Raw genomic sequence first — 46,375 nt, forward strand, 5'->3', positions numbered from 1 at the left:
ACGTTGTTTTAGTCTGTCTCATGCTTCACTCCATAAGGATGGAGGTGAGCAAAGTCTCTCTTAGCCCAGGCTCAAATCTGTGCCATGAGCGCTGACGTCAGACAGGCTCAAATCTGTGCCATGAGCGCTGACGTCAGACAGATGCGACTTCATGTGACACGGTTAGTGTTCGACAGCTGAAAATGGTCTTAACTCAACGCGGTGAATGCGGCTTAACGCGACAAAAAAAAACACCTCCCAAACACCGGGCTTGGAAGGCGATAATATTGCGCGATTTGGGCGACTGTGGTTTAGAACCGACGCTTCAAACTCGCCGCGACTGTAGTCCCAACATTATAGTCATCAATGATGATCGACGTCCCATTTAAGGTTTGGCTAGCCTCATAGCGGTCATCCAAAATATTTTGGATTTTGAAGCCTAGCTCATAGTCTCCACCACGCACTTTGAACGGAACATTGGCCACAAGATCAAGACTGATCGGAAGCTGTTCTTTGATCGAAGGCAAACCGTTCGACAAATCTTCGACCGCGCGAATCCGCTCAGACGTGTAATTCACCAGTAGGAAAACATCCCACCCGGCTTCGTAATTCTCGATACCAAACTGCAGATTAACAAGGTGATCACTTTGCCCCTGTAATTTCCGACCATCCGTATACAGGCCGGCGGCTGAAATCGTGACAGGCGTGACACCGCGAGAGGGATCAACGGAGGGCGGCGTGATGCTCACCATGCCATCGGCAGAGACTGAGCTATCGACATAGGTGTAGTTCGACCGGATCACGAAATCCTGCCCGCCCAGCCACGTATTCAAGACCGGGAACTTGTCCGAAATTGCGAATTTCTTTTCAAACTCCAGCTCCAGACCATAAAGCTCTGCGCGCGGCGCGTTGATAAAGCTCGTCGCGTTACTTTCACCCAAGCCGTTAAAAATGAATTCTTCGATCGGGTTCGTCAGGTCTTTGTAGAAACCGCCAACTGTGATGAACTGCGTCGCCCCGAAATAATATTCCAACCGGGCGTCAATATTCGTGCTTTCCGAATTGGTCAGGAAAGGGTTCCCGACGAAACGGTCATCTGTGTCCGTATTGACGAAAATCGACGGGGTAAGTTCGCGAAATTGTGGACGGTTGATCGTCTTAGATGCCGCCAATCGCAGCTGCCAATTATCGGCAAACGTATAGGTCGCCGTCACTGCTGGGAGGAGATAGTTTTCATCGAGCGGATCGAACTGAAAGTAAGACCCCCCAACAAGCGACTGCTCAATGGCGGTTTCCTGTTGCGATGTTTCGTAGCGAAGACCGCCAGATATCCGCAGGTCCGGGAAAAATTCAGTTTCCAGCGCGACATATCCGCCAAAGGTTTCAAGCGTCGCAAAGGACAAATCCGGGAAGCCGGTCGTGCCGCCACGTCGAATTTCCAACACGCCCGCATCAACAACCGCGTCAGACAAGATTAAATCAATGCGCGATTCACGCAATTGTGCCGGAACAGTGCCGAAATAACGGAAATCAGATTGCGCAGAATCGCGGCTTTTATCAAGATAGGCTCCGCCAAATTTAATCTCATATTCGCGTGCGCCCACATCAAACGGAACCGCAAAATCGAGGCCCAAATCGAGGGTCGTATCATCCAGTTCAGAGAAGCGAATGTCGTTATTTGTGCCCGGGCGATTGAACTGAAAGCGAAACCCTAATCCGTCTTCGAAATTCTCATAATTGACACGGCGTTCGTAAGGCGCATCGCGCGCCGCCTTGGCGTAGGATGCCCGCCACGTCACTTCAGCATCATTGAGCGACGGAATGAAATGCTCACCCAGCAACTGCCCCATATAGACCTCACGCTCAAACCACTCGGTAAAGTCCTGACGGAAAAACCGATCTTCGCGATCCTCGCCCGTAATGATGCGTGCTTCTGCGGAGGATTGACGCGTGGCCAGCCCGACGATTTGCACCAAATTGTTCTCATCGAGCTCAACACCAATGCCGAGCATACCGTTCAGAGACACCGTGTTCTCAGTCGATTCACGGAAACCGGAATCCAGCAAAACAAGCTCACCATTCCCGCCAATATTGGCCGTATTGTCCTCACCGCGACGCGTTTCCCAACTATTGTCATATCCAATCGTGGCCAACACACCGATGCTTTGACCACCATCAAGGTCAAATCGATTGCCCGCAGACAGACGCCCGCCGCCATTGAACGGAAGCGCGTCATCAGTATCAATGACGAGCGTGTCGAAATTCTCGAAATTGCGCGTCGGGACACCGTTGGCATCCAGCGCGGGCAAATCGCGAAGTCCATCATCAAAACCGAGCCAATCAGAGTCAGACCCCGCGTAGACAAGCCCTTTGCGGTTTGTTGTCGTCGTATTGTACGACCCGTTTATCGAGAGTTCTAAGAATTTTTCATCCGGCAACGCGCGCGTGCGAAGATTGATCGCCCCGCCCCCAAATTCGCCTGAAAACTCTGGGCTATAGGTCTTCTGTACGACGACATCGGCAAGGACTGAGGTCGGGAACAGATCAAGGGGCGCGACACGGCGCAGCGGTTCCGGGGATGGCAAAGGCGCACCATTTAACGTCGCGTAGGAATAGCGCTCGTTCAAGCCGCGCACGATCACGAATTTGCCTTGGCTCAAGGACAAACCTGTCACGCGGGTCAAGGCAGAGGCGATATCGCCGGCTCCGATTTGCGCAAATGTATCCTCGTCCAAAACCGTCGTGATTTCCGAGGTGATTTTCTTCTCATTCGGAATGAAAACGCCCGTCGAGATGACTTCGTCCGAGACAGGTGACGGCGAAGCCGTATCCTGTGCGTTGGCCCCGCTCGGTATTTGGGTTAGCGCCGTCCCGATGAGGAGAGCGGCTAAATAGCTGTGTGTCGTTGGTTTCACGATGCGATCCATGTTCAAAATCGTTCAGTCAGGTTGGGTCGGCGACAGGGGACGCCGCCGACCGCTCGACCCGGACACAAAGGCCCGGGCCTTAAAGGTTACTGGTCGACCAGAAGGGTCCAGCCTTGATACCAAGTGTCGTTCGCGTCCTCGACGGCGCCGATATAGGTCACGGCGTCAAAGAAAGGGTCGACGGCATTGACGTTGGTCGCTGTGACAGCCTGCTCCGGCGCACCGGGGACATAGGTTTCGTCCGCGATTGTCGTGCTGCCGACGGTCACATTGTTGGAGCCTGCGGCCAAAACCGTGGCTTGAGCCGCGTCACCCGCATCGCCGTCAGTTTCAAGATTGGCCACGTTGCCCACGATCATCATGGAGTTGAGCTGGATGCGGCCTGCCGTGGCTTCCACGGCTGTTGCCGCGTCATCAATGTCAAAGCCTGCATCCTGAAACCCTGTGACAATGCCGTTATAGAGGGCAGCATTTGTCCCGGCGCGGAGCACGATGCCCGTATCGCCAGAATCACCGCCCACGAAAGTCACGTTGGAAATTATCGGGTTGGAGCGCGGGGTCAGCCCGTTATTGGACGAGCGGTTATCGCCTTCGATGGCCCGGTCGCCCGCGCCGTCCGCTTGGTCGACAATGACATATTGAACCTTCCCGGCCCAACCATCTGTCCAATCAAGGCTATCATCGCCAATCCCCGTCAATACGAGGTGTTTGACATTGACCGTGCCGCCGAAGAACTCGACGCCGTCATCGACATTATTGTGGACTTGGACGTAATCAACCTGCGTGGCGGATCCGACCCCTTGGAAAGCAATGCCGTTTAGCTCGTCCTCATCATTGATGAGATTGCCCGCGAAGGAAACGCGCGTGTAAAACAGATTGCCGCTATTATCATCTGATGCGCCGCCGCCAAACAGCCCGGAGGAGCCTTCGCCGGATTTCTCACATCCCACCGCGCCGCCTGTGGCTGTGCCGTCGATACAATCATTGATCGGCGCGCGACCATTGATGATCAAGCCGCCCCATTTCCCGCGATCATTTGCCGTGTCCGCCGTCCCGAACACTTCGTCACGCGATGTCATATTGATCGGCGCCGTGCGCGTTCCGTTAGAGCGGATTTGCGACCCACGGGAGATAACCAGATAGTCTGTTCCCGTTGCGGCAAACACCGTTGTGCCCGCATCAATTGTCAGGATCGCGCTTGAGCGGCCTGCAATCGGATTGGCTGTATCGCCGCCAAGGTCTTCGCCGATGAAGACGGCACCTTCGAGCTGATAGACGAAATTATTGTTCAACCGAACATTGGCTGTGATTGTGCCCGTCAGTGAGCAGATTTGCTTGCCGCCGACAACGTCGCCCGTGGAGAGCGTGCCAGCCGGACATTCTGTCGGACTTTCGAACAAGCCGAAGGTCCAGCCTTGCGCCCAGTTGCTATCCTTGGTTTCCGTCGCTGAGAAAGCCCCGATATATCCGGCATTCTCAAAGCCTGCGAGCATGGGGTCTGTTGCGGTCACGGCTTGCTCGGCTGCCCCGGGGAAGAATTCATCCGCCAGAGAGTTGTTGCCCTGAACTACGTTCGGGCTGCCTGCGATCGCGGTTTCCGTGTCGAAAGCGGGTGTGTCGTCACCGGATTCGATATTGTCGTTATTGTCGAGGAAGAGAGACGCAAAGGACAATTCGCCACTCGAGAGATTATTGAGCGTCGATTCTTCATCGACATCTACGCCCGCATCTTGGAACCCGACGATGACGCCGTTTATAATGCGCCCTTCAGTGCCCGCACGAACGACGATGCCAGAATCCCCTGAGTCACCCCCAAGGAAGGTGAAATTAGAAATCAGAGGGTCAGACGTGGGCGTCAGTGAATTATTCGAAGACCGATTATCCCCTTCAATACCCCGGTCGCCCGCGCCAGGACCTTGCTTGACGAGCACATATTGTGCGCCGCCGACCCAACCATCGGTCCAATCAAGGCTATCATCGCCAATGCCGGTTAGAACGACATAGTCACACACGACGGAACCACCGAAAAACTCAACCCCGTCATCCGCGTTATTATGGATCTGAATATGGTCACAGGTCGTGCCCGAGCCGACCCCTTGGAAGGCGATACCGTTTAGCTCATCTTCGTCATTGATTAGGTTGCCCGCATATTTGACCTGTAAATATTGCAATGTGCCCGAATTATCAGACGGGTTTGCGCCGCCAAATAAGCCCGAAGACCCTTCGCCAGACTTCTCACACGTGGCTGAACCGCCGATTGCCGTACCATCAATACAATCATTGATCGGCGCGGACCCGTTAATGATCAAACCGCCCCATTGTCCGCGGTCATTCACCGGGTCAACCGTCCCTGCAATATCTTGGATCGAGGTCATAATGACTGGCTCGGTCACGGAACCACGGGCATTCAAACGGGAACCGCGAGACACAACGAGATAGTCTTCGCCCGCTTTACCAAAAATTTGTGTTCCGGCAGGGATCGTGAGGGTCGCATTGCGGCCTCCGTCTTCCCCAATAAATACGGCGCCTTCCAGCGCGTATCCATTATCCGCTGACAGGGTCAGGTTTTCCGTGACTGTGCCCGTGATTGTGCAGGCAATGACGTCCGTGTTGCCTGTGGTAATCGTTTCCTGCGTCGTTCCCGTATCGCAACCCGCCGCCCCAACGAGATTAATCTCTGTATTCCCACTCCCGCTACCGCCGCCAGACGTGGGCGGGTTGATTATGACGCCCCCCGTTTGTCCGGGCGAGGACGTTGTGCTGCCGCCACAAGCCGACAGGGCCAGCCCAGCTGCTGTGGCCAGAAGGGCGCATTTTAAGGACGAGTTGAACATGTAATAGCCTCACGAGGGACAAAAATTCGCCTGTGAGGGACTCAAAAACATTCCCTCACCTTGAGGCAGCCCATCACCACTTTATTGTGACGCGCGAGCAACCAATCTGTGTCGCTTCGATGAAAGGCTCGTGAAAGTTCAATGACGCCAAACCGCCATTTGAACCCAAGCTATTGAATTAAAAAGAAAAAGGTCCGCCCCCGGAAGGGCGAACCTTTTTTCATTATCCTTATGACCGCTTTAGCGCGTTATTTTAGCGTGAGAGTCGCCATTTGCTCAGTCACTGCCGTCCAGCCCGGCCGCAAGCTCAAGGCGCGCGCATAAGCGTCGCGCGCGGCATCTGTCTCGCCTGACATCTGGTAAGTCAGACCCAAGCCATATTCGGCCAACGGCGCGTGGCGACTCTGATCATTACAGTCTTCGAACTTACGGCGTGCCGTCGTCAGGTCATTCGACATCATCGCGGCAAAACCATGACCAATCGATTCCAGCCCACGATCATTTGCCAAATCACCCGCGCGGGTAAAATCCTTTACGGCATTATCTTGTCGACCTAGCGCCATTTGGTGCAGAGCCCGACGCGCATAGAGTTGCGAGCGCACATCAGCCTTAGGGGCAGAGGCGCGTAACGCTTTTGTGCAGGCTCTGACGGCACGCGATGAGCTGTCCACGGACAGACAATCATTCAAAGCGGCATGGGCGGGTGACTGTACCGCGTTCAACCCTGTGGGGGTTAAAGTCTCGTTGGCTGCGGCGGTCCCCGTCATCGCCAAAACAAGTGTCGCTGAGAGTAAAAGTGTTTTCATATGAGCGCTCCGACTGCAGGCTGAATATTATTGGTGAAACGACACGTTCGATCGACGTCCAAACATGTCGCATTAGTCTTGTGAAGATTATGTGACATAAACGTCATATTAAAGTCAAGATATAAATGACACTTATGTGACAATTCACGTCACATAAGTGTCGTTAAAAAAATTCCTTGCGCATTCACCCTACACCGCAGCCTTTGCGATGCGCTCAAACGGGGAGCAAATGGCTTTTAAACGGGACGGTAGGTCCTGTTAAAAAGCCCCTGAATGATCGGAGTAATCGAGGGGAATATAAGGGTAGCGCAGCAATGGCGCGCGCCGCGTGTATTTCGCAAAGCGGCCGGCCGCTAGCTCCGGAAAATAAGCCGTATAGCGCGGGAGTTTAGAAGGCCGCGCCTCACAGGCGCGACACTTTAGGGGGATTTAAACTGGATAGAGGTTAGGCGTTTGCCTTGCCGCCCATCTGAATCAGCGTATCTTTAATTTGTAGCTTTTGTCGTTTGAGCTGTGAAATCTTCACATTATCTGGGGCGGGGCTTCGAAGCTCTCGGTCAATCTGGTGTTCGATATTCCCGTGACGGGATTGTAGTTGTTCCAAATGAGCCGATAGTGCCATGAAGACCTCCATTTACGGTTTGTGGAAATGCACAATAGCACAATCTCGCCAACACCGCTAGAACCCCTCCATGACAGATAGTTCAGACAGTTCAGATATCCCTAACGCCGACCCCGAACTCACGGCGGAAGAGGAGGCCGCGCAAGACCTCGATCTCTTGCAACGGTTGAAATTGGAACATCGCCGGATTGATCAAGAAATCAACGCGCTGGCAGAAACCGGTGTTGCTGACATGTTAAAAGTCAAACGGATGAAGAAGATCAAACTCTCGATCAAAGATCAGATTGCCTATCTGGAAAACCAAATTACGCCGGATATCATCGCATAACGTGCGAAAACCGAACCGGCGGTTAGGTGGAGCGCTTGTCCAAATACATCGCCCGGTCGGCGCGTTCCAAAACTTGAGCCGCTGTCTGGTTCGGCTCACATGGGGCCGTTCCCCAACTGGCCGTAATCCCAATGGGACCTTCTGGATGTTGTAGCGACAAATTGCCGATCCGACAGGAGAGTGCGCCCGCTTTCGCTTTCGCAATCATTTGGTCTGACTTGAACAAGAGCACGCCAAATTCATCACCGCCGAGCCGCGCGACCATATCGCATTGCCGGACGCCCGTGAGCAAACTGTCTGCGACTTGTTCTAATATCTTGTCGCCGATCCCGTGACCAAAACGGTCATTGACCAATTTAAACCCGTCCAGATCAAAAAATATGATCGACGATACCATGCCGTAACGCGACATAACGGACTGAGCGCGCGAGACTTCGCGCATAAAGGCCCGGCGATTATAAATTGGCAAAAGCGGGTCGAGATCCGCCGAGGCTTCAAGCTCTAGCACCCGCAAGCGCAGCCGAGTCACTTCTTCGCTTAACTCTTTATTACGCGCAGCCAGCTGTCTATCCGTCACACCAATCTGTGACGACATCGGATCAGCCGCAGTTTGCAGCAGTGTGGTTATGCGGGACGGGTCGACCAAGTCTTCAGCGAATCCTCTATGAATAGACGATGCTTCTTGACCCATACGACGTTAACGATGCTCTAAGAAATATAACAGTTTCAACGCTTATCGTTTCAGGTGATTGACCGGTCTGTCCCAATCGCTATGTTGCATTGCTTTCCAGCGCAGGAAGCGAGATTGCCACACATGCCCACCCCGTCAGCTGCCACCCCCTCCTCTGCGGCCAATATTCCTGTCGCCATTATAATGGGGTCAACGTCTGATTGGCCGACGATGGAACATGCCGCCACGGTGCTGGATGAACTCGGTATCGCCTATAAGGCTCTGGTGATTTCCGCGCACCGCACACCCCAACGGCTGTATGACTTTTCAACCGCAGCTGCCGATAATGGATTTAAAGTCGTCATCGCGGGGGCAGGAGGGGCGGCTCATCTGCCCGGCATGTGCGCGTCCATGACCCGCCTGCCCGTTCTCGGCGTCCCCGTTGAAAGCAAAGCCCTGTCCGGCATGGATAGCCTCTTATCAATTGCGCAGATGCCCGGTGGTGTCCCGGTTGGTACCTTGGCCATTGGCAAAGCCGGCGCAAAAAATGCGGGGCTGCTCGCCGCCGCCATTCTTGCGACGTCGGATGACGTCCTTGCCGAACGCTTAGACGCTTGGCGCGCGCGCCAAACGAAAAGCGTCGGCACGGACCCGCGCGGCTAGATCATGACCATTTCGAGCAGGCCCCTTCCTCCCGGCGCGACCATCGGTATTTTGGGCAGCGGCCAATTGGGCCGAATGCTGTCCCTCGCCGCCGCACGGCTGGGACTGAAAACCCACACATTCGGACCGTCTGTCGATGATCCGGCCGGGCAAGTGTCGCACAGGCATACTCAAGCGGCCTATGATGACGCGGCCGCGCTCGCCCAGTTCGGAGCGGCCTGCGACGCCGTCACCTATGAATGGGAGTCTATTCCGGTCCGCGCTGTCGAAGTGTCGGGTGCGGGTCGGTTCGTTGCCCCCAACCTGACCGCTTTGCGTACAGCGCAGGACCGCCTGCTCGAAAAACAATTCCTCTCCGGCCTGCCCGGTGTTGACGTCGCGCCGTTTGCAGCCGCAAGCGGTAGTCTGCAAGATTTGCAACGCGCCATCGACACGGTCGGCCTGCCTTGTGTCGTAAAGACGCGGCGCGGCGGCTATGACGGCAAAGGCCAAGCCGTTGTGCGTCAGACGGACGATATTACCGCTGTCTGGGACACGCTTGGCAGTTTTGATCTCATTGTCGAAGGGTTCATCACGTTTAGCCGCGAAACCAGCGTCGTTTGCGCGCGCGGATCGGACGGCGACGTGCGGGCTTATCCGCTGACGGAGAATGTCCACCGCGACCACATCCTGCACAGCTCAACGGCGCCCGCGTCTGGCGATGACGGCACGCCCGGTAAAATCGCGCGGACGATCGTCAATGCCCTCGATTATGTCGGCGTCATTGGCGTCGAATTTTTCGACACTGAATCAGGCTGGATCGTTAATGAAATCGCCCCGCGTGTTCACAATAGCGGCCACTGGACGCAAGACGCGGGCTGCACCGATCAGTTCGAACAACATATCCGCGCCGTCGCGGGCTGGCCGCTGGGCGACAGCACACCAGCGTGGCCCGTGCAAATGACGAACCTCATTGGCAATGATGTCGCGGCGTGGGAATCATTGGCCCGTGAGCCGAAAGCTCACCTGCATCTTTATGGCAAACATACAGTCAGACCGGGCCGTAAGATGGGTCATATCAATCGGCGGTTATAGAGCAGGTTAAACGTTCAGCACGCGTCCCGCGACCGCGTCCAGCTTCGCGACCAATTCCGGGTCACGCGCGTCAGGCGGGGTAATGATCGCCACGTCGAGATTGGTTTCAATCCCAGATGCACAGGCCGTACGCGGCTGACCGGACAGCGTTTCGCATAAGGTCCGGACAGCTTCGCCGGCTGTCGCCGCATTTTGTTGCAAAATCGCGATGACACTGGCGACGTCGACACTCCCATGATCCGGGTGCCAACAGTCAAAGTCCGTCACCATCGCGAGCGTCGCGTAAGGTAGCTCCGCTTCTCGCGCGAGCTTAGCCTCTGGCATATTGGTCATGCCGATCACGTCGCAGCCCCATTGACGGTAGAGCGCGCTCTCAGCTTTGGTCGAGAATTGCGGGCCTTCGATCGCGAGGTAAGTGCCGCCTGTGTGGACAGTCGCGCCTGCGCTTCGGGCCGCCTGCGCCGCGAGTGCCGACAAGCGCGGACAGATGGGATCGGCGACACTGACATGCGCGACGCAACCGGGTCCAAAAAAGCTCTTCTCGCGTGCAAACGTGCGGTCAATAAATTGATCCACCGCGACGAAGTGGCCGGGAACATAGTGTTCTTTGAGCGATCCAACCGCGCTAATCGAGAGCAGATCCGTGCAGCCCGCGCGTTTCAACGCATCAATATTGGCGCGGTAATTGACCGCGCTCGGCGTCAGGGAATGCCCCCGTCCGTGGCGTGGCAAGAACCGCAACCGGACATCGCCATAATCCGCAAATAAAATCTCATCAGACGGGTCACCCCACGGCGTATCGATCTTGACCCATTGTTCGTTTTTCAGCCCATCAATCGCGTAAAGTCCGGAGCCGCCAAGGACACCGATCGTCCATTGCGACACGCTAGTGGTGTCCGCCGGGGACCGCATTCGGATCCAGTTTGAACACGCGGTCACAATATTTGCAGATTACATGGGTATCTTCGCCCATATCGAGCCACGTCACAGGATGACCGAGTGCGCCACCACCGCCGTCACATTTGACGTACGTGCTGTTGACCATGACCACATCATTTTCCGTCTCTTCGAGCCGAGGGGTCGGCGATGAAACTTTAGTATTTTTCGGGGCAATCATGCGGTCACGTCCTTGTCGTTGGGCTAGCCTGCGTCTAAGCGTCTGCCCCATGCGAGACAAGCCTCTATGACCGAAACCTCTTCACCGTCCGCCAGCCCGGCCATCGAATTGATCGGACTGAGTAAGACCTATGCCGCATCTAAGAAGGCCCCGGCTAAAACGGCCCTGCATGGGATCGACTTGACCATTCCGCGCGGTTCGATCTTCGGCCTGCTCGGCCCGAACGGCGCGGGCAAATCCACCGCAATAAATATTTTGTCCGGTTTGGTCAATAAGACCGCGGGGACCGCACGGATTATGGGTTATGACATCGACACCGAGACCCGGTTGGCGCGCGCCTCAATCGGCATTGTGCCACAAGAAATCGCCATGGATGTATTTTTCACGCCCTATCAGGCGATGGAATTACAAGCCGGATATTACGGCGTGCCGAAAGCTGAGCGCCGGACCGAGGAAATTCTTGATGCGCTCGGCCTGCTGGATAAACGCGACGCTTATGTGCGGCAACTGTCCGGTGGGATGAAACGGCGTCTCCTGATCGCCAAAGCGCTCGTGCATAATCCGCCCGTCCTGATTTTGGATGAGCCGACGGCGGGAGTGGATATTGAGCTGCGGCGTCAGCTCTGGGAGTATGTGCAAGTGCTGCATCAGCGCGGCACGACCGTCATTCTAACGACCCACTATCTCGAAGAAGCCGAAGCGCTCTGCGACCAAATTGCCATCATTCACCAAGGCCGTATCGTCGCCAATGAGAGCAAGGATACGATGTTGTCGCGTATGGACAAGCGGATGCTGGTGATCACCCCGACAGAAACACTGGACACGGTTCCCGCCGCGCTCGCCGATCTGAGCGCTGTTATCGAGGACGGAAACCTCATCATCTCTTACTTGAAAGGCACGGATTCTGTCACAGGACTGCTCAACCGAGTCAAAGATGCAGGCCTCTCCATCGCCGATCTACGGACCGACCAACCGGATCTGGAAGATATTTTCCTGCAGCTGACCTATGGCAGTGATGTCCCGACCTAATTACCGCATCGGCCTACTTGGCGCGTCACGGATTGCACCCAAGGCGATCATTGCGCCTGCCTTAAAACGTGACGACTGCCAAATCGTCGCGATCGCTTGTCGTGATATTGGGCGCGGTCGCGCCTATGCAGCGGAGCACGGTATCACGGATGCTGCGATCATGGATGATTACGCCGTCCTCTGCGCGCGCGACGATATTGACATCATCTATAACGCCCTGCCCCCGTCGAAACATCTGGAGCTTGCCAGACTCGCGATGGGCAAAGTCCAGTTGATCGAAAAACCCATCGCCATGAACGCGGCTGAGGCGTTGCAAATCGCCGCCCTGCCCGGTGTGATCATGGAAGCCTTCCATCACCGCTATCATCCGGCGTTCGGGCATTTCCTCAAAGCGGTCGAACGGATTGGACCGCTGACCCATATGACAGGGCGTTTCCATGTTACCATCCCGAATAATCCGGGAGAGCTGCGCCATAACGCGGATTTAGGCGGCGGTGGTCTGATGGACCTCGGTACATATCCGTTGCACATCGCGCGAACTCTCGCGGGTCGTGAACCCCGCATTATTCGCGCAGTGGCGATAGAAGGCGAGCCCCGCATCGACCTATTCCTCGAAGCCGAGCTGGACTTTGGAGACGGTCTCACCGCGACGATATCGTGCGATATGCGCGAAGGTATTGAGCGCGTGAATTATTTTGAAGTTGTCGGCGCGGTTGGCACGGTCCGGTTCGATAATCCCGTGCACCCCTATCGTGGCTGCAAACTCACTACGCCGGACGGGATCACCACGGATGCGGACCATCCCCGTTGGCGTACGGTCACAACTTATGACGCCCAGCTCGCTCACTTGCTTGCGAGCCTCGGCATGGGGATGCCACCGCTGACAAATGCGGCAGAGGCCGTGCGGCAGATGCAAGCGATTGACGCGATTTACAGCGCAACGGGCCTCGGCCCCCGCTAGGCTCGGGTCTCTATCCTTTGATCCCACGGATCACAGGGCGACCTCACCCAAATCGTCCGGTAATATAATCCTGCGTGCGCGTGTCGGATGGGTTGGTGAATATCCGATCCGTCTGATCATATTCGATCAAAGCGCCTTTATGGAGAAACGCGGTTTTATCGCTGATCCGCGCGGCCTGTGCCATACTATGCGTGACAATGATGATACAGTAGCGCTTCTTGAGCTCCTCGATCAGCGCTTCGAGCCGCGCGGTCGCGATAGGATCAAGCGAGCTGGCGGGTTCGTCCATCAAAATGACATCAGGATCAATGGCGAGCGCGCGGGCGAGCACGAGCCGTTGTTGCTGCCCGATTGAGAGGCTCGGCGCGGGTAGGCTTAAGCGGTCTTTGACCTCCTCCCAAAGCCCCGCTCGACGCAGGCTTTTTTCAACCAAGCGTTTAAGTTCGCCGCGCGCCTGCGCCAACCCATGTAACCGAGGCCCATAGGCGACATTGTCATACACGGATCGGGGAAAAGGCGCGGGTTTTTGGAACACCATGCCCACGCGCGTGCGCAATAAAACCGGATCAATCGAAGGCGCGTAAATATCCGTTCCATCCATCAAAACAGTGCCGCGTGTCCGCGCGTCGGGGATCGTCTCGTTCATGCGATTAAACACGCGCAGTAGGGTGGACTTGCCACAACCACTGGGCCCGATCAGCGCGGTAACGCTGCGGTCGGCAATATCAATGTCGATGTCGTGAAGCGCACGAAATTCACCATAATGCACGGACACGCCGCGACAGGTGAATTTCGGCGCCAGTTTGGTCTCAATTGTCTTCATAACTTTCGCCGCCTTTGCAGCCGTTCGCGCAGGATAATGGCGATCCCATTGATAAACATGAGGACAACCAGAAGTGAAATAATCGCGGCTGACGCTCGCTCCGCCCACGCCGCTTCTGCAGATCCTGACCAGAGGAAAATCTGCACCGGCAAAGCCGTCGCCGGGTCCATTGGTGAGCTGGGAACAGTTGTCACAAAGGCGACCATACCAATCATCAGAAGAGGCGCGGTCTCGCCTAAGGCCTGTGCCATCCCGATAATTGATCCGGTCATCATGCCGGGGGCCGCCAACGGGACGCGGTGATTAAACACAGCCTGCATCCGCGACGCGCCGAGACTGAGCGCGCTATCCGTCAATGAGACCGGAACCGCGAGCAGAGACGCACGCGACGCTATCACAATGGTCGGAAACATGCGCAGCGCCAATACAAGGCCACCCACCAGCGGGATCGACCGTGGCAGGCCGAAAAAGTTGATAAACACGGCCAAACCTAACAAGCCAAAGACGATGGACGGCACAGCGGCGAGATTATTAATGTTCACTTCGAGCATCCGCGTCAGCCGTCCACCCCACCCTGTTTGCGGCGCGAAACTATCGAGATAGATCGCTGCCCCGATACCAACAGGCAGTGCCAACGCGCTCGCGATCAATACGATCATGATTGAGCCAAAAATGGCCGAGGCCAAACCCGCCCGCTCCGGATCGCGAGAGTCCGGGTTTGCGAAAAGCCCGCGATTAAAGCGACGATGGACCCGGCCTTCTGCGTCTAAGGCCGCGATCCATTCGATCTGTCGATTGGTGATTTTGCGTTGATCTTCGGGTAGGTTTGGATCGATATGCCCTTTAAGATATTGATCGGTGAGATCAGACGCAGGCACGATTAACTGCAGAGGTTCGCTCAAGTTTTGAGCGGCGCGAAGGTCGGCCGTCGCCACAGAGGCCGAAATAACTTGCAACAGCTCACGACGGGAGGCTTCATCGGAAACCTCACCGAAGACGTCCGCCAGCGCGTCCGCCAAACGGCGGCGGTCATTGGGTGATGCATTCGTTTGTGCCGTGACCGTCAAATCCAGCGTCACCCAATGCTGGGTAAAAGCCGACGCCCCCGTCGAGACAATCGAAATCAGCAGCCATGCCAGCGCAGCGATCGAGAAAGCGACCGCCGCCTGCCCATAGACGCGAAAGCGACGTTCCGCCGCCCGACGTTTTCGCATTCGCGCTTCCATCGCAGCGGTTGTGATTGCCGCCTTTATCGGTGTGTCCGAATATGTCTCTGTCGCGCTCATTCGAAGCGGATCCGGTAGCGATTGACGACCGCGAGCGCGCCAATATTGAGCAGCAAGGTAATGACGAACAGCACGAGACCCAGCGCAAAGGCGGCCAACGTACGCGGGCTGTCAAACACTTGATCGCCAGTCAGCAAGGCGACAATCTGGACTGTCACCGTGGTGACGGCATCAAACGGATTTGCCGACAGGTTCGCCGCCCGTCCGGCCGCCATAACGACGATCATAGTTTCCCCAATCGCACGCGAAATCGCGAGCAGGAACGCGCCGATGATCCCTGGCAGCGCGCTACGAAAGACCACGCGGGTCAAGGTTTCAGACTTCGTCGCGCCCAGAGCGGTTGAGCCATCGCGCAAGCTTTGCGGGACCGCGCTAATGACGTCATCAGAGAGGGAACTCACCAACGGAATAATCATGACCCCCATAACCAATCCAGCCGCCAAGGAGGATTGCGTGGCCACATCCGCCCCCAACCAAGCCGCCGCATCGCGGATCGCGGGCCCGACAGTGATAAGCGCGAAGAACCCGTACACCACCGTCGGAATTCCAGCCAAGACTTCGATCGCAGGCTTCGCAATCGCGCGCGTGCGCGGCGAGGCATATTCTGAGAGATATATCGCCACCATCAAGCCTACGGGACCAGCGACGGCCATCGCGATCAAGGTGATGAAGAACGTCCCGGCAAACACAGGCACCGCGCCGAATGCGCCGCTCTGCCCCGTCCCGCCTGCGCGGATCGGCGTCTGCGGGGACCATTGCGTCCCAAATAGAAATTCGATGATTGAGACATCGCGAAAGAATAATGTCGCCTCGAAGACGAGTGAGGCAACTATGCCGAAAGTCGTGAGAAGCGCCACAAGCGCCAACAGCATCAGGCCCGTCTCTGCCATTCGTTCAACATGGGTGCGGGCTGCGAAATCCGGCCTAACATTGGCAATCGACAGCGCAATCGGCAGCGCCGGAATCACGATCAACGCCATAAGCCAGAGCCCATCGCCTCCGGCGCTCGGAATTGGTCCGCGCAGCGACAAGCCGGTCAGATAAATGCCGACCCCGACGAGCCCCGTCAGGGCCGCCGCCAGACGGGCATGATGACGCGGTTGGGCGCGTGCGGCCGAAGGTCCGGGGAGATTGGGCACAACCAAACGCGCGGCGCGGCCATAAACAATCCGGTACGCACCGACCATCAATGCGCCGACAATCACTAACATATAAAAAGGGACGGGGTCGCTCACGGGCGCGGGCCTGCATTGGCTTTGGCCCGCTCGACCCGTTGGCGCATCTCAGCCCGTTCCGCGTCGGAGAGCGGAATGAGGCCTATTTCTTCTAGATACCCTCCCGGACCAGAGGCTTCCTCCGATGTAAATTCGAGCACATAATCCGCCGCGCCCCGATCCGCCCACAGAGCAGAGCCGCCGCGTAAATATAGAAACAGGTCGCGCACGACCGGATAGGATTTATTGCGGATCGTCTCTTGGCTCGGCAGCACACCACCCATCGCAATTCCTCTGACCTTGTCCGTATTTTGGTCGAGAAAGGAAAAGCCAAATACGCCAAGCGTCGTTGGCGCATTGGCGAGTGTTCGGATTAGCGCATTATCGTTTTCGCCGGCATCAATCCAACGCCCATCTTCGCGCAGATCATGGGCGCGAGACCGAAATATATTGGGCGTGTCCTTTTCCATCGCGGCGAGACACGGGAAGGCGCGGGCGCCCGCTTCCATCGCCGTTTCGACAAATGCGTCGCGCGTCCCAGACGTTGGCGGCGGGCCATAAACTGTAATCATGTCAGTTGGCAAAGTGGGATCAATTTCTGACCAGCGCTCATAGGGATTAGGGGTCGGCGTGCAGTCTAGACCCGAGGTCGGTAGTTCGCGCGCCAAGGCACTGTAGAGTGTCAGCGGGTCAATATCCATTGGCACAGCCCCGACGGCCCGCGCCAAAACAATACCGTCATTCCCCAACCGAATTTCAATCACGGGCGCGACACCGTTCCGGGCGCAAAGTGCGGCCTCGGAGGGTTTTTGTGGGCGTGACGAGGTGGTCGCATCAATTGACGCATGGCCAGAGCAGAACAACTTATGCCCGCCGCCGCTACCCGTCTGCTCGACAACAACAACAACGCCTGTACGCTCAGCATATGTTTCTGCTGTCTTGGCGGCGAACGGGAAAATTGTGGATGACCCTACGATACGTACCGGCTCTTGGCGGCCATCGGAACAGGCGCTCATCCCACCCGACAAGAGCACAGCGGCGGCCATTGCAGCGATGTGACTCCGTGGGCGCAACCCGACCTCCTTTTCGCATCCGACCAACTGACGCGCGTCGTGCATAGGCTGTCACTGATATGTCTGCCCCAGCAATGCAACAGCAGAACTTTACAGCACAGACAAAGTAGCGCAGGGGGCGCGCCAAATGTCAGATCAGCCCCTTATTAATCCATCCATGACGGTGATGCCCCGCACAAAGCGCGGCGAACTGCGCGCCTTACTCGCGCTTGGTCTGCCGATGTCATTGACGCAGGTGATCCAATATTCGGTTTTTGTCGCGGACACGATGATGATCGGACGGATCGGCAAAGAAGCCGTAGCCGCAGCCGCCCTCGGAAGCTTGCTGGTCTTCCTTGTATGGATGGTCGCCGCTGGCCCCGTTAACGCCGTGACGCCGATGGCAAGCCAAGCACTGGGCCGCGACCGCAATTCACACCAAGATGTCCGCCGCAGTGTTCGCATGGCGCTGTGGGCCGTGGCGTTGCTTTGTATCCCGCTGTTTATGCTAATCGGCTTTACCGAGCCGATCCTGCTCGCCCTTGGCCAAGATGCGGATGTTGCAAAGATGGCGGCGCATTATGCGTGGGTTGTGGCTCCGGGCTTGCCTTTGTCGCTAGCCGTCATGGTGTTGCGTAATTTCTTAGCCACGATTGATGAGACCCTGCAGCCTTTGATCGCCGTCACGCTCGCGGTCCTGCTTAATATCGGGTTGAATGCCGTGCTGATCTTCGGCCTGTTCGGGTTTCCGGCCTTGGGCCTCATTGGGGCTGGAATCGCCTCGTCCATTTCCTATGCCGTCTGTTTCCTCATTTTCGTGGTGATGATCCAGCGCCATGAACGCGCGCGTGAATTTGATGTGTTTCAAAATGTGTTGAAATTTGACCGCGAGCGGTTTGTCGAAGTTGTGCGCCTCTCGGTGCCGATCAGCCTGACGACTCTGTTCGAAGGACTGTTATTTAACGTCGCGATTATCTTGATGGGCTGGATCGGCGTGGCGGAACAAGCCGCCTATCATGTCGGGCTTAATGTTGCCGCGATGGCCTTTATGGTGCCGTGGGGCTTTGCCATGGGCGGGGCTGTGCGCGTCGGACTGGCAGAAGGCGCAGGCGATGCGCAGGCGCGCAAACGCTCCGCCTATATGACGCTGGGCGTCTCTATGGGCCTTACTGCGGTCATCGCCTTATTCGTCGCCACCCAAGGCGGCTTTATCGCCGACCTTTATTTTGGCTTTGATTCCAAAGAGAATGACGCCCCCGTGCGCGCCCTTGTCCTGACCTTCTTGCCCGTCGCAGCCGGTTTCATGGTTGTCGACGCCGCCCAAGTCACGTGCAATCAGCTGCTGCGCGGCCTGAAGGATGTGAACTGGCCGATGGTTATTACCGGTGTGAGCTATTGGTTGATCGGATTTCCGCTCTGTTACGGCCTCACATTCCAAACGTCGATGGGGGCCATTGGGGTCTGGTGGGGTCTCGCGGTCGGATTATTTGTCGCGTTTATCGGTCTCGGAATAAGGCTTCTGCTGCTGCTACGGCGTCCGCTTGTGCCGGCGACGGCTTAGGGTGTTCCGACACAGGTTCACTCAGGTCAGGCACTTTAAGATCAGGCGCTTTTAGAACCGGCTCTTCAATAAAATGACGGCCGTCGCGATCTTCGATTTCGACCACGGTGAGATCGGGATCAAAATCCAGACGCGCCGCAACTGTGCTGGCCAGTGTGACCGCATCTAACGCCTGCCCGCGCCACACCCGATCGCCCTCCATATCGCGTTCGGGCGTATAGAGATGCAAAGCGTCACGCGCGCTTACAACCACCATCACACTACCCGCATCCCGATCGCCCCGTGTCATCACGCAGGCAAATGCGCCGCCGACCTGTGCCCGTCGGATTAAGGCATCAACCCAGATCCCTGTTTTCAATTGTACGCGAGGTGACATTCTGTCGGCTTCTCCTGTTTCGGGAACGCGCTGTAGTGAGTTCGCCTCATACGAGGTCCGTGGCACGGTCCTTGCTTCGTTGATAGCGTATTAACGACAGGGTCCCCCATCATGAACCGCACACACGTCCGGTCTCTTATTATCAGCTCCGTCGCCGTCCTGCCACTATTGGCGGGAACCGCTTGGGCTGAACCGATCAATCCGACCTTGTCGGACAGTGTTGACGCTATTCCAGCCGAGATGGTGGTCGAGCCCGAAGCGCCGAAACCTGTCGCCCGAACCTACACTGCAAGCCTGAAAGACGCCACGCGAGATCGCGCCGAGCGGACCTTGGATTGGCGCAACCCACAAGCCGAATTGCGCTTTGATCTGTCTCATGCCGACACGATCGACGCCCTGTCTGTCACCTTGTCTGCCGACCCTCTCGCGGGCGTTGATCCGTCTATTCCGCTGATCCTGCAATTTAATGGTGGGAAATCCATTGAAATCCCGACCAATGGCCAAGGGTTCGACAGTATTATTGATCTGGACCGCACACGGGTTCGCGAAACGGGCAATGTGCTGCGCCTCTCTTATGCGACGAGCTGCGACGCGCCGACGGGCGGCTATCGCCTTAATTTGACCGAATCGCGACTGAAGGTCAGTGCCTTTCCACGCGCGCGGCAGTTGCAGCTCCGCGAAGTCGAGAAACGCTTTGCCAGTCTGACATTTGCCCCCGAAACCATCGGGCTTCTGGCTGGCGGCGCAGAGCAAACCAAGCTGCAAGCCCTCGCCGCGCAAGGTATTGGGCTGCGCATGGCACAGATTCCGGACTTCCGCCTCAGCGCAGGCGAGTCTGATTTTGATCTCATCATGGTCACGCGCAATCAATTGGTCGATTACACGGACGACGCCGCCATTCTGTCGGGCACGGGGCCGAGCATCACCTTGTCCAAAACCGAACCCAATCGATTGTTCCTCACCGGGGACACGCCGGAAGACGTCATGGCTTCTGTTAAGGCCTTTGCCAGCGCCTTCTTACCCAATTCACGACGGTCCGAAACCACCCCGACAGAAGTGTTGGCGCAAAGCCCGCTAGATGTCGATCGTCGCCTGATCGTTGAAAAAGCCACACTTGATCTCCTGACAGTTCAAACCGGCACGCACCGCGAATATACGTTCGATGTGGCGGACCCGGCCGCCAGCGAAGGCCATCTGTTGCTGCGCTTAAACCGGGACGGCCAAACCCAAAAAGGCACACGCCTGATGGCGACCTTAAACGGCGTCGATCTCGGCGAAGCCAAAGTGCGGGGGAAACATAAGACGGTCGACTACCCGATCGAAAAAGGTCTGCTGTTGGGCACGTCCAATCGGCTGGAACTCACCACACAGGACGCGAATAATCACCCGCGCTGTGGCGCCAGCGTACCGTTCATTGCTATCGCGGAAGGCTCTGAGCTGCGCTTGTCAACTGAGTTCCCAACCCCGCCGTCAGACCTGTCCCGTTTCGCCGCCAACGGCTCGCTCTTTAGCACCGCCGCCGGGGCCCAGACCGTGATGATTTTGCCAGAGCGCGATCAAGATTTCACTACATCGCTCACCGTTGTCGCTAAATTAGCGCAAGCAAGTGGGCGCGGCTGGGTCGAGGCCGCGTTTAATCGCGGGGAAACAGACGTTGAAAACCGTCATACGCTTATTATCGAACCCTATTCGCAGATCGAGCGCGCCTTTCGCCTCACGGCCCCGCGCGGCATACAAAGCGCGTGGCGCGGGCACGGTACAGGCGGCGGACAATTCGAAACAATTGAGCAATTTGCCAGCTTGAATGGCGAAGACGTTGTCCGCCAAGCCTCTGCAAATATTCGCACCACGGGCCTCGTCCAAGCCGGCGGCGTCGCGGCGATTTATCCGGATGACGCCGGATATTTGATCGGGATTATTTCCAATACGGCAGACAGTTCCTTTGCCACTGCCATGCGTCCTCTTTTAACAGATATGCATTGGAACGGCCTGAAAGGCGCGGTCACACGCTGGAACGATAGCGCCGTCATCATGGCACAAGCCGCGATCCCCATGCCTGTGCTCGGCTTGCCCATTGAAGCGCCGAAATCCATGTCCCTGACAGAACGCGCCAAAGGCATGGCCGCACAGATGAGCGAGATCGAATGGCCGCGCCCCAATGTGGATGGTCTAGGCGGCTGGATTGATACAAATTGGACGTCGTTTTCTGACACCGTGCGATCCAAAACCGAAACCTTTGAAATGACCCGTATTGAGGGAGCCGTCGAAGGCGTGGTTCAAACCGTTGTTGCGGGTTCGATTGAAAAGACCCAATCTGCCCTGAACAGCCAAAGGGCGACCGACGTCAAGCACGCAGCGCGCGGGCTACAAGGACAACTGGACGCGGTCGATGCGAAAACGGCTGATTTACGCACCGCTTTCTGGAAACATCTCGACATTCCGACGCAAGATATGAAGTCGGCGCGACTCGGCCAAGCCCAAGTCATTCCTGTGGCCCTTGGCGTCACAATCTTTTTTCTGATGATCTTAGTCGGTTTGGCCTTTGCCTCCCCGCCGAGCGGGCCGCGCAAAAATACCCCGACACGGACCCGACCGCGTGGATCAAAACCCAATCAGGGTCGATCCTATAAAGAGCCTGTACGGTGGAGTCCGGAGCCTGACACCGCGATCCGGCGGCGGCGTTAAATCGAAGCGCGAGGATCGGCCGCAGCGTCGCTAAGCGCTGACTAAGCTTGCGGATTGATCGACGGTAAATAGACCCGCGCAACCGTCCCGTCGCCCCGATCACTCCGAATGTCGAGACGCCCGTTATGAAGCTCGGCCAAAGTTTTGACGAGTGATAGTCCCAAACCCGAACCGCGGGCATCAATAGACTGCGCAGAATGTCCTTGCGCAAAGGGTTCCCCGATGCGGGAGATGTCGTCCGCACTCATGCCGGGGCCTTCATCAACTACTGACAGGCAGACGACGCCGTCCACGTCCTCAGCCGAGACGCGAACCATACCGCCCTTAGGCGAGAACTTAACCGCATTTGAGAGCAGATTGAGCAGGATTTGACGTGTGGCCTTACGGTCAGCCGTGATCAACAAAGCGTCGTCCTCCGGCACGATGATTTCAATCGTCACCTCGGCCGAGTCAGCGGATGGACGGATCATCTTGACCGAGCTGCGCACCACGTCGGCCACATCAAATGTGTCGGGCAGCAGCGTATATTTACCCGCTTCGACTTTGGACAGGTCGAGCACATCGCCGATCAGGTCGAGCATATATTGTCCACTATCGTGGATCAGGTCCGCATATTCTGCGTATTTTCCCGGTAACGGCCCGAAAAGTCGGGACCGCATCATGTCAGAAAACCCGATGATCGCATTCAGCGGTGTCCGGAGTTCGTGACTGACGCCGGCAAAGAATAGTGTTTTTTCACGCGCTTCACGTTCCGCGACAGTTTGCGATTGGCGCAGCGCCTCAAGTTGTTCGGCATCATCCGTGCGGTCGAGCGCATGGACGAGTAATTCACCCCGACCATTGGGCGTGATGTTGACGTCATAACTGGTTTTCGTTCCCGCGCTATTCGGCAAGGTAACACGCGTCACGCTCGACATATTATTGCGCCGCGCCATATCGGCTGCGTCCCGGATCCGAACACTCGCCTCGCCGCCACCCGCGATATCCCCGAGCAAAATATCCTCGCTCAATTGATCAAGACCGAATTGTTCGCGACCTTCGCTGTTCGCATCGACCAGACGATCGTCAGAGCCAAATCGAAATACACCGCCCACGACAGCGTCGCCCCAGAGACCTAAGCTCGCGGCTGAAGACCCGACCGCCCCGCTCCCGCCAGACTGCGCCACAGCAATCATCGTCGCAATGATGAGCGATAAGGTTCCTGCGGTTCCCAGCATAATGAGAAAGTCTGTGCCTGATTCGGACAAGGGCGACGCGCCCAAACCAATTAAGCTCATTGAGAGCAATGTCGCGATCAGCGCGAGCGCCGCCAACACTAAGGCTTCGATCACACGTTCGCGGGTGAATAACATCGCGATAGCGGGAATACAGAGGAAGGTGATCGCCAATTGCGACAGTCCGCCGAGCAATGTCGCCGTCACCGCAAATCCAGTCCATAAAGCGAGCAACAGAACCTGCGACCATGTCTGGTTCAGCACGGGTAAGAGCAAAAGTGAAATCAACGCCGGAATAGCGAGGCTAACCGCGACTTTCCCGAACGGTTCAACCGCGCCCGTCGCAAAAATTGCGACCGCGGCGCCCGCCATAATTACGACGAGCCAAATCAGCATCGGCCCCATCAGGCGTGGCTTCGGCGACATATTGGCAACTTGGCTCATAGTGTTCCACTAACAGGCATTAACTATAGTAGCGTGAATATCGCAGTGCGAACGACCCTATTCGCGTCTGAGGCGAATTTTTTGCGGGTTTTCACCTGACTTACATGTCGTTGACCGATTTTGGCTTCGCGACTCTCTGCACTCAATTCAGACCCGAGTTGCAGGTTACAGCCAGCCGTCCTATCTGCCCCATAATGACCGATACACATGCATGGCCTGACGATGTTGCCGAACTCATCGAGGATTTTGATTTCCTCGACGGCTGGGAAGAACGCTATATGCATGTCATTGATCTTGGCAAGGCGATGGACCCGTTGCCCGAAAAAGACCAAATTGACGCCAATAAGGTCCGGGGCTGCGCCTCGCAGGTCTGGCTGGTGAGCGACCGCGACGCGGACGGTCACCTTATCTTTCGCGGCGGATCTGACGCCCATATCGTCAGCGGTCTCGTCGCCATCGCCGTGCAGGTGTTTTCGCACAAGCCTGACGCGCTCATCCGTGATTTTGATACAGACGCGCTATTTGATGCGCTCGGCCTGTCGGAGCATCTCTCCAGCCAACGCGCCAACGGGCTGCGCAGTATGGTGGCGCGGATTAAACATGAGGCTGGGGCGGAAAGAAAAGTTTAACCGCTTAGATTTCGACGGGATGTTTGACTGTCACACGGTCTATTCATCGGTCATATTTTTGCGCCAAACAGCCTGTAAATCGACACATTCGGTATAGATGGCCGCTTTCATTGACGCATATAATCCGGCGCCGAGATAGATACCAAATAGCAATGACAAAAACCCGAATGCTGTTTGAATCCAACTCAGGGCAGCATCCGGGTCTGTCGTCAGTCCGGCCTCATGAAAGAGAGCTAGCACAGCTGCGGTCAATAAAAACGCAATGACCAAAGCCAACTGAGCAATCAAACCGATCACAAAATTTATCAGCCATACCATCCATTTGTAGCCACTCGTCAAACGCCAGGACTCACCGAACGAACCCAAAAGTGAAGCGCCCCCGAATATATAAGCCGGACCAGGCAGCGCCCAGCCTGCTGACAAGATAAGTGCGGGAATAATAAGCGCTATATATCCGATGATAAAGCCAATCCAGAATAGGATTCCAATCACCATGAGCGGGAGCGCATGCGGCAAGCTCCGGCGCAATGAGTCCCTCAAACCAACCGGATAGCCCAGCACGTTTCGATAGGATACATCCATACAAAACCCGTAAAACACGCATCCGAGAAATATGAGGTACGCACTGGTAACAAAGCCAACTATCGGCTCGATGTATGCGGACGAAGATTCGTTGAGCGCTAATTCTGTGACTGCATAGCTTGCCATGAGAACCACTGCGCCAATAGCGGAAATCAGCAAAGCACAGATAAGGACCGGAACAATGCTCCGGAACAAGCCAGAAAATGTAAGCGACAGAGTGCGTCCAAAATCGAACGCGGGTTTTCTCATCCCATCCATATAGGGAGGATTTTTTTCATACTCGTTAGACAAATTCGTCACAGTATTTTCTGCCCGTAAATCACTAATCTACTTCGGCTTTTTCGGCCAATCTTTGGACACACGGATAACCATGTCGATGCCAAGAACGGCGATCAGTCCGGCCATGAGCGCGAAGATGGGGTGGCGCAGGGCGACGAGGCTCATGATGCCAATGGCAACACCGAGGATGATTGCATAGGGATGGATTTTCATGCCTTCAGTTCGACGTCCCAGTAGAGATAGTCAAGCCAGCTATCATGCAAATGATTGGGCGGGAAACGGCGGCCCTGCGTTTGCAGCTGATGCATGGTCGGGCGGCGCGGTTTAATCTGCGGATGCATCCGCGCTTCTTTGGGGTGACGCCCTCCCTTTTTCAGATTGCAAGACGAGCAGGCCGCAACAATGTTAGTCCAGCTCGTCTTACCGCCCAACCGTCGCGGCAGGACATGATCAAAGGTCAGCTCTTCCGAACTGCTGCAATAGACACATTCAAACCCATCACGCAGGAATAGGTTGAACCGGGTAAAGGCGGGCGAGCGATTTTGCGGCACGTAATCTTTGAGCGCGACGACGGATGGCATTTGCATTTCGAAAGTCGGGCTGCGCACACATTGCTCATAATGATCGATGACATTGACCCGGTCGAGGAACACGGCCTTGATCGCATCTTGCCATGACCAGAGCGACAGCGGAAAATAAGAGAGCGGCTGATAATCGGCGTTGAGGATCAAACACGGATAGTTGCCGGAGGACACAGGGACCGCCCCAGCGAGGGGATTTCTTATCGGGATGGACAGATTTGGTGACGCGCTCATGGGCGGCCTCCCTTTGCGGTGGGCCGATAATTAAGACTGTCATGTGCGTCAGTATAACTGAAGGCGGTGCACTCCATGTCGATTCGCATGACTGACTTTGCGCAAAAGCGCGTCGCAAGCAAGGCACAGCTCTATGACAGTCGTGTCGCCGCTCTGTTTTATCCATCATCCGCTCAGCCCCTATTCACCTTGGGTGGGCGATAGGTCGCGGTTAGAGGATCTTTGACACTATGATTCGATCTATATTCATATCGCTCTGTCTACTCGCCGTCACGGCAAGTCCGGCCCTGTCACAAGACGCCCGACTTCGCACGGGCGGAGGCGGCGACCGCGTTGTGGCCTCGGATGATTTTGAGGCGACCGTTTTTGCTAGGCGCCTTGGCCATGTGTCCGCCGTTGCGCGGCATGCGGACGGCACGCTTTATTCGGCGGATCAAGAGAGCGGACGGATTTTTAGGATCCAAGACCGCGGGATGGACGGGGTCGCCGACATCACCCAACCCCTGCCGCACCGTTTTGATCGTCCGACCGGATTAGCGGTGCTGGGCGACATTCTGTTTGTCGCGGATCGGGGCGGCTTATGGCGCATGCAGCCCGGGGGCGGCACACCCGCCCTCATCGCTCCTTTCGTCAATTCCGGATCGACGGGGATCGCCCACCCTATCATCGTGACGTCTCCGAATTCTCTCCTGCTAGGATTGAGCCGAACAGACGGCTCAGCGCGGCTTTTAACCATCGACACACGCAACGGCAGCGCGGCGCAACACGCAGAGACGCGTGGACAGATCATCGGTTTTGCAACGGCCTCAGACACAAAAGATTTTCCCGCGCCGTGGATCTTGCTGCGCCGCGACGACGCCGTCTTGTTTGGGTCCAGCCTCGACTCTGCGCGAGATATCGGAGTTGAGGCCCGTGCGGTCTGGATCGACGCCGCGACCGGACAGGCGCGAATCGCCCTGCCCGACGGGGTTTACGCCACCATCGCGACCTTTACCGGGCTTAAGGATAAAGGCGTGCCCATTCTCACTGGCTTTGGCGGCGACGCGCGTCCCGGGGCGATGGTGTCGGATGAGCGCGGGCTGTTTGTCGCGGATCAAGCGGGCGGACGTTTATGGCGCGTATCGCCAAAACCCGCCCCCAAACCCACGATTGTCACGCCCGATCTGGATGCGACCGCTACCGATCTTGAGACCGTAACGGGCGGTGTTTTCGACCCGGTTCAGGATAGATCAAGCCGTCCAGAGCTGATGCGCGGGTCAGGGATTGGCAGTGCGTCAACAATCGGACCTGCGTCAACCATGTCCCCTGCCTCCAGCTTACCAGAAGCGGATCAGCCCCGGTCTGCGTCAGATCCAGAGACAGCTTCAGAGCCCAGAGAGTAGCGCAAACCCAATCGCTCGCTCAATTTTCGCAGTCGGAACTCAACCTGTTCGGTCATCAGCTCAGGCACATCGCTGCGCAGATGCACATGGGTTGCGTCATGCGACAAAGTCAGAGCATCCACCAGATCAGGCGTTCGCCCGGTTGCGACAATCGCCAGACGAATGGCGGACCCCAATGATTCCGCGACTGATATTTGATCAGCGGTCAACAGCTGGTCGACGGCCTCACGGTTCGGTGGTTTGCGATTGCGCGATACAGACCGAAACAAGGTCAGGGCCAGCCACACGCGCTGCGGGTGCGACAGGCCGGAAATTGGCGCATAGAGTACGTTTTCAAAAATGAGTTCGGCCCGATAATCCGGGTGTAAGTTCTTACCCAACCCCGCAAGCAAGCAGGCCGCCTGCCGCAATCGGTGATCTTTCTCAGGACCAAAAGCATTCGGCAACGCATCCGCGATCGCTTCGATAAAGGTCATCAGCGGAGGGCCAAATAGCTCAGACTGTAATGATCCCGAGGCAAAATCCCGACACCCATCCAGCAGCGCGTCCCGTCCCTGTATCGCTTTGGGTAGATGATCAAACACGAGCCCTTCTCGCAATCCAGTCAGGGAAATTTCGATCCGGCGCGGTTTGACTACACGGATCAACCGCTCCAGCAATAATCCCGAATATGGCAGCGTCTCAGCCCGGCGCGACCGCATCCCCGGCCAATCAAACAAAGCGGATCGCCCTTCATTATAGGCCCAGCGCGTCAATAAGGCGCCGTCGAGTGGGTCCAACGCATAATTCTGCATGGTCTTGAGCGGATAGAATGAGCGCGTCATGTGAATAGAGGCCAAGTTTCGCCACGCGCCACCGATCAGATAGAGCGTTTTCGTGTCTGACAAGGCTGCGGGCAGAGAGGCCAAGGTCGCGTCAATTTGCGGAATTAACGCGTGATAATCGGCATCGTGCAAATTCCCGCCAACCACATCAAACGGTCCGAGTGGCAGGGATATACGCTCGCCCGGCCTTTGGTCATCAATTCGGATCAGCTCTAACGACGCCCCACCCAAATCAGCCGCCAGTCCGCGTGCACCCGGATCACCCGCCAGCAAGCCCAGTGCGGAGAGGCGCGCCTCTTCTTTGCCGGATATAGGGGTGACTTGCAGTCCCGTGGCGTCGTAAATTTCTGTGATGAACTCTGCGGCGTCGTCCGCTTCGCGCATTGCCGCTGTCGCCCCGATCAGAAGCTGGGTTAGCCCGCGGGCATCCGCAATGGCCTTGAACCGCGCCAAACTGACTAAAGCGAGTTTCTTTCCGTCTTCGGATAAACGCCCCGTCGTTTTTAAATCACGCCCCAGACCCGCCAATACTTTTTCATTATAAACGGGCGTGAAGTGCGACCCGTAAATATCATAGACAACAAAGCGGATTGAGTTGGACCCAATGTCGAGCACACCCGCTTGCTGCGGGCCTGTGACGGGGACATTAAATGGATCAGACAGAACGCGCGCGCCTTAGGATACAAGCCGCGGTTTGATCCGCGGTTGTTCAGGAAGTTCCGCCGGACGGGAGGTCTTAAGCGCATGGCCACGACCCGAAAGGGAGGGGTTATCCATGAAATACTGGTGCGCGGAGAAGCCTTTTTCGTCGTCTTCGAGTTTGCGCCGGACATATTTTCCAGACGGTTGCAAATCCCAGCTATTTTGCGTGTCCATCAGATTAGCGACCATAATTTGATCCAAGACTTGATCATGGACGGTTGGACTTTCAATCGGGACCAGCGTTTCAATCCGACGGTCCAAGTTGCGCGGCATCCAGTCCGCCGAACTCATAAATAATTTGGCATTATGCGACGGTAATTCATGGCCATTGGCAAAGGCAACAACCCGCGAATGCTCGAGGTAACGCCCGACAATCGATTTGACCCGGATCGTTTCTGACAGTCCCGGAACCCCCGGACGCAAACAACAAATGCCCCGCACAACGAGGTCAATCGGCACGCCCGCTTGGCTGGCTTCATAAAGCTTGTCGATGACACCTTGATCCACCAACGCATTGAGCTTGACCCAAATGCCCGACGGTAGCCCGGATCTCGCATTAGCGATTTCCGTGTCGATATAGGCGTAAAGAGCGTTCCGAAGGCCATGCGGCGCCAGCGTCAGTTTTTGCAAATCGCGCGGCCGTGACGAGCTGGTGACATAATTGAACAGCTTGCCCACATCCGACCCAATCACCGGGTCCGCCGTAAAAAGGGCGAGATCCGTATAAATTTTGGCATTGAGCGCGTGGTAATTGCCTGTGCCGAGATGCGTATAAGTCTGCAAGCGTTCGCCTTCGCGGCGGATCACGAGCGAGACTTTAGCATGCGTTTTAAAGCCCAGAAGACCATAAACAACCTGCACGCCAGCCCGTTCCAAATCGCGCGCAAACCGCAAGTTCGACGCTTCATCAAAGCGCGCTTGTATTTCAACCAGCGCCGTCACGGCCTTGCCGCTTTCCGCCGCGTCAATCAGGGCGCGGACAATCGGGCTATCATCGGATGTGCGGTAAAGGGTCTGCTTAATGACCACCACGTCCGGGTCGCGCGCCGCTTGGCGCAGGAATTGGATGACAACATCAAATTCCTCATACGGGTGATGAACGAGAATATCCTTGGCCGCGATGGCAGCGAAATGATTGCCATCATAGTCGCGAATCCGTTCCGGAAAACGCGCCGTGAAAGGCGGAAATAACAGGTCATGCCGGCCGCTATCGATCAAGCCTTTAAGGTCGACCATGCCGAGGAAGTCCGTTTCCTGAATATCTTCGTCCCAACACTCAAAACTCTCAATCAAAAACCGGCGCAGATCGGAATCAATATTTTCGTTTAACTCAAGGCGTATGACCCGGCCCCGGCGGCGTTCCTTGAGCAGAAATTCAAAATGCTGAACAAGGTCTTCGGCCTCTTCATCAATCGCAATATCGCTATCGCGTGTGATCCGAAACAGGCCCGTCGTATTAATCTCAAAGTCAGGAAACAGGTCCGGCAAGAAATGTGTGATAACATCTTCCATCCGCACATAATCCCGCCGTTTTGATCCGGCTGAGAGTTGTAAAAAGCGTGGAAGGTGTGACGGCACAGGGACCAACGCAAAAGCACTATCCCCGGACGGATTAAGCCGGGTCAGCGAGGTCGCGACTCCAAGCGAAAGATTGGATAAAAACGGAAACGGGTGGGCCGGATCAACCGCCAACGGAGACAGTAACGGCAATATTTGCGTGTCGAATCGCTCGCGCAACTCAGCCTGCGCCGTCTTATCCAAGTCCTCAATGCAAGACACGGAGATTTTCTTATTCGCCAGCTCTGTCTGGATCGAACGCCAGCAGCGCTCTTGCCCGTCGATCAATCGCTCAACCTGTTTACCGATTTTATCGAGCTGCCGCTCTGGGGTCAGACCATCAAAGCTGGGCGTTTTCATCCCGGCCAGCATCTGTGTGCTGAGACCCGCGACGCGGACCATGTAGAACTCATCGAGATTGGAAGCAGAAATCGAGAGAAAGCGCAGCCGTTCCAGTAAGGGCACGCATTTATTGCGCGCCTCTTCCAACACTCGCGTATTAAACTGCAACCAAGAGAGCTCGCGGTTGAAATAGCGGTTTGAGGAGGCGGTTGTCATGTCCAGTCTATGCCTTGCCGACCCGCCTGCGTCCAGCGCTGGACGAACACGACACGCGATGAATTCCAGCTCCCAATCAATTCGGCCTCAACCGTGCGGCATTGGCTTATAGGATATTTGGAACCCCGACGGCTAAGCCGCGAGAAACTCCGATGCGTTCGCCCAAGTGCCGTGAAAACCGAGCGGAACGCGCTGCGGAATATGAACCTCGGCCAAGGGGGGCGCGGTCATGTTTTGTGCATCAATAATCAGCGCGCGACTATCGCCGCTCAAACCATTGGTGACAAAGGTGATGAGATAGCCATCATCTTCTGACTTGGCGTTATGGCGCGGTGCAAATGCAGGCTCTGAGCCATAGAAATTCTGCCCAAAGTCGTGCCGCGTGTGCGTCCCGTATTCGAGATCATATTTCAAAATTCCGTCAAAAACCTGCACATCCGTGTCGGGAATAGAGACGTGATAGGAATACCGGTTCTTACGCCCCGTATGACCCAGATTGATGACCGGGAATTCCCCGATCGTGTCGTCGATTTGTTCTTCTTTGGTCGCGCCTGTTTTCAGGTTCATCGTCCATTTGGTCAGATGGGCGCGAAGGGCCAGCACATTGACCATCGGTGCATAAGCGCCAAACTGGCGCGGCATATCCCGGCCATTTTCAACCATTTTACAGCAATAAAGGTGGATTTCGTCGCCGTCTTCCCACGCATTGACGACGTGATAGATGTAGCACCCGGGAAATTCGAACCAGCGAATGTCCTGCCCATTGCCATTATGAGGCAAGACGCCAAAGCGTGTCGGCAGTTTTTCATCATGATGAATTGACCAGATTTTGTTCTTCAGGCCCTGGTCCGTGAAGACGACAGGCAAATCCATAAAGATCGCGTAGTTTTCCGTGATCGCCATGTCATGCGGCAAGCGCGGGCCCGGCAGCTCGATCTGAGTGAAATGCGAGAGCTGATTGTCGCGGTCGACGACGCCGTAACTGTAGAAAGGCTCATACAGGTCATAGTCAAAAAAGTGGAAGTTTCCGGTCACCAGATCGACTTTGGAATGGGCAGACACATTCTTTGGGAGCTTGCCGCCAAAGTCTTCGTTGCGGATCGTCTCCAGCGTATTGGCATCGAGCCGCACGGGCTGTCCCGACACATACCACAGCGCCATCAACTCGCCATTATGCATGACGATGTCTGTGTTGGCCGTATCTTTATAAACCGTCGGCGAATGGGTGCGCGATGCCGGTGAGAAAATACCGGGCTTATCCAGCGTGCCTTTCACTTCCGCCTCGAAATCATCGCTGCGGATATAGCGGTTGCGGTAACGCGCTTTCCCATCCTCAAAATGGATCGCGTGGACCATCCCGTCGCCGTCAAACCAGTGATGCAGGGTTTTGGGGTCATTCACGGGGTTGGGACCATTACGGTAGTAAGCGCCGCCAAAATCTCGCGGGATTTCACCTGTGACGGTTAGGTCTAACGCCTCAGTCTCTTGACGGACCGGGCCATGAGCGCCCTGAATATAGGGATTTAGTTTATTCAGCTCTGCGGCGTCCATCGACATGGCGATCTCCAATAGGCTCCGGATGAGCTAAGCATGGTCGCCCCGCTACGCATAGCGGGACTTTGAGTCATCAAGGATACGAACGGAGAGATTGAGAGGGGAGTGAGGCAAGTGACAGGGAGATTGGCCCGGCGATCTTGATCGAACGGTTCTAAGGGGACACGCTGAAAGACGCCGTCATATAGTCGATTGATGTGGCACCGCTAACGGTTTCGCGGTGGCGCGCATCTGAAGCCGTTCCGCCCAACCAACGGTCAAGCGCAGCGGCATCCGGCCATCCCGCCCAATAGATCAAATGCCCGTTCGATAGTCGCACAGAGCGTCCATCCAGATCCGCTTCCACCACGTCCCATGTGCTTTCGATTCGTTCCCGCCAAATCTGGATCATACCACCGTCTTGCAGTGTGACATGGGCATCGGCACGAAGCGTCTCGACCGCAGTCACTTTCAGGCCCGCGAGACCTGGCGGCAGCGTCATAGGAAATTTGAAATCATCCGTTCGCGACCCCGTGCGGGGCCCCATCACAACTTCGCCCGAAAACCCATAAACCGCGGCTCGTAAGGCTTGCGGCCACGCGAAGAGGCCCGGAATGAAAATTCGGTCTCGATCGCCGAAATCCGTCGTTGTAGGCGGCAGGATATCGACCGAATGCCCCGCACGGCGCAGGCCACAATAAAGATCATAAACCAACCGGAAGTAATCGAACTGGGCGTCCTGCGGCTGCACCTCCCACGCCCATTGCGACGCATAGTCGAACACGATGGCCGTGCGGGCTGCCTTGATTGATAGATTCGGCAAACCCGCCAGCTCATTCGCCAACGCCGCGACTTCATCGCCGCCTTCGGATAATTTACCGTCAGGCCGCAATAATCCAGCATGATTTTGCTCCTGCGCGAACGGCGCTTGCCGCCAGCGGAAGAAACAGACCACTTCGGCCCCATGCGCGATGGCTTCCAGCGCCCACAGCCGAACCATGCCCGGCGCGGGTTCGGGATTATGCGGGGCCCAGTTCACAGGTCCGGGCTGTTGTTCCATCACCCACCAGCGACCTTTGCCGACAGCGCGGTAAAGGTCGTGGTGGAAGGCTTGGAAATCGGGATCACCGCAGCGGCGATGGTCGCGTTTGAAATCAACATCGCGATCTGAACGGTCTTCGAGAAAGCCGAGCGGATAGCTGTCCCACGTCGCAATATCGAGGTTAGCGCCGACGGCGAAATGATCGAAATCCGTAACCCGACCCATATAATTATGCAGCAGCGGCGCATCGGTGAGCGGGCGTAGCGCCGCCTCTTGCGCTGCGTTGAATGCCACAACTTGGCTGGACGCGAACCGCCGGAAATCCATCGCATGCGCGGGATTGGGTTCCGTGACAGTCAAGTTCGGCAATTCAATCTGGTCAAACCGCTGATAATCCATCGACCAGAACACATTTCCCCAACGGTCATTTAACGCCGCGACGGACTTATATTTATCCCGCAACCAATCTTGGAAAGCTGCGCGCGCCACAGGGCTGTAGGATAGTGTCGTGTCGTGACAGCCATATTCATTATCGAGCTGCCAAGCGTGCACATGCGGGTTACGGCCATAGCGCTCGCCCAGAATTGTCGTAATGCGAACGCATTCTTCGCGGTATTCCGCGTGGCTGAAATCATAGTGGCGCCGCGACCCAAACCCGCGCGGACGACCGTGTCGATCCCACGCCACCATATCAGGATAGCGATCCACCATCCAACGCGGCGGTGTCGCCGTCGGTGTTGACATGATTATTTTGAGACCCGCGTCGCCCAGTGTTTGGATCGCGCGGTCAAGCCAATCCCAGCGAAATTCGCTCGGCTGCGGCTCAATCCGACTCCATGCAAATTCACCAATACGAACCCAACTCAGCCCCATTGCAACCATGCGGGTCGCGTCGTCTCCCCACATCGCCTCCGGCCAATGTTCAGGATAATAGCAAACACCGAGGGCGGGCTTATGGTTCTTTGGGATCGTCACGGTCTGTCCCTAGCCCGTCCCGACAGGCGGTCAAGCAGCCGCGTTACTCCGACCCCCCTTCCGAACGGCTCTCGTGTTCCATGATGCGGCCACATCGTTATGATTTCCGACGTCACTTTAACGCAAAACCCGCGTCCGGAGGATAAATCCGAACGCGGGTGCGCCCCGTGCAGTTTTTACGGATCCGTGCCGACGTGGCCGTTGGAAATGTCGGCGACGTTTGGCCGATCCCGTAATGCTGTACTCTTTATCTTTACGGCCCGTGACACCGGCGGCGCAATCACCCGAACGGGTGGTTGTGCTTCAGCGGGTCGCGACTGTAGGGTCGATTGAATATTCTTGGACACCGTGGGACGCCGCATAAGGCGCAATCTTCCGCGCCTCACTAGAAAGATCCGCGTGAGCCCACTCTCCATTTCCAGCGCGAGACCGCATCTCAACAGACGGCAGCTCTTTGCCTATGGTCTTTTGTCTATGCCTATCGCCTGGAGCTCGACCCTGCTGATTACTTTCGTGCCGACATATTATGCCATCAATATGGGGCTTGGTTTGGGGGTGGTCGGCGGGTTATTTGTTGCAGGGCGGTTGCTCGACGTCATCACTGATCCCTTAATCGGATATGCCAGTGATAGGACACGATCGCGGTTTGGTTCTCGCAGTCCTTGGATGGTTGTTGGGATGGTGTTTTTTATACCGCTCCTCCTCTTAATACTCATGCCAGTTGGATCGATTTCTCCCGTGAAAGCCGGGCTGATGATCGGTTTATTTTTTATCGCTTACACCCTGTTGGACCTGCCCTATTCGGCCACCGGACTAGAAATGTCTCCGCATCGTCATGAGCGCACAGTTTTGGCTAGTGTGAAGGCCGCCTTTCAGGTCGCTGGCGCGTTAACCTGCGCCGTTGTTGTCGCTCTCACGCCCGATGTAATGTCGACCGCGTTTCAGCAATCAGCCTTATGGATTACTGCGCTTCTAATTTTGGGGATCACATTATTTATGCGCGGAGTGCCGACCTACCCCCAACCGACCGGACGTCCGCTTTCATTGAAACGCGCCCTCATCACAATTTGGGCGGACCTGCGCTATCGCCAGCTGATGATCGCGTTTTTCCTAACGCAGACAGGCTCCGCTTTGATTTTTGGGCTGACAGCCCTGTTCATTTTGCACAATTTCGGTGACGGATCCTTGACGGGTATGTTCGTCGTCCTTGTCCTACTATCCTCGGCGTTCGCCCTGCCCATTTGGCTATGGGTCTCCAAACGGTTCGGAAAGATGCGGGTTTGGCAAATTGCTTTGATTGGCGGCGCCGCCAGTCTTTGGCTCGTGCCTATCCTCGAACCCGGCAATACGTTTCATTTCGCGGCTTTTTGCATCCTTGTTGGCAGTGTCTTCGGCGCGGACGCGGTTCTGCCAACATCGCTGCTCGCCGATATTTCGGACGATTTGACAACAGACGATGCCGGGAGTGCGGCCATGATGCTGGGGTATAAAAACGCCCTGTCAAAGTTGGGTTTTGTCGCTCCAATGGGCATTGCGTTCCCGATCTTAGGAATGTTGGGATTTGATGGCGATATCATGGTCGGGGATTCACGCCATTGGGCCCTCATTTTCTTCTATGCATTACTTCCCGCCTTATTGCGCCTTGCCGCCTTTTTAGCCGTTAAATCCATGCCCGCAGATGAGGTCACAGCCTCATGAAGCTTACCCCGACTCAGGCCGGCATGGCTGAAATCCGGTTGGCACAGGCACGTCGTCTAAGAGCCGGAGCCAAGACATCTGCGCTCATTGTTACGGGCGTCATCACCTATGTTTTCATTATATTGATCGCATCAGGCGAGAATAGAAACGCCATAATTTGGGCGAGTCTGACGCTACCAATGGTCGGCGTAACTCTGCTCTACGCCCAGTTTGGCGTCTCAAGACCGATTACCAACCATAACTACAAACGGTATCTTCTGGGGCATGTCCTTGTGACCATTGTGACGGGCCTCGTTTGGTCGGGATTTAGTATCTACCACACGGATTATAGCTCTTATACGAGCCTGTTCATTGTCGGCTCTATCGTCTGTTCGATCACCGCCGGGGGTATGTTTCCGGGGAGTGATTATCGCCCCGCCTATATCGCCCTCGCCATTTGCACGATCTTACCTGTGGCTATATTTTGGATTCTGACAGCACCCCCAACAATCCGCTATTTCGCTTTAGGACTTACGCTCTTTTTCCTCTTTGGCCTCTATAGCAGCGCCAGAGCCGAAATTAATTCGCGCGACGGCATTATTGCCCGAACCCAGCAACAACTGAGCCAAGAGACATTAACTCGTATGCAGGTCGTGCGAGAAAACTATGAGGAAAAATCGCAATTTCTTGCCGCGACCAGTCATGACTTATCTCAACCTTTGCATGCGCAAGGCTATTTTCTCGACGCGCTCGGCTATCTGCTCGATCGGCCGGATCAACGTGAATTACTTGATAAGATTAGTGCCAGTTGGCGCGCGCAAAAAGATATGCTGGACGATCTGGTCCGCGTCACACGACTGGACGGCGGGGTGCTCCAACCCAAACCCGAAACGATGGACCTACGCCCCCTTTTGAACGACCTTTGCCGCGAATATCAAGTGAGCGGCGCCGGCATGGGGATTGTCATCGACTCCAAACTTGAGAGCGTGCCGCTGATTTCAGACCCGACCTTTCTGCGCCGTATCATCGGCAACATCCTCTCCAACGCTGTCAAATTCTCCCCCCATGACGGCCATATTATCGTGACGCTGACGGCGACAAAAACGGGCGGCACGATTACGATACGAGACCAGGGCCTGGGCATCCCAAACCATTCCCGGGAGGATATGTTTACCGCGTTCACACAAGCTGGCGCGCCTGTGGGGCGACCTGATGGATCTGGGTTAGGCCTGTCCATCGTCAAACGCCTGTCAGAAAAAATTGGGGTGTCCGTTAGCCTCGACACACCTGAAGATGGGCTAGGACTTCTGGTGACAATCACAGTCCCTACCCATCACATCCAAGCCCCGCAGGATGGGCGTAACGATCAACAAAAGCGCGTGACCTTAGTCATTATCATCGATGACGAAGTTGATATTCGCGACGCCATGATGGCGTCTCTGTCAAATTGGGGGGTGCAGGCCATCGCCGCAGGAACACTGTCTGAAGCGACGGCGCTGCTGCGCCTTATCGGGCAGGTCCCTGACATGATGATTGTGGATTACCGTCTTGGCAACGATGTTAAAGGACACACGGTTATCGCCGCCTTACGTGCGGAATTTGATCCCGATATTCCCGCCGCTCTGATGACAGGCGATGTCAGCCAAATCCAAAGCGATCTAAACACTCACGTCGTACCTAAACCCGTTGCGCCCGAGACATTGCGGCGACTGGTCGGTTTATCAAATCAGCCCGAGTAAGCGCGCCCGCTTCACCAGAACCGTGCGTTTGGTGACGCCAAAGTTGATGAACATCTGCTTGAGATGGCTCTTCACCGTATTTTCGCTGATACAAAGGGTCTCAGCAATATCTCGGGTGGAGGCGCCGTCCACGAGCAGGGTCAAAATCTCTTTATGGCGTTTCGTCAGGGACGACCAAATATCACTCCCAATCGGCATATCGGGTGTCGTTGGGGCACCCGGGAACCACGTCCCGCCCTGTCGAACGGTCTGGATCACCTGCGTCAACATATCTGGATCGGCGGATTTATGAATGAAAGCCTTCGCGCCCATGGCACGGACTTGTTGGATCGGTGGATCGCTACTGATCCCGGACATAATGATGACAGGCGGAGAGGATTTCAATGTTTTGAGCGCGCCCAAAAACGCGAGCCCATTGAGTTCGCGCATGATCAAATCACAGATGATCAAATCATAGGCTTTACCCGCGCTCAAATCATCAATCATCGACTTGGCTGTGGGGTGCGTTTCGACGTCTATCTGCGGGTCAATATTGGCAACCAGCAGGCTGATTCCGTCGAGAAACAGCTGATGGTCGTCAATAATCCCGATCCGATATCGACTTGTCGTGTTCATCCGTCCCCATAATCGGAAGGTATATTATCCCGCTCTGGTTTTCGCGAGAGTTGCACGGCACTCTCGCAAAAGTCGAGGCGAAACTCGGGCCGAAACTCGAGCTTCAAAGTTTTACGCGCATCCGCCCTATCAAGGGCGTGTTTAGTCCAAATCAAGAGCGTAACTGATGGCATCATGGACATAGCTTTGTTCGACAACACCCGAGACCACGTAGCTACGGGGTCCTTTCGCATAAATCGCTACATCTTCTCCGCCATGCGTTTCCCCGCTCGACGGCACTGTCGCCTGTTGGAGATAGCTCGGGTCTTGAACCTCTTCATCCGTTAACATCGGGCGTGGCCCTGTAACGGCTCCGGGGCCGTTGCCGTAACCGAGCGTGGTGTAAGGCGCGTCATCTGACGCCAAGGCAGGTTTACCGGACGGCGCACCCGCCCCGTCATTCCAATAGACCAGTCCAAGGATCGGGTTGCCGCGTGTCGGATAACCCGCAATCGTGAAAACGTGGGAATGGTCGGCCGTCACGAGAATTGTCGTGTCGGAATCAGATGTCATAGCGTCAGCAACCGCAACAGCTTTTGCAAACGCAACCGTGTCGGAAAGCGCATTAAACGCATTGCCGCCGTGGTGCGCATGATCAATCCGCCCGCCTTCGACCATCAGCACAAATCCGTCGCCTTTGGCCGACAAAAGCTCAATCGCCTTGGCGGTCAAATCTGCCAAGGATGGATCCGCGTCAGGCCCCGTATTCATCGAATCGAACTTCAAATGGCTCGGCTCAAACAGGCCCAGAACACGGTCATCCTGACCGGGAACCAGTGTATCAAACCCAGCTTGATCGAACACGACTTTGCCTGTCGGATTCTTGGCCTGCCACGCGTCGATCAAATTGACGCCATCTGTCCGCCGTCCCATTTCATCGGGATAATCCGGTTCCACATCAGTATCGCGCAAGAAAGCGCGACGACCCCCGCCCAAAGCTACATCAAACATATTTCCGTCGACAAATTGCGCCGCAATATCGTGGCAACCGCCCGCGCGCGCCGCATCATTCAACTCACCGTCATACTCCCAATTCCGTTCTGACGAATGGGCATAAGCGGCCGCAGGAGTCGCATGAGTTAGGCGGGCGGATGACACCAGCCCGAGGCGCAAACCTTGCGCGGACGCTGCGTCAAAAAATGTCGGTAAGCCAGCACCTGTCACCTGATCACAACTGCCCCGCGGCGCGTCCGGTCCAATTGACAAGGCCCCGGCCTTGGTCTTTACGCCCGTATACATGGCTGACGCTGTCCCGGCGGAGTCCGCGACTTGTTGGTTCGTATTATAGGTTTTGGACAGCGCCGTGTGCGGGAAGGTCTCCCAAGACAATTGATGTTCTTCGCCCGCTTTGCCGAGCTGTTGGCCTGCGTAAATACGTGCCGCCGTCACCGTAGACACGCCCATGCCATCACCAATAAACAGAATGACATTCTTGGCCGGCGTTTTCACAGGCTCATAAGCGATCCGCTCAGCCAGAACGTCACCGCCAGCCTCGAAAGGTGTCGGCGTAACTGCCGTTGCGCACGCGCTCAGCAGTAAAGCCGCCGAAAGCGTCAATGTTTGGGTCGTTTTTGTCATGGCTCTCTTTCTTCTGATTAAGCTTCAATCACACCAGGATTGCCATTTTCGACAATCCATGTGCCGCGTGTCGTGGCGCCGGCCTTCGGGTCGTAAACGCTATCCATCGCGCGCAAGGTCGCCGTCCAACGGTCCTTTGTGACCTCCATAAAGGTATGACCGCGTTGACGATCATCGAAGAACTTAATGTGTGGATTATCTGGCAACATGCTTGAGAACCGACCATAGGCGTAACTGTGCGCGGTGATCGATGTCGTCACGAATTCAGATCCCACAACAGGTGAGTTCGGGTCATTAAAGCGCGGCTTCAGATCGCCAATCCACCAGCTATGCATATCTCCGCCCAGCGAGACAAAGTTTTGGGGTTTGCGCTTTGCGACCATATCGAGAATTCGTTCGCGGGTCGGCGCGTAGCCATCCCAGCCATCGCTCCACGACGCAGGATTCCCGTCCCAATCCTTTTGATTAAGCCGCGCGAATAATGTCGGCTGCGCTAACACTTCCCACGTTGCGCCCGTGCGACCAATCCCGCGCAGTAAATCGCGTTCTTGGGCCATGCCCAACATGGACCGGGTCGGATCATTCAACGCATCACAAGACACAGCCCTGGCCCCGCCATCTTCCGGCGTCTGACACGCTTGGTCATCGCGATATTGGCGCGCATCCGTCAGGGCGATGGCGAGTAGATCGCCATACTGGAACGTATCGTGGAAATGCATGTCAGGGCCGCGCGGACGAGAGCGTGCCCGTACCGGCATATGCTCATAATAAGCCTGATAGGCGGCAGCGCGACGGGCGCGAACTTCGGCTGGCGGCATATAATTTTCGTCATTAAAGCCCGCATAGTCATTCACGACTTCATGGTCATCCCAGATCATCAACCACGGGGCGCGGCGGTGGGCTTCTTGCAAGGACGGGTCGAGTTTATACTGCGCGTGAAGCCGGCGGTAATCGGATAGGTCCATCGCGTCGACCGACGTCTGACGCCGGACTTGCGGGCCCCAACTGGCCTCATAAATATAATCGCCCATATGCAGGATGAAGTCCGGGTCCATCGCAAGAACATCATCATAAGCATTAAAGAAGCCTTGTTCAAAATGTTGGCACGTCACGACGCCGAATTTAACGCTCTCCGTCGCCGCCATATATGTCGGGGCCGTCTTGGCCATGCCCGTCGGGCTGGTCTGGCCATCCGCCATAAAGCGGTAGAAATATTGCCGTTTTGGCTGCAGCCCGCCAACTTCGACATGGACACTATGCGCCCATGCCTCTGTCGCGCGCTTACGGCCGCGTTTGACCACTTTGCTAAATAATTCGTCTTCCGCGACTTCCCAATCAACATCGACTGAGCCGGGCAGCGGGGTTTCTAGCGCCAGAGGGTCGGGAACAATCCGGGTCCAGATCACAAACCCATCGGACAGCGGGTCACCGCTCGCCACGCCGAGCGGGAACAGCGTGTCTGCGCCTAATGTTCCGCGGCCATAAGCCAATTTACCGGGCGCAATCACGGGGGATGCGCTCGCGGTTGTCTGACACGCGACCAAACCCGCCGTGCCGGCCAGCGACGTCAAAAGCGTACGGCGATCAAAAGTCATATGCGTGTCCTAAGAGTGGGACCATCCTGCGCCCCAATGTCTACCGCCTAACAAAAAGGCCCGCCTTCGGAAAGGCGGGCCTGAGTTTTTCAAGCGTCAAATGACGTCTGTCCTAGAAGTCGTAAGATGCACCAAAACGGATTTCGTAAGCGGAGGCATCAAAGCTTGTTGAGAACGGCTGTCCCTCAGTCAAAGCCCGCGGGAAGCTTGGCCCACTCAGCACGCCCCATTCGTCGTTCAACAGGTTCGTGAGGTTATCAATGACCATAAAGATTTGCGCGCGATCATCAGCCCGCAGACCTGGAAGTTCTTGGGAAATTTTCAAGTCAACTTTAGTCCATGATGGACCTGTCCGACCGTTACGCTCTTCACCGGGCAGCAAGACACCACCGCTCTCCAGATAAGGTGTGAAGTTATAGTAAGCGTTCGGGTTGCCATCAACCAAGCTATACGGAGTGCCCGAGCTCGACTGGAAGAAAGCAAAGAAGCTTGTGTCATAATCTGTCCAGAAGTCTTTGGAGTAGGACACAGACCCAGAAACACGATGCTTAATATTGTAGTTCGAAGTCGACAGAACCTGCTCTTGCGGATCAACATAGGCCCGATTGACGTAGTTCGAGAACGCAACAGAGCTGGTCATCGGCTGAACGTCTTTAGCGTCCGAATACGCATAGCCCAATGTCGCTGCCCAACCGCTATCCCATTCTTTGGAGATACCGAAAGAGGCAACAAAAGCCTGATTTCCGACGTCACTATTGGTCAGGACAAACGTGTCTTGCAGCGGGCTAGAGTAAACAGGGACGTTCACACCATTGACGGTTTGCGCGCCAGTTTGAACCAGATCACCACGTTGAACGATGGCTGTATCTTCGCCATCAGACCAGAGCAGATCCGCTTGGATTGTCCACAAACCACCGAACAGCGACTCACCCGTATTAAAGTCAGGCGAGAACGTCGCGCCGATTGAGTATTTCCACTCAGACGGAATTTTGAAATCTGGGTCCAGATAGTTCAGCTCGAAGTTATCGCCATTTCCTGTCGCGACGGCATCATAGACGACGTCAGGAATGGCATAACCTGCGAAGTTTGGCACGCCGTCCTCGGCACCTGAATAGGTCTGTGCAAACAGATCAATGGGGTTCGGTTGCCCGTTACGACCGGCGCGCGCCAAGGCACCCACTTGGTCGATGTTGTTGGCCGAATAGTTGTTCGACAACCAGACATTTGGATTACCACCGGAATAGCGGCCAACACCCGCACGAACCTGAAGGTTAGGCGTTGCATCCCATACAGCGGCTAAGCGCGGCTGAATGAGATCTTCTCCGTCCAGAGTTTGTGAGTTGGAGAAACCATATTCGGCGACAAAGCTTGGGTTCTCAGTCGGGACATCAGACGTTGTATACCAATCGTAACGCACACCCGCAATGATGGAGAGATTGTCGAGGAGCTGGAACTCGTCCTGAGCGTACAATGAATATTGCGCGTAACCCCAGTCAGCGGCCGCATCGTCTGGATTCTGTGTCGGCGCATTGTTGTAATAAATGCGGTCAACCAGTCCATTTTCAAAATTGTCGATGCTCGTAAAACGCAGTTCCGTTTCGGTGTGCTGAACAAACAAATTGAAAACATCGAGATCACGACGTTCTGCACCAAACAAGAAGGAGTGATTTCCCATGTCGTAGTTGGCACGCGCAACCAAATCGAGTTTCTGATAATCAAGTTGATTGGACTGGCGACTGTCGTCACCCCCCAGATAAACCGTCACATCGCCAGTATCGATCTGAATTTCGCCAAAGTCGCCACCACCAACTGAACGGACGTCATTTTTGAAATCCAAGTAGCTGGCGAGAAACTCTGTCGAGAAATTATCAGACCAATCTGAGTAGAGAGAGCCCGCAAACGAGTGGATCCGGGACCCACGATTGTACAAGTGGTTGGAAAATTCGAACTCGTCACTGTCACCATCGGACCGAACTGTATTGAAGCCGTCATTGTAGTTATATGTGAAAGCGGCACGATGCTGCTCACTAATGTTCCAGTCGATCTTCACGAGGATTTTCTCGTCGGCGTTATCAAAACTCTCAGGTGTTGTGCCCGGGTCGTATTGGTACACTGAGTTGGAAATGGCCGAAATACGATCAAGATCAGTTTGGCTAACCTGGAACGCGCCGGTTCCGATTGTCTCCTGAAGGTTGAATGTGTTTGCGCCCTCTAGCTTTTCATAAGCCACGTTGAAGAAAAGCTTGTCCTTAATGATCGGCCCGCGAATATTAAGGCCATAACGAATTTCATCGAATGCGTTGAAGGATGTGTCCGCGCCGTTAACTTTACCGCCGCGCAGACCTTCATTCGTGTAATCGATAAACCCGCCACCGTGGAATTCGTTTGTCCCGGATTTTGTGACGGAGTTGATGTTACACGCCGTGAAGCCACCATATTTGACATCGAAAGGCGCGATTTCCACAGACACTTGTTCGATCGCATCGAACGGGAAAGGCATACGCTCTGTCGGATAACCGTTAGCGTTCAAGCCAAACGCATCATTCATGGAGATGCCGTCAAGCGTGATCGAGTTGAAGCGTGAGCTTTGGCCGACACATTGAACAGAATTGATGTCGCCGCGGCTCTCGTCAATATAGACGCGTGGGTCGAGACGAATAACGTCGGTAATGTTCCGGTTGATAGACGGGGCATTTTCGAGCGTTGTAATACCGAACGACGCGTTCGGACCGACCGCCAAGTTGGCAATAACCATGCGCTGAGCGACAACGACGATTTCATCAGTGATCGCTGTTTCTTCGCTGAGACTAAAAGCCAGTTGCGATTCGCCACTCAAAGACAACGCAATCTCTTCGACGCGTTCGCCTTGGAAATTCGCGGCTGTGACTTCGACATTGTAAGTCCCTGTGACTGACAGGTTGCGGACATTAAATACGCCGTTGGAGTCCGTTGTCACGGAACGGGTAAACCCGGTTTGGTTATTCGTGACGCGAACCAATGCGTTCGAGACGCCCGCACCAGAATCAGATTGGACTGTACCGCGAATGGCGGACGTCGTGACCTGCGCTTGCGCCAAGGTTGGCATCAGGGCGGTGGCGGCGAAGGTGCTGGTTCCGAGTAGGAACGCAGCGCCAATAGAAAGGCGTTTTGACATGAGTGACACTCCGGGACGTTTGTCGATGTAAGGTGAATTCTGTTAATGTCGCTAAGAGGACCTCAGCAACTTTGCGCGCCCCCTAGCAGCGCTTTCCGACAGTTATGTGACAGTCATGCAATGTTTCCCAGCCTGTTCACAGAGAATCTCTGCGATGTGTCATTTCGGTCACACTCACGACTGGTTTTTCGCCGTTCAGCCTATAATAAGGGCGAATGACTGAAACTTCTGCCACAGCCCCCGCCATTACCGAGCTTGATTTCGCGGACCAAGCTAAGAATCGCGTACAATTCGGGCGTGATTTGGTCGCTGGACTGCGTGAAACCGGGTTTATTGTGATCCGTAACCACACGATTCCCCAACGCGAGATTGAGGCGATGGAACGCGCAAGCAAATCCTTCTTTGCCCTGCCCGTTGAGACGAAAACCCAATATGCCATGCCAGAGCATCACTTTCAGCGCGGCTATTCGCCCTTCGGGACCGAATCGGCCAAAGATCAAGACGCGCCCGATTTAAAAGAATTTTGGCATGTTGGCCGCGACACGATCCCCAACATTCCCCCGACCCCTCCGGTCACGGAAAACCCGGCCTTCGACACAGCGGGTCACGCATTATTTGACGCGATGGATGATTTCGCTCGCACCTTGATGGTGTCGATTGGCGACACGCTCGACATGACGCCGGACGCCATGGGTGAGGCGCTTGAGAACGGAAACTCGATTCTGCGCCTGCTCCATTATCCGCCCATGCCCAAACGCGAAGGCCCGTCCGTTCGCGCGGCTGAGCATGAAGATATCAATCTCCTCACGCTATTGTTGGGCGCCGAAGAAGCGGGCTTGCAAGTCAAGCACCGCACCGGGGTCTGGCTATCGATTGACGCGCCCGTTGGCGCCGTTGTCGTCAATGCGGGCGATATGCTGGACCGGCTAACAGGCGGCGTGATCCCATCGACCACGCACCGCGTCGTCAATCCGAGCGCAGACCGCGCCCCGCATTCACGCTATTCCATGCCGTATTTTCTGCACCCGGCGAATGATTTCGTCTTGGACGCACTACCGTCCTGTCTGGAGCTGGGCGGCACGGCCAAGACACCCATTACGGCGCGGAATTATCTTGATGAGCGTTTACGCGAAATCGGGCTCGCGAAAGCGTAAGTCTTTCGCCAAGCGAACGCCTGAGCGACGCGGGCTAAAGCCCGACCAAAATCCCCGCGAGCGCTGCACTCATCAAATTGGCAAGACTGGCTGCGAACACGGCCTTCAGACCCATACGCGCGATCTCTGGCTTCCGGTCTGGAATAATGGTCCCCAACCCGCCGAGCAAAATACCGATCTGTCTGACGTCAGCGCTCATGGCACAGATTTGAGCCTGGGCTAAGAGAGACTTTGCTCACCTCCATCCTTATGGAGTGAAGCATGAGACAGACTAAAACAAC

At 55.8% G+C, this 46,375-nt stretch carries 36 protein-coding genes and 2 pseudogenes; 13 read left to right on the top strand and 25 right to left on the bottom strand.

All coding sequences use genetic code 11. The features are described 5' to 3' along the window. Positions 1 to 290 precede the first annotated feature (290 nt). From IE105_RS13835 to IE105_RS13850, 4 genes are all read right to left on the bottom strand, one after another. Positions 291 to 2,894 carry a TonB-dependent receptor domain-containing protein gene (locus IE105_RS13835; protein ID WP_189499452.1) on the bottom strand — a complete coding sequence of 868 codons (2,604 nt, stop codon included), beginning with the start codon at positions 2,892 to 2,894 and terminating at the stop codon, positions 291 to 293. A 98-nt stretch (positions 2,895 to 2,992) separates the two neighbouring features. After that, positions 2,993 to 5,740: a beta-helix domain-containing protein gene (locus tag IE105_RS13840; protein WP_189499454.1), complete on the bottom strand. Its 2,748-nt coding sequence runs from the start codon at positions 5,738 to 5,740 to the stop codon at positions 2,993 to 2,995. Positions 5,741 to 5,988: 248 nt separating this feature from the next. Continuing rightward, positions 5,989 to 6,546 (bottom strand): hypothetical protein, encoded by a 558-nt coding sequence (locus IE105_RS13845; RefSeq protein WP_189499456.1) that lies wholly within the window; start codon positions 6,544 to 6,546, stop codon positions 5,989 to 5,991. A gap of 445 nt (positions 6,547 to 6,991) precedes the next feature. After that, complete coding sequence (locus IE105_RS13850) at positions 6,992 to 7,168, bottom strand: YdcH family protein (RefSeq protein WP_189499458.1); 177 nt, start codon at positions 7,166 to 7,168, stop codon at positions 6,992 to 6,994. A gap of 70 nt (positions 7,169 to 7,238) precedes the next feature. On the opposite strand from IE105_RS13850, the gene IE105_RS13855 reads away from it, so the two are divergent. Then, complete coding sequence (locus tag IE105_RS13855; protein ID WP_189499460.1) at positions 7,239 to 7,496, top strand: YdcH family protein; 258 nt, start codon at positions 7,239 to 7,241, stop codon at positions 7,494 to 7,496. Between the two features lie 22 nt (positions 7,497 to 7,518). Here IE105_RS13855 and IE105_RS13860 read toward each other — a convergent pair whose 3' ends face one another. Beyond that, complete coding sequence (locus IE105_RS13860; RefSeq protein WP_189499462.1) at positions 7,519 to 8,142, bottom strand: GGDEF domain-containing protein; 624 nt, start codon at positions 8,140 to 8,142, stop codon at positions 7,519 to 7,521. A gap of 168 nt (positions 8,143 to 8,310) precedes the next feature. On the opposite strand from IE105_RS13860, the gene purE reads away from it, so the two are divergent. Further along, entirely contained in the window at positions 8,311 to 8,829 is a 519-nt protein-coding gene (purE, locus tag IE105_RS13865; RefSeq protein ID WP_233354171.1) for a 5-(carboxyamino)imidazole ribonucleotide mutase, read from the top strand. 3 nt (positions 8,830 to 8,832) lie between these two features. Continuing rightward, complete coding sequence (locus tag IE105_RS13870; RefSeq protein WP_189499463.1) at positions 8,833 to 9,903, top strand: 5-(carboxyamino)imidazole ribonucleotide synthase; 1,071 nt, start codon at positions 8,833 to 8,835, stop codon at positions 9,901 to 9,903. Positions 9,904 to 9,909: 6 nt separating this feature from the next. Here the strand turns inward: IE105_RS13870 and IE105_RS13875 are convergent, their stop codons facing one another. Next, entirely contained in the window at positions 9,910 to 10,815 is a 906-nt protein-coding gene (locus IE105_RS13875) for an S-methyl-5'-thioadenosine phosphorylase (protein ID WP_189499465.1), read from the bottom strand. After that, entirely contained in the window at positions 10,790 to 11,020 is a 231-nt protein-coding gene (locus IE105_RS13880) for a zinc-finger domain-containing protein (RefSeq protein WP_233354172.1), read from the bottom strand. The genes IE105_RS13875 and IE105_RS13880 overlap by 26 nt, the downstream gene beginning before the upstream one ends. A gap of 66 nt (positions 11,021 to 11,086) precedes the next feature. Between IE105_RS13880 and IE105_RS13885 the strand changes: the two genes are divergently transcribed. Together IE105_RS13885 and IE105_RS13890 are read left to right on the top strand one after the other, a co-directional pair. Beyond that, positions 11,087 to 12,049 (top strand): ABC transporter ATP-binding protein, encoded by a 963-nt coding sequence (locus IE105_RS13885; protein WP_189499467.1) that lies wholly within the window; start codon positions 11,087 to 11,089, stop codon positions 12,047 to 12,049. After that, entirely contained in the window at positions 12,036 to 13,010 is a 975-nt protein-coding gene (locus IE105_RS13890) for a Gfo/Idh/MocA family protein (RefSeq protein WP_189499469.1), read from the top strand. The genes IE105_RS13885 and IE105_RS13890 overlap by 14 nt, the downstream gene beginning before the upstream one ends. A gap of 43 nt (positions 13,011 to 13,053) precedes the next feature. On the opposite strand, the gene pstB is transcribed toward IE105_RS13890, so the two are convergent. The 4 genes from pstB to IE105_RS13910 are packed head-to-tail and all read right to left on the bottom strand — an operon-like array spanning position 13,054 to position 17,406. Then, a complete protein-coding gene (pstB, locus tag IE105_RS13895) occupies positions 13,054 to 13,833 on the bottom strand; it encodes a phosphate ABC transporter ATP-binding protein PstB (protein ID WP_189499471.1) in 780 nt (259 codons plus the stop codon). Continuing rightward, positions 13,830 to 15,119, bottom strand: coding sequence for a PstA family ABC transporter permease (locus tag IE105_RS13900; protein ID WP_233354173.1), 1,290 nt, complete (start codon positions 15,117 to 15,119; stop codon positions 13,830 to 13,832). Before IE105_RS13900 ends, pstB begins: the two co-directional genes overlap by 4 nt. After that, a complete protein-coding gene (gene pstC, locus IE105_RS13905) occupies positions 15,116 to 16,354 on the bottom strand; it encodes a phosphate ABC transporter permease subunit PstC (protein ID WP_233354174.1) in 1,239 nt (412 codons plus the stop codon). Before pstC ends, IE105_RS13900 begins: the two co-directional genes overlap by 4 nt. Next, on the bottom strand, positions 16,351 to 17,406 hold the full coding sequence (locus IE105_RS13910) for a substrate-binding domain-containing protein (protein ID WP_233354175.1): 1,056 nt from the start codon (positions 17,404 to 17,406) through the stop codon (positions 16,351 to 16,353). The genes pstC and IE105_RS13910 overlap by 4 nt, the downstream gene beginning before the upstream one ends. A 127-nt stretch (positions 17,407 to 17,533) precedes the next feature. Here IE105_RS13910 and IE105_RS13915 point away from each other — a divergent pair, with 127 nt between their 5' ends. After that, the gene (locus IE105_RS13915; protein WP_189499474.1) at positions 17,534 to 18,946 is read left to right on the top strand and encodes an MATE family efflux transporter; all 1,413 of its coding nucleotides are present in this window, start codon (positions 17,534 to 17,536) and stop codon (positions 18,944 to 18,946) included. Positions 18,947 to 19,001: 55 nt separating this feature from the next. Here the strand turns inward: IE105_RS13915 and IE105_RS13920 are convergent. Continuing rightward, positions 19,002 to 19,322 (bottom strand): annotated as a pseudogene (locus tag IE105_RS13920) (DUF1491 family protein); the annotation flags it as partial. A 111-nt stretch (positions 19,323 to 19,433) separates the two neighbouring features. Here IE105_RS13920 and IE105_RS13925 point away from each other — a divergent pair. Further along, entirely contained in the window at positions 19,434 to 22,007 is a 2,574-nt protein-coding gene (locus IE105_RS13925; protein ID WP_189499478.1) for a hypothetical protein, read from the top strand. A 41-nt stretch (positions 22,008 to 22,048) separates the two neighbouring features. Here IE105_RS13925 and IE105_RS13930 read toward each other — a convergent pair whose 3' ends face one another. Further along, a complete protein-coding gene (locus IE105_RS13930) occupies positions 22,049 to 23,665 on the bottom strand; it encodes a sensor histidine kinase (protein WP_189499480.1) in 1,617 nt (538 codons plus the stop codon). A gap of 194 nt (positions 23,666 to 23,859) precedes the next feature. Here IE105_RS13930 and IE105_RS13935 point away from each other — a divergent pair, with 194 nt between their 5' ends. After that, positions 23,860 to 24,294 carry a SufE family protein gene (locus IE105_RS13935; RefSeq protein WP_189499483.1) on the top strand — a complete coding sequence of 145 codons (435 nt, stop codon included), beginning with the start codon at positions 23,860 to 23,862 and terminating at the stop codon, positions 24,292 to 24,294. Positions 24,295 to 24,333: 39 nt separating this feature from the next. Here the strand turns inward: IE105_RS13935 and IE105_RS13940 are convergent, their stop codons facing one another. From IE105_RS13940 to IE105_RS13950, 3 genes are read right to left on the bottom strand one after another with little or no spacing between them, the layout of a single operon-like run. Further along, a complete protein-coding gene (locus IE105_RS13940) occupies positions 24,334 to 25,176 on the bottom strand; it encodes a hypothetical protein (protein ID WP_189499485.1) in 843 nt (280 codons plus the stop codon). Between the two features lie 27 nt (positions 25,177 to 25,203). Beyond that, on the bottom strand, positions 25,204 to 25,368 hold the full coding sequence (locus tag IE105_RS13945) for a hypothetical protein (protein WP_189499487.1): 165 nt from the start codon (positions 25,366 to 25,368) through the stop codon (positions 25,204 to 25,206). Beyond that, entirely contained in the window at positions 25,365 to 25,970 is a 606-nt protein-coding gene (locus tag IE105_RS13950; RefSeq protein ID WP_189499489.1) for an HNH endonuclease, read from the bottom strand. Before IE105_RS13950 ends, IE105_RS13945 begins: the two co-directional genes overlap by 4 nt. A 75-nt stretch (positions 25,971 to 26,045) precedes the next feature. On the opposite strand from IE105_RS13950, the gene IE105_RS15560 reads away from it, so the two are divergent. After that, positions 26,046 to 26,174: a hypothetical protein gene (locus IE105_RS15560; protein WP_267904694.1), complete on the top strand. Its 129-nt coding sequence runs from the start codon at positions 26,046 to 26,048 to the stop codon at positions 26,172 to 26,174. Positions 26,175 to 26,200: 26 nt separating this feature from the next. Beyond that, the gene (locus IE105_RS13955) at positions 26,201 to 27,352 is read left to right on the top strand and encodes an NHL repeat-containing protein (protein ID WP_189499491.1); all 1,152 of its coding nucleotides are present in this window, start codon (positions 26,201 to 26,203) and stop codon (positions 27,350 to 27,352) included. Here the strand turns inward: IE105_RS13955 and IE105_RS13960 are convergent. From IE105_RS13960 to IE105_RS13975, 4 genes are all read right to left on the bottom strand, one after another. Then, positions 27,301 to 28,791, bottom strand: coding sequence for a Ppx/GppA phosphatase family protein (locus tag IE105_RS13960; protein ID WP_189499493.1), 1,491 nt, complete (start codon positions 28,789 to 28,791; stop codon positions 27,301 to 27,303). The genes IE105_RS13955 and IE105_RS13960 overlap by 52 nt on opposite strands. A 60-nt stretch (positions 28,792 to 28,851) precedes the next feature. Beyond that, positions 28,852 to 30,993 carry an RNA degradosome polyphosphate kinase gene (locus IE105_RS13965; protein ID WP_189499495.1) on the bottom strand — a complete coding sequence of 714 codons (2,142 nt, stop codon included), beginning with the start codon at positions 30,991 to 30,993 and terminating at the stop codon, positions 28,852 to 28,854. Between the two features lie 132 nt (positions 30,994 to 31,125). Then, positions 31,126 to 32,550, bottom strand: coding sequence for a carotenoid oxygenase family protein (locus IE105_RS13970; protein ID WP_189499497.1), 1,425 nt, complete (start codon positions 32,548 to 32,550; stop codon positions 31,126 to 31,128). Between the two features lie 151 nt (positions 32,551 to 32,701). Further along, positions 32,702 to 34,543: a beta-galactosidase gene (locus tag IE105_RS13975; protein WP_233354176.1), complete on the bottom strand. Its 1,842-nt coding sequence runs from the start codon at positions 34,541 to 34,543 to the stop codon at positions 32,702 to 32,704. 399 nt (positions 34,544 to 34,942) lie between these two features. Here IE105_RS13975 and IE105_RS13980 point away from each other — a divergent pair, with 399 nt between their 5' ends. Further along, on the top strand, positions 34,943 to 36,241 hold the full coding sequence (locus IE105_RS13980) for an MFS transporter (RefSeq protein ID WP_267904695.1): 1,299 nt from the start codon (positions 34,943 to 34,945) through the stop codon (positions 36,239 to 36,241). Then, the gene (locus tag IE105_RS13985) at positions 36,238 to 37,959 is read left to right on the top strand and encodes an ATP-binding response regulator (RefSeq protein ID WP_189499501.1); all 1,722 of its coding nucleotides are present in this window, start codon (positions 36,238 to 36,240) and stop codon (positions 37,957 to 37,959) included. Before IE105_RS13980 ends, IE105_RS13985 begins: the two co-directional genes overlap by 4 nt. On the opposite strand, the gene IE105_RS13990 is transcribed toward IE105_RS13985, so the two are convergent. The 4 genes from IE105_RS13990 to IE105_RS14005 form a co-directional block, all read right to left on the bottom strand. Beyond that, entirely contained in the window at positions 37,942 to 38,574 is a 633-nt protein-coding gene (locus IE105_RS13990) for a response regulator transcription factor (protein WP_189499502.1), read from the bottom strand. The genes IE105_RS13985 and IE105_RS13990 overlap by 18 nt on opposite strands. 141 nt (positions 38,575 to 38,715) lie before the next feature. Next, on the bottom strand, positions 38,716 to 40,191 hold the full coding sequence (locus IE105_RS13995) for an alkaline phosphatase (RefSeq protein WP_189499505.1): 1,476 nt from the start codon (positions 40,189 to 40,191) through the stop codon (positions 38,716 to 38,718). Between the two features lie 17 nt (positions 40,192 to 40,208). After that, positions 40,209 to 41,786 carry an alkaline phosphatase D family protein gene (locus tag IE105_RS14000; protein ID WP_189499507.1) on the bottom strand — a complete coding sequence of 526 codons (1,578 nt, stop codon included), beginning with the start codon at positions 41,784 to 41,786 and terminating at the stop codon, positions 40,209 to 40,211. Between the two features lie 112 nt (positions 41,787 to 41,898). Next, the gene (locus IE105_RS14005) at positions 41,899 to 44,940 is read right to left on the bottom strand and encodes a TonB-dependent receptor (protein ID WP_233354177.1); all 3,042 of its coding nucleotides are present in this window, start codon (positions 44,938 to 44,940) and stop codon (positions 41,899 to 41,901) included. 215 nt (positions 44,941 to 45,155) lie between these two features. Between IE105_RS14005 and IE105_RS14010 the strand changes: the two genes are divergently transcribed. After that, the gene (locus IE105_RS14010; protein ID WP_189499509.1) at positions 45,156 to 46,094 is read left to right on the top strand and encodes an isopenicillin N synthase family dioxygenase; all 939 of its coding nucleotides are present in this window, start codon (positions 45,156 to 45,158) and stop codon (positions 46,092 to 46,094) included. 34 nt (positions 46,095 to 46,128) lie between these two features. Here the strand turns inward: IE105_RS14010 and IE105_RS14015 are convergent. Then, positions 46,129 to 46,287, bottom strand: a pseudogene (locus tag IE105_RS14015) (nucleoside transporter C-terminal domain-containing protein); the annotation flags it as partial. Positions 46,288 to 46,375: the final 88 nt, after the last annotated feature.

Source organism: Algimonas arctica, assembly GCF_014652695.1.
Classification (GTDB): Bacteria; Pseudomonadota; Alphaproteobacteria; order Caulobacterales; family Maricaulaceae; genus Litorimonas; species Litorimonas arctica.

Coding starts and splice junctions, on each gene's coding strand:
- IE105_RS13840 (WP_189499454.1), bottom strand. CDS start 5,740: ATGTTCAACTCGTCCTTAAAATGCGCCCTTCTGGCCACAGCAGCTGGG.
- IE105_RS13845 (WP_189499456.1), bottom strand. CDS start 6,546: ATGAAAACACTTTTACTCTCAGCGACACTTGTTTTGGCGATGACGGGG.
- IE105_RS13850 (WP_189499458.1), bottom strand. CDS start 7,168: ATGGCACTATCGGCTCATTTGGAACAACTACAATCCCGTCACGGGAAT.
- IE105_RS13855 (WP_189499460.1), top strand. CDS start 7,239: ATGACAGATAGTTCAGACAGTTCAGATATCCCTAACGCCGACCCCGAA.
- purE (WP_233354171.1), top strand. CDS start 8,311: ATGCCCACCCCGTCAGCTGCCACCCCCTCCTCTGCGGCCAATATTCCT.
- IE105_RS13870 (WP_189499463.1), top strand. CDS start 8,833: ATGACCATTTCGAGCAGGCCCCTTCCTCCCGGCGCGACCATCGGTATT.
- IE105_RS13875 (WP_189499465.1), bottom strand. CDS start 10,815: ATGCGGTCCCCGGCGGACACCACTAGCGTGTCGCAATGGACGATCGGT.
- IE105_RS13880 (WP_233354172.1), bottom strand. CDS start 11,020: ATGATTGCCCCGAAAAATACTAAAGTTTCATCGCCGACCCCTCGGCTC.
- IE105_RS13885 (WP_189499467.1), top strand. CDS start 11,087: ATGACCGAAACCTCTTCACCGTCCGCCAGCCCGGCCATCGAATTGATC.
- IE105_RS13890 (WP_189499469.1), top strand. CDS start 12,036: ATGTCCCGACCTAATTACCGCATCGGCCTACTTGGCGCGTCACGGATT.
- pstB (WP_189499471.1), bottom strand. CDS start 13,833: ATGAAGACAATTGAGACCAAACTGGCGCCGAAATTCACCTGTCGCGGC.
- IE105_RS13900 (WP_233354173.1), bottom strand. CDS start 15,119: ATGAGCGCGACAGAGACATATTCGGACACACCGATAAAGGCGGCAATC.
- IE105_RS13915 (WP_189499474.1), top strand. CDS start 17,534: ATGTCAGATCAGCCCCTTATTAATCCATCCATGACGGTGATGCCCCGC.
- IE105_RS13925 (WP_189499478.1), top strand. CDS start 19,434: ATGAACCGCACACACGTCCGGTCTCTTATTATCAGCTCCGTCGCCGTC.
- IE105_RS13930 (WP_189499480.1), bottom strand. CDS start 23,665: ATGAGCCAAGTTGCCAATATGTCGCCGAAGCCACGCCTGATGGGGCCG.
- IE105_RS13935 (WP_189499483.1), top strand. CDS start 23,860: ATGACCGATACACATGCATGGCCTGACGATGTTGCCGAACTCATCGAG.
- IE105_RS13945 (WP_189499487.1), bottom strand. CDS start 25,368: ATGAAAATCCATCCCTATGCAATCATCCTCGGTGTTGCCATTGGCATC.
- IE105_RS13950 (WP_189499489.1), bottom strand. CDS start 25,970: ATGAGCGCGTCACCAAATCTGTCCATCCCGATAAGAAATCCCCTCGCT.
- IE105_RS15560 (WP_267904694.1), top strand. CDS start 26,046: ATGTCGATTCGCATGACTGACTTTGCGCAAAAGCGCGTCGCAAGCAAG.
- IE105_RS13955 (WP_189499491.1), top strand. CDS start 26,201: ATGATTCGATCTATATTCATATCGCTCTGTCTACTCGCCGTCACGGCA.
- IE105_RS13965 (WP_189499495.1), bottom strand. CDS start 30,993: ATGACAACCGCCTCCTCAAACCGCTATTTCAACCGCGAGCTCTCTTGG.
- IE105_RS13970 (WP_189499497.1), bottom strand. CDS start 32,550: ATGTCGATGGACGCCGCAGAGCTGAATAAACTAAATCCCTATATTCAG.
- IE105_RS13985 (WP_189499501.1), top strand. CDS start 36,238: ATGAAGCTTACCCCGACTCAGGCCGGCATGGCTGAAATCCGGTTGGCA.
- IE105_RS13990 (WP_189499502.1), bottom strand. CDS start 38,574: ATGAACACGACAAGTCGATATCGGATCGGGATTATTGACGACCATCAG.
- IE105_RS13995 (WP_189499505.1), bottom strand. CDS start 40,191: ATGACAAAAACGACCCAAACATTGACGCTTTCGGCGGCTTTACTGCTG.
- IE105_RS14000 (WP_189499507.1), bottom strand. CDS start 41,786: ATGACTTTTGATCGCCGTACGCTTTTGACGTCGCTGGCCGGCACGGCG.
- IE105_RS14005 (WP_233354177.1), bottom strand. CDS start 44,940: ATGTCAAAACGCCTTTCTATTGGCGCTGCGTTCCTACTCGGAACCAGC.
- IE105_RS14010 (WP_189499509.1), top strand. CDS start 45,156: ATGACTGAAACTTCTGCCACAGCCCCCGCCATTACCGAGCTTGATTTC.